General features: G+C 70.4%; 54 protein-coding genes (1 of these 54 running past the window's edge). 28 read left to right on the top strand and 26 right to left on the bottom strand.

The window, feature by feature from the left end; all coding sequences use genetic code 11:
• Positions 1-1037 carry the 3' portion of an NAD(P)-dependent malic enzyme gene (locus tag ISP_RS41150; protein ID WP_013229700.1) on the top strand. 145 nt of this gene lie to the left of the window's left edge, so 1037 of the gene's 1182 nt are visible here — the last part of the coding sequence; its start codon lies off the left edge, out of view; it ends in the stop codon at positions 1035-1037.
• A 52-nt stretch (positions 1038-1089) separates the two neighbouring features.
• Here the strand turns inward: ISP_RS41150 and ISP_RS41145 are convergent, their stop codons facing one another.
• A complete protein-coding gene (locus tag ISP_RS41145; RefSeq protein WP_013229699.1) occupies positions 1090-2496 on the bottom strand; it encodes a bis-aminopropyl spermidine synthase family protein in 1407 nt (468 codons plus the stop codon).
• 93 nt (positions 2497-2589) lie between these two features.
• Here ISP_RS41145 and ISP_RS41140 point away from each other — a divergent pair, with 93 nt between their 5' ends.
• The 4 genes from ISP_RS41140 (at position 2590) to ISP_RS41125 (ending at position 5958) form a co-directional block, all read left to right on the top strand.
• Positions 2590-3675: an ABC transporter ATP-binding protein gene (locus ISP_RS41140; protein WP_013229698.1), complete on the top strand. Its 1086-nt coding sequence runs from the start codon at positions 2590-2592 to the stop codon at positions 3673-3675.
• 74 nt (positions 3676-3749) lie between these two features.
• Positions 3750-4409, top strand: a complete 660-nt coding sequence (locus ISP_RS41135) for an ABC transporter permease (RefSeq protein WP_013229697.1) — start codon at positions 3750-3752, stop codon at positions 4407-4409.
• Positions 4406-5089 (top strand): ABC transporter permease, encoded by a 684-nt coding sequence (locus ISP_RS41130; protein ID WP_013229696.1) that lies wholly within the window; start codon positions 4406-4408, stop codon positions 5087-5089. Before ISP_RS41135 ends, ISP_RS41130 begins: the two co-directional genes overlap by 4 nt.
• Positions 5086-5958, top strand: coding sequence for an ABC transporter substrate-binding protein (locus tag ISP_RS41125; RefSeq protein WP_013229695.1), 873 nt, complete (start codon positions 5086-5088; stop codon positions 5956-5958). The genes ISP_RS41130 and ISP_RS41125 overlap by 4 nt, the downstream gene beginning before the upstream one ends.
• On the opposite strand, the gene ISP_RS41120 is transcribed toward ISP_RS41125, so the two are convergent.
• The 7 genes from ISP_RS41120 to ISP_RS41090 form a co-directional block, all read right to left on the bottom strand.
• The gene (locus tag ISP_RS41120) at positions 5955-6560 is read right to left on the bottom strand and encodes a LysE family translocator (protein ID WP_013229694.1); all 606 of its coding nucleotides are present in this window, start codon (positions 6558-6560) and stop codon (positions 5955-5957) included. The two genes, ISP_RS41125 and ISP_RS41120, sit on opposite strands and share 4 nt — an antisense overlap.
• Before the next feature lie 54 nt (positions 6561-6614).
• The gene (locus ISP_RS41115) at positions 6615-7595 is read right to left on the bottom strand and encodes an LLM class flavin-dependent oxidoreductase (RefSeq protein ID WP_013229693.1); all 981 of its coding nucleotides are present in this window, start codon (positions 7593-7595) and stop codon (positions 6615-6617) included.
• Positions 7596-7608: 13 nt separating this feature from the next.
• Positions 7609-8127, bottom strand: a complete 519-nt coding sequence (locus ISP_RS41110) for a GNAT family N-acetyltransferase (RefSeq protein WP_013229692.1) — start codon at positions 8125-8127, stop codon at positions 7609-7611.
• Positions 8128-8180: 53 nt separating this feature from the next.
• A complete protein-coding gene (locus ISP_RS41105) occupies positions 8181-9371 on the bottom strand; it encodes an MFS transporter (RefSeq protein ID WP_013229691.1) in 1191 nt (396 codons plus the stop codon).
• Between the two features lie 10 nt (positions 9372-9381).
• Positions 9382-10662, bottom strand: a complete 1281-nt coding sequence (locus tag ISP_RS41100) for a galactosyltransferase-related protein (RefSeq protein WP_013229690.1) — start codon at positions 10660-10662, stop codon at positions 9382-9384.
• A gap of 10 nt (positions 10663-10672) precedes the next feature.
• A complete protein-coding gene (locus ISP_RS41095; RefSeq protein ID WP_013229689.1) occupies positions 10673-12583 on the bottom strand; it encodes an alpha/beta fold hydrolase in 1911 nt (636 codons plus the stop codon).
• 259 nt (positions 12584-12842) lie between these two features.
• Complete coding sequence (locus ISP_RS41090; RefSeq protein ID WP_014467712.1) at positions 12843-16550, bottom strand: multifunctional oxoglutarate decarboxylase/oxoglutarate dehydrogenase thiamine pyrophosphate-binding subunit/dihydrolipoyllysine-residue succinyltransferase subunit; 3708 nt, start codon at positions 16548-16550, stop codon at positions 12843-12845.
• 258 nt (positions 16551-16808) lie between these two features.
• On the opposite strand from ISP_RS41090, the gene ISP_RS41085 reads away from it, so the two are divergent.
• Positions 16809-17018: a hypothetical protein gene (locus ISP_RS41085; protein ID WP_013229687.1), complete on the top strand. Its 210-nt coding sequence runs from the start codon at positions 16809-16811 to the stop codon at positions 17016-17018.
• A gap of 59 nt (positions 17019-17077) precedes the next feature.
• Here the strand turns inward: ISP_RS41085 and ISP_RS41080 are convergent, their stop codons facing one another.
• The 4 genes from ISP_RS41080 to ISP_RS41065 all read right to left on the bottom strand — a co-directional run bounded on the left by ISP_RS41080 (position 17078) and on the right by ISP_RS41065 (position 23386).
• Positions 17078-17557 carry a DUF4291 family protein gene (locus ISP_RS41080; RefSeq protein WP_013229686.1) on the bottom strand — a complete coding sequence of 160 codons (480 nt, stop codon included), beginning with the start codon at positions 17555-17557 and terminating at the stop codon, positions 17078-17080.
• A 50-nt stretch (positions 17558-17607) separates the two neighbouring features.
• Positions 17608-21354: an ABC transporter ATP-binding protein gene (locus ISP_RS41075; protein WP_013229685.1), complete on the bottom strand. Its 3747-nt coding sequence runs from the start codon at positions 21352-21354 to the stop codon at positions 17608-17610.
• A gap of 95 nt (positions 21355-21449) precedes the next feature.
• Positions 21450-22331: an ABC transporter permease subunit gene (locus ISP_RS41070; RefSeq protein ID WP_013229684.1), complete on the bottom strand. Its 882-nt coding sequence runs from the start codon at positions 22329-22331 to the stop codon at positions 21450-21452.
• Positions 22331-23386 (bottom strand): ABC transporter ATP-binding protein, encoded by a 1056-nt coding sequence (locus ISP_RS41065; protein ID WP_013229683.1) that lies wholly within the window; start codon positions 23384-23386, stop codon positions 22331-22333. The genes ISP_RS41070 and ISP_RS41065 overlap by 1 nt, the downstream gene beginning before the upstream one ends.
• A 523-nt stretch (positions 23387-23909) precedes the next feature.
• On the opposite strand from ISP_RS41065, the gene ISP_RS41060 reads away from it, so the two are divergent.
• From ISP_RS41060 to ISP_RS41045, 4 genes are read left to right on the top strand one after another with little or no spacing between them, the layout of a single operon-like run.
• Positions 23910-24587, top strand: coding sequence for a response regulator transcription factor (locus tag ISP_RS41060; protein ID WP_034283980.1), 678 nt, complete (start codon positions 23910-23912; stop codon positions 24585-24587).
• Positions 24580-25416 carry a HAMP domain-containing protein gene (locus ISP_RS41055; RefSeq protein WP_013229681.1) on the top strand — a complete coding sequence of 279 codons (837 nt, stop codon included), beginning with the start codon at positions 24580-24582 and terminating at the stop codon, positions 25414-25416. The genes ISP_RS41060 and ISP_RS41055 overlap by 8 nt, the downstream gene beginning before the upstream one ends.
• A complete protein-coding gene (locus ISP_RS41050; RefSeq protein WP_013229680.1) occupies positions 25416-25652 on the top strand; it encodes an ATP-binding protein in 237 nt (78 codons plus the stop codon). The genes ISP_RS41055 and ISP_RS41050 overlap by 1 nt, the downstream gene beginning before the upstream one ends.
• A 45-nt stretch (positions 25653-25697) precedes the next feature.
• Positions 25698-25961, top strand: a complete 264-nt coding sequence (locus ISP_RS41045) for a hypothetical protein (RefSeq protein ID WP_013229679.1) — start codon at positions 25698-25700, stop codon at positions 25959-25961.
• A 2-nt stretch (positions 25962-25963) separates the two neighbouring features.
• Here the strand turns inward: ISP_RS41045 and ald are convergent, their stop codons facing one another.
• Complete coding sequence (gene ald / locus ISP_RS41040; protein WP_013229678.1) at positions 25964-27079, bottom strand: alanine dehydrogenase; 1116 nt, start codon at positions 27077-27079, stop codon at positions 25964-25966.
• Between the two features lie 173 nt (positions 27080-27252).
• Here ald and ISP_RS41035 point away from each other — a divergent pair, with 173 nt between their 5' ends.
• The gene (locus ISP_RS41035; RefSeq protein ID WP_013229677.1) at positions 27253-28188 is read left to right on the top strand and encodes a zinc-binding dehydrogenase; all 936 of its coding nucleotides are present in this window, start codon (positions 27253-27255) and stop codon (positions 28186-28188) included.
• 454 nt (positions 28189-28642) lie between these two features.
• Here the strand turns inward: ISP_RS41035 and ISP_RS41030 are convergent, their stop codons facing one another.
• The gene (locus tag ISP_RS41030; protein WP_013229676.1) at positions 28643-29560 is read right to left on the bottom strand and encodes a zinc metalloprotease; all 918 of its coding nucleotides are present in this window, start codon (positions 29558-29560) and stop codon (positions 28643-28645) included.
• A gap of 164 nt (positions 29561-29724) precedes the next feature.
• Positions 29725-31281 (bottom strand): PucR family transcriptional regulator, encoded by a 1557-nt coding sequence (locus tag ISP_RS41025; RefSeq protein ID WP_013229675.1) that lies wholly within the window; start codon positions 31279-31281, stop codon positions 29725-29727.
• 50 nt (positions 31282-31331) lie between these two features.
• Here ISP_RS41025 and ISP_RS41020 point away from each other — a divergent pair, with 50 nt between their 5' ends.
• Entirely contained in the window at positions 31332-31952 is a 621-nt protein-coding gene (locus tag ISP_RS41020; RefSeq protein WP_013229674.1) for a class I SAM-dependent methyltransferase, read from the top strand.
• 371 nt (positions 31953-32323) lie between these two features.
• On the top strand, positions 32324-32725 hold the full coding sequence (locus tag ISP_RS41015; protein WP_230468590.1) for a hypothetical protein: 402 nt from the start codon (positions 32324-32326) through the stop codon (positions 32723-32725).
• Here the strand turns inward: ISP_RS41015 and ISP_RS41010 are convergent, their stop codons facing one another.
• Positions 32726-33220 (bottom strand): VOC family protein, encoded by a 495-nt coding sequence (locus ISP_RS41010; RefSeq protein ID WP_013229672.1) that lies wholly within the window; start codon positions 33218-33220, stop codon positions 32726-32728.
• Entirely contained in the window at positions 33217-33555 is a 339-nt protein-coding gene (locus ISP_RS41005) for a PadR family transcriptional regulator (protein WP_013229671.1), read from the bottom strand. Before ISP_RS41005 ends, ISP_RS41010 begins: the two co-directional genes overlap by 4 nt.
• A gap of 59 nt (positions 33556-33614) precedes the next feature.
• Here ISP_RS41005 and ISP_RS41000 point away from each other — a divergent pair, with 59 nt between their 5' ends.
• The gene (locus ISP_RS41000) at positions 33615-33998 is read left to right on the top strand and encodes a glyoxalase superfamily protein (RefSeq protein WP_013229670.1); all 384 of its coding nucleotides are present in this window, start codon (positions 33615-33617) and stop codon (positions 33996-33998) included.
• Here the strand turns inward: ISP_RS41000 and rdmE are convergent.
• Entirely contained in the window at positions 33995-35545 is a 1551-nt protein-coding gene (rdmE, locus tag ISP_RS40995) for an aklavinone 12-hydroxylase RdmE (protein WP_013229669.1), read from the bottom strand. The genes ISP_RS41000 and rdmE overlap by 4 nt on opposite strands.
• Positions 35546-35721: 176 nt before the next feature.
• Between rdmE and ISP_RS40990 the strand changes: the two genes are divergently transcribed.
• The 3 genes from ISP_RS40990 to ISP_RS40980 all read left to right on the top strand — a co-directional run bounded on the left by ISP_RS40990 (position 35722) and on the right by ISP_RS40980 (position 38829).
• Positions 35722-37026 carry a bifunctional o-acetylhomoserine/o-acetylserine sulfhydrylase gene (locus tag ISP_RS40990; RefSeq protein ID WP_013229668.1) on the top strand — a complete coding sequence of 435 codons (1305 nt, stop codon included), beginning with the start codon at positions 35722-35724 and terminating at the stop codon, positions 37024-37026.
• Positions 37023-38141 (top strand): homoserine O-acetyltransferase MetX, encoded by a 1119-nt coding sequence (gene metX / locus ISP_RS40985; protein WP_013229667.1) that lies wholly within the window; start codon positions 37023-37025, stop codon positions 38139-38141. Before ISP_RS40990 ends, metX begins: the two co-directional genes overlap by 4 nt.
• 76 nt (positions 38142-38217) lie before the next feature.
• Positions 38218-38829: a DUF2306 domain-containing protein gene (locus ISP_RS40980; protein ID WP_013229666.1), complete on the top strand. Its 612-nt coding sequence runs from the start codon at positions 38218-38220 to the stop codon at positions 38827-38829.
• A gap of 6 nt (positions 38830-38835) precedes the next feature.
• Here the strand turns inward: ISP_RS40980 and ISP_RS40975 are convergent, their stop codons facing one another.
• From ISP_RS40975 to ISP_RS40965, 3 genes are all read right to left on the bottom strand, one after another.
• Positions 38836-39342, bottom strand: coding sequence for a hypothetical protein (locus ISP_RS40975; RefSeq protein WP_013229665.1), 507 nt, complete (start codon positions 39340-39342; stop codon positions 38836-38838).
• A 49-nt stretch (positions 39343-39391) separates the two neighbouring features.
• Positions 39392-39979 carry an SACE_7040 family transcriptional regulator gene (locus ISP_RS40970; protein WP_034283977.1) on the bottom strand — a complete coding sequence of 196 codons (588 nt, stop codon included), beginning with the start codon at positions 39977-39979 and terminating at the stop codon, positions 39392-39394.
• A 69-nt stretch (positions 39980-40048) separates the two neighbouring features.
• Positions 40049-40516, bottom strand: coding sequence for a hypothetical protein (locus ISP_RS40965; RefSeq protein ID WP_013229663.1), 468 nt, complete (start codon positions 40514-40516; stop codon positions 40049-40051).
• A gap of 312 nt (positions 40517-40828) precedes the next feature.
• Here ISP_RS40965 and ISP_RS40960 point away from each other — a divergent pair, with 312 nt between their 5' ends.
• The 4 genes from ISP_RS40960 to ISP_RS40945 all read left to right on the top strand — a co-directional run bounded on the left by ISP_RS40960 (position 40829) and on the right by ISP_RS40945 (position 46481).
• Positions 40829-41599 (top strand): SGNH/GDSL hydrolase family protein, encoded by a 771-nt coding sequence (locus ISP_RS40960; protein ID WP_013229662.1) that lies wholly within the window; start codon positions 40829-40831, stop codon positions 41597-41599.
• A gap of 126 nt (positions 41600-41725) precedes the next feature.
• Positions 41726-43339: a carboxyl transferase domain-containing protein gene (locus tag ISP_RS40955; protein ID WP_013229661.1), complete on the top strand. Its 1614-nt coding sequence runs from the start codon at positions 41726-41728 to the stop codon at positions 43337-43339.
• A 5-nt stretch (positions 43340-43344) separates the two neighbouring features.
• Positions 43345-45330, top strand: a complete 1986-nt coding sequence (locus tag ISP_RS40950) for an acetyl-CoA carboxylase biotin carboxylase subunit (protein WP_013229660.1) — start codon at positions 43345-43347, stop codon at positions 45328-45330.
• Positions 45327-46481, top strand: a complete 1155-nt coding sequence (locus ISP_RS40945) for an acyl-CoA dehydrogenase family protein (protein ID WP_013229659.1) — start codon at positions 45327-45329, stop codon at positions 46479-46481. Before ISP_RS40950 ends, ISP_RS40945 begins: the two co-directional genes overlap by 4 nt.
• A gap of 43 nt (positions 46482-46524) precedes the next feature.
• Here the strand turns inward: ISP_RS40945 and ISP_RS40940 are convergent, their stop codons facing one another.
• The 3 genes from ISP_RS40940 to ISP_RS40930 are packed head-to-tail and all read right to left on the bottom strand — an operon-like array spanning position 46525 to position 48719.
• Positions 46525-47844 (bottom strand): hypothetical protein, encoded by a 1320-nt coding sequence (locus ISP_RS40940; RefSeq protein WP_013229658.1) that lies wholly within the window; start codon positions 47842-47844, stop codon positions 46525-46527.
• Positions 47841-48176 (bottom strand): hypothetical protein, encoded by a 336-nt coding sequence (locus tag ISP_RS40935; protein WP_013229657.1) that lies wholly within the window; start codon positions 48174-48176, stop codon positions 47841-47843. The genes ISP_RS40940 and ISP_RS40935 overlap by 4 nt, the downstream gene beginning before the upstream one ends.
• A gap of 15 nt (positions 48177-48191) precedes the next feature.
• Positions 48192-48719 (bottom strand): YbaB/EbfC family nucleoid-associated protein, encoded by a 528-nt coding sequence (locus tag ISP_RS40930; RefSeq protein ID WP_230468589.1) that lies wholly within the window; start codon positions 48717-48719, stop codon positions 48192-48194.
• A 144-nt stretch (positions 48720-48863) separates the two neighbouring features.
• Here ISP_RS40930 and map point away from each other — a divergent pair, with 144 nt between their 5' ends.
• The 6 genes from map to ISP_RS40900 all read left to right on the top strand — a co-directional run bounded on the left by map (position 48864) and on the right by ISP_RS40900 (position 54795).
• Positions 48864-49628: a type I methionyl aminopeptidase gene (map, locus tag ISP_RS40925; RefSeq protein WP_013229655.1), complete on the top strand. Its 765-nt coding sequence runs from the start codon at positions 48864-48866 to the stop codon at positions 49626-49628.
• A 9-nt stretch (positions 49629-49637) separates the two neighbouring features.
• Entirely contained in the window at positions 49638-50150 is a 513-nt protein-coding gene (locus ISP_RS40920) for a GNAT family N-acetyltransferase (protein ID WP_013229654.1), read from the top strand.
• Between the two features lie 59 nt (positions 50151-50209).
• A complete protein-coding gene (locus ISP_RS40915) occupies positions 50210-51055 on the top strand; it encodes an SDR family oxidoreductase (protein ID WP_013229653.1) in 846 nt (281 codons plus the stop codon).
• A gap of 109 nt (positions 51056-51164) precedes the next feature.
• On the top strand, positions 51165-52220 hold the full coding sequence (locus tag ISP_RS40910; protein WP_013229652.1) for an alpha/beta fold hydrolase: 1056 nt from the start codon (positions 51165-51167) through the stop codon (positions 52218-52220).
• Between the two features lie 705 nt (positions 52221-52925).
• The gene (locus ISP_RS40905; RefSeq protein WP_158314415.1) at positions 52926-54050 is read left to right on the top strand and encodes a DUF262 domain-containing protein; all 1125 of its coding nucleotides are present in this window, start codon (positions 52926-52928) and stop codon (positions 54048-54050) included.
• 1 nt (position 54051) lies between these two features.
• Positions 54052-54795, top strand: a complete 744-nt coding sequence (locus ISP_RS40900; protein ID WP_141748527.1) for an MAE_28990/MAE_18760 family HEPN-like nuclease — start codon at positions 54052-54054, stop codon at positions 54793-54795.
• A gap of 5 nt (positions 54796-54800) precedes the next feature.
• Here the strand turns inward: ISP_RS40900 and ISP_RS40895 are convergent, their stop codons facing one another.
• Together ISP_RS40895 and ISP_RS40890 are read right to left on the bottom strand one after the other, a co-directional pair.
• A complete protein-coding gene (locus ISP_RS40895) occupies positions 54801-55271 on the bottom strand; it encodes an NUDIX hydrolase (RefSeq protein WP_013229651.1) in 471 nt (156 codons plus the stop codon).
• A gap of 8 nt (positions 55272-55279) precedes the next feature.
• Positions 55280-56023, bottom strand: a complete 744-nt coding sequence (locus tag ISP_RS40890; protein WP_013229650.1) for a DUF5919 domain-containing protein — start codon at positions 56021-56023, stop codon at positions 55280-55282.
• A gap of 235 nt (positions 56024-56258) precedes the next feature.
• On the opposite strand from ISP_RS40890, the gene ISP_RS40885 reads away from it, so the two are divergent.
• Positions 56259-56486, top strand: a complete 228-nt coding sequence (locus ISP_RS40885; RefSeq protein ID WP_014467708.1) for a hypothetical protein — start codon at positions 56259-56261, stop codon at positions 56484-56486.
• Positions 56487-56668 lie beyond the last annotated feature (182 nt).

Raw genomic sequence — 56668 nt, 5'->3', positions numbered from 1 at the left:
AGGTGAGCCGCGCGATCGCCGAGGACGCCGCCAAGGCCAAGCGCTACACGTGGGCGGACCGGCTGGTCGTCGTGGTCAGCGACGGAACCGCGGTGCTCGGCCTCGGCGACATCGGCGCCAGCGCGTCGCTGCCGGTCATGGAGGGCAAGTCGGTGCTCTTCAAGACCTTCGGCGGGCTCGACTCGATCCCGCTGGTGCTGGACACGACCGACGTGGACGAGATCGTCGAGACGCTGGTGCGGCTGCGGCCGTCGTTCGGGGCCGTCAACCTGGAAGACGTCTCCGCGCCGCGGTGCTTCGAGCTGGAGGACAAGCTCAAGGAAGCGCTGGACTGCCCGGTCATGCACGACGACCAGCACGGCACGGCGATCGTGACGCTGGCCGCGCTGCGCGGCGCCAACCTGGTCCTCGACCGGGCGATCGCCGACCAGCGCGTGGTCGTCTCCGGCGCCGGCGCGGCGGGCGTGGCCTGCGCGAAGATCCTCCAGGAAGCCGGCATCGGCGACGTCACGGTGCTCGACTCCCGCGGCATCATCCACACCGGTCGCGATGGCTTGAACCCGGTCAAGGAGCGGCTGGCCGCGACGACGAACAAGGCGGGCCTGCGCGGCGGGCTGGCGGAGGCGCTGGAAGGCGCGGACGTGTTCCTCGGCCTGTCGGGCGCGACGATCGACGAGTCGCTGCTGGGCCGGATGGCGGGCGGCGGCATCGTGTTCGCACTGTCCAACCCGGACCCGGAGGTCCACCCGGACGCGGCCGCGCGGTACGCGTCGATCGTGGCCACCGGGCGAAGCGACTTCCCGAACCAGATCAACAACGTGCTGGCGTTCCCGGGCGTCTTCCGCGGTGCGCTGGATTCGGGTGCCCGGGCGATCACGGAGAACATGAAGCTGGCGGCCGCCGAGGCGATCGTGTCGGTGGCGATGGACGACCTGGGCCCGGACCGGATCGTCCCGAGCCCGCTCGACCCGCGCGTGGCCCCGGAGGTCGCGGCCGCGGTGGCGAAGGCGGCGGAAGCCGACGGCGTCACGGACTGATTTCCCCGCGAAGGCGGCACTTTTCCCCGGAAAGTGCCGCCTTCGCGCGCGTTCAGAGCAGTTCGGTCAGGCGGTGGCGGGGGACGTCGACCAGGCGCAGGTCCGTGAGGTCCGAGGGGACGTCAAGGGAGACGTTCGCCAGCCGGGCGTGGGCGCGGGTCAGGAGCTCGTCCTGGTGCTCCACCGCGTCCGCGACCACGACCGCGTGGCGGTTGTCCGGCGTGCTCCGCAGGTACCGCAGCGCGTATTTCCCCCGGACGAGTGAGGCGAGCGCCTCCTGGGCCGCCTGGTCCGCCAGGTCCGGGTGGGCGTTCGGCAGCAGCAACGCCAGCCGCCGGGCGTTCGTGCCCAGCAGCGTCCGCAGCAGCCACGGGCCCGGGTCGCCCGAGAGGTCCATCGCCACCGCGTCGCCCTCGGGGCCGGAGATCGACCAGTCCACCGGCCGCGACTCCAGCGAAAGCCCGCCCGAGACGGCGATTTCCTTCAGCTTCTCCAGCAGTGCCGGTTTCGTCCCGGCCGCCTCCACCGACTGCGGGCCGTGCGTGTAGATCGCCTTGCCGCTGCGCATCTTCTTGGCCTTCGCCGTCGGCTGGCAGACGTACAGGTCCGCCGCGCTGCCGATCGCCTGCGCCCCGAAGTAGCGGTTGAAGCCCGGCAGGATCGCTTCGAACGTCAGCCCGAGCGTCGCCAGCGAGCGCTGGACCTGCGCTCCCAGCGCCGGGTGGCGCGGGCTGTAGCCGTAGGCCAGCAGCAGCCGTCCCTCGCTCGGCTCACGCAGCGCCTGCACCGCGCGCGCCGCGAAGAGCCCCATGCCTTCGGGGGTGTACGGCGGATCGCTGAACACGAGGTCGAAGCCACTCGAGAGCGCGGGCGGCAGGCCGACGCGCAGGTCCGCGTGCACGGTCCGGATTTCGCGGCCACCGCGGTCGTCGAGGTAGGCGAGCACGCGTTCGTCGAGGTCGACGACGGTCAGCGACGCCGATGGGCAGACCGCCCGCACCGCCAGGGACGTCAGGTCGTGGTCGCCGAGGAACAGCAGGCGTGCCGAGGTGAGGTCGTACTGCGCGTCCAGCCAGAGCGCGCGGCGCAGCACGGTCTCCGGCGTGGCCTGCACGTGGTCGAGCGCGGCCAGCGGGGACGGCACCTCGGCCACCCACTCGGCGATCTTCGGGAGCAGTTCGTGCGCCGCGACGGCTTCGTCGAGCGGGTCGGCGTAGCGCGGCGCGCGGTACTGCAGGTACGACGCCGCGACGCCGGGGGCGATGCGCAGGCGGTCGCCGCTGCGATCCAGGTCGTCGCCGAGGGCCGCGAGGACGGCCTCCACGCTGCGCCGCGGCGCGGTGCTCAGCCGCACCAGTTCGCCGAGGTCGTGGTCACCGGTGCGCAGCAGGTCGAGGACGCGGTACAGCGGGCGGACGCCGACGCCGTGCGCGGCGAGGACGTCGTCGAGGGCCTTCACGGGCTCCGAGCCTAGCCAACCACCTGCCGGAACAGCGTGCCAACCACCGCCGACTCGGCTACGGTCGAACGGACCGGGACATGGGGAGTGGCAGTGACCATCGAATTCCGCGACGTGACCAAGCAGTATCCGGATGGGACGGTCGCCGTCGACAAGCTGAACCTGACGGTCGAAGACGGCACGATCACCGTGTTCGTCGGCCCGTCCGGCTGCGGCAAGACGACGTCGCTGCGGATGATCAACCGGATGGTGGAGCCGACCGCGGGCCAGGTGCTGCTGGACGGCAAGGACGTCGCCGAGGGCGACCCGGCGCTGCTGCGCCGCGGCATCGGCTACGTCATCCAGCACGCCGGTCTCTTTCCACATCGGACAGTGCTGGACAACATCGCCACCGTGCCCCTGCTTTCCGGCTGGGACAAGGCGAAAGCGCGCAAGCGGGCCGCCGAGCTGCTGGAGATCATCGGCCTGCCGGTCGAGCTCGGCAAGCGCTACCCGGCCCAGCTCTCGGGCGGTCAGCAGCAGCGCGTCGGCGTCGCCCGCGCGCTCGCCGCCGACTCGCCGGTGCTGCTGATGGATGAGCCGTTCTCCGCGGTCGACCCGATCGTGCGCGAGGACCTGCAGAACGAGCTGCTGCGGCTGCAGTCGCAGCTGGGCAAGACGATCGTGTTCGTCACGCACGACATCGACGAGGCCGTCCGGCTCGGCGACAAGGTGGCGGTGATGCGGGTCGGCGGCAAGCTCGCCCAGTACGGCACCCCGGCCGACGTCCTGCGGCACCCGGTGGACGACTTCGTCGCGTCGTTCGTCGGCCGGGATCGCGGCTACCGCGGGCTGTCGTTCCTCTCCGCCGACGGCGTCGAGGTCAAGGACCTGGAGCTGGTCGAAATCGGCTCCACCGTCGCCGCGAGCGACGGCTGGCGGCTGGCGGTCAACACCGAGAAGCAGCCCCGCGGCTGGCTGCCGCCGAACTCCACTGTGGACGGTCCGCTCACCGAGGACGGCCTCGTGGCCGGCGGTTCGCTGTGGGTGCGGGGGACGCCGATCCGCGGCGCGCTCGACGCGGCGCTGTCCTCGCCCGCGAGCCTCGGCGTGGTCGTGGACGAAGATCACCGGGTGCTCGGCGCCGTGGTCGCGCGGCAGGTGCTGGACGTCATCGAGGCGACGCCCCAGGCGTCATGAGCTGCTGTGCCTTCTGGGGTCGAACCCCAGACCCCAGCCAGGGGGCAAGCCCCCCTGGACCCCCCGAAACCTTCGTGGACGAGCTCGGGCGGTACCTGGGCAGCGCGAACAACCGCGGCCAGATCCTCGGCGACCTGGGCGACCACGTCTACCTGGCGCTGCTCCCGCTGGTCATCGGGATCGTCCTGGCGATCGCGGCGGGCTGGCTCGGCCACCGCTGGCGGCCCGCGCGGCAGGTGCTGATGGTGGTGGCGAACCTGCTCTACACGATCCCGTCGCTCGCGCTGTTCGTCGTCATCCCCGGCCTGATCGGGTCGAAGATCCTGGACAGCGTCAATGTCGTCGTCGCGCTGACGATCTACACCACGGCGCTGCTGGTCCGCCCGGTGCTCGACGCCCTCGACGCGGTGCCGGCGCCGGTGGTCGCCGCCGCGACCGCCGTCGGGTACAAGCCGGTGCGCCGCTTCTTCGCCGTCGAACTGCCGCTGTCCGTGCCGGTGCTGGCGGCCGGCGTGCGGGTCGCGTCGGTCAGCAACATCAGCCTGGTCAGCGTCGGCGCGCTGATCGGCACCGGCGGCCTCGGCGTGCTGTTCACCGACGGCTTCCAGCGCGAGTACTTCTCGCCGATCGTGGTCGGCATCGTGCTGACCCTGCTGCTCGCGCTGGTCGTCGACCTGGTGCTGGTGGGCTCGCGAAACCTGCTGACGCCGTGGACCCGGGTGGCGGCGCCGTGATCACCGATCTCTTCCGCTGGTTCGGCGACCCGGCCCACTGGTCCGGCCCCGACGGCATCCCGCAGCGGCTGCTGGAACACCTCGGCTACACCGCGTTGTCGCTGGTGATCGCGCTGGTCATCGCGGTGCCGCTGGGGCTGTTCGTCGGCCACACCGGCCGCGGCGGTGTCGCGCTGGTGAGCGCCGGCAACGCCATCCGCGCCCTGCCGACGCTGGGGCTCGTCACGTTCCTGTTCCTGCTCTTCACCGAGAGCGTCACCTCGACGATCATCGGGCTCGTCGTGCTGGCCGTGCCGCCGATCCTGGCCGGCACGTACGCCGGGCTGCAGGCGACCGACCACGGCGTGGTCGACGCCGCCGAGGGGGTCGGGATGACCGGCTGGCAGCGGCTGTGGCAGGTCGAGGTGCCGATCTCCCTGCCGCTGGTGCTCGGCGGCATCCGCAACGCCGTGCTCCAGCTCGTCGCGACCGCCGCGGTGGCCGCCTACGTCGGACTCGGTGGCCTGGGCCGGTTCCTGCTCGACGGACTGGCCATTTTGGACTATTCCGAGGTCATCGCGGGCGCGCTGCTGACGACGTTGCTGGCCATCGTCCTGGACCTGCTCTTCGCGCTGCTGAACCGGGCCCTGGTGCCCCGGGGCGTCCGGCTCGCGGCGGCTGTGAAGAAGGTGGCGGCGTGAAGCGGCTGGTCGGTTTGCTGGTCTTGGTGCTGGCGGCCGGCTGCGGCAACCCGCTGGCGGGCGGCGGCGAGGGCGGCGCGACCGGGGACATCATCATCGGGGCGTCCGACGTCGGGGAAAGCCTGCTGCTGGCCCAGATCTACGCAGGAGCGCTGCGGGGTGCAGGCGCCGAGAACGTCACCGTCCGGCCGCCGGTGGGCAGCCGCGAGGTCGTCGTCAAGGCGCTGCAGGACAAGTCGCTCTCGGTCGTGCCGGACTACAGCGGGAACCTGCTGCGGTACTTCGACAAGAACACCACGGCGACGACTTCGCAGGACGTCTACGCGCAGCTGCGGCAGAAGATCCCGCCCGGCTTCGAGGTGCTGGACCAGGCCCCGGCAGAGGACAAGGACCTGCTCGTCGTCGGCCCGCAGCTGGCGTCTTCCGGGGTGAAGACGTTCTCGGACCTCGGGCGGCGCTGCCGCGAGCTGGTGTTCGGCGGACCCGGCCAGTGGAGCAGCCGCTGGAAGGACAAGATCAAGTCGCTGTACGGCTGCGAGTTCAAGGAAATCCGCACGACGGACACGGGCGGCCCGGTGACGGTGGCGGCGCTGAAGTCCGGCGACGTGCAGGTGGCGGACCTGTTCAGCGCGTCGTCGACGATCGCGGCGAACGGGTTCGTGCCCCTGGTCGACGACAAGAACATGTTCCCGGCGCAGAACATCGTGCCGCTGGTGGCCCGCGGAACGTTGTCGCCGCGCGAGGTCTCGGCGCTGAACCGCGTGTCGGCGGCGTTGACGACCGAGCAGCTGACGCGGCTGAACGTCGAGTTCACCGAGGAGAAGCGCAATCCGCTGGACATCGCGGAGGACTTCCTCGCGCGGGCTTAGCGGTCGACGGCCAGCTTGACGCCGAGGCCGATGAAGATGCCGCCGGTGGCGACCTCGATGCGGCGCTGGTTCTTCTTCCGCCGGACCCACCCGCCGACGCGGCCGGCGAGGACGCCGACCGTGCCGTCGACGAGGAACTCGAACACGATCATGATCGCGCCGAGGACCGCGAACTGCAGCCAGACGTGGCCCTTCGCCGGGTCGATGAACTGCGGCAGGAAGGCGATGGTGAAGGTGACCATCTTCGGATTGAGCAGGTTGGTGAGCAGGCCGCTGAGGTAGGCGCGGTCGCTGTTCCGTTCGACGAGCGGCTTGCGGTTCCGGATGGCCTGGACGCCCAGGTAGACGAGGTAGCCTGCACCGGCCACCCGCACGACGGTGAAGGCGACGGGCACGGCGGCGAAGAGCGCGGCCAGCCCGGCCGCGGCGACGGCGACGTGGATGGCTTCGCTGGTGGCGACCCCGGCGGTGGCGAGCAGGCCGGCCTTCGGGCCGCCGCGCATGCCACAGCCGAGGATGAAGAGCATGTCCGGCCCCGGCGTGACCATCGCGATCGCGGTGGTCACGAGGAAGGCCAGGAGGAGGTGCTGGTCGACCGGCATGGCTCGATCGTGGCACGTCGGCTGCGGTGCGCGAACTCCTTTTCGCGCCTGATCTCAGCCGCGCACGGCCGCCGCCACCCGGGCCGCGTCCTCGATGCCCCGCTCCGGCGGCTCCTCCGGCAGCGGCAGCAGCACGACCGAGCCGCTGCCGGCCTCGTGCAGCGCGCGGACCGCCGCCGCACAGGTGTCCACGTCGCCGCAGACGGCCAGGCGATCGATCCACTCCGGACGCAAGCCCGCCGCCAGCTCGTCCACTGTGGACGTCGAGTCCATCAGGGCCAGCAGCTCCGCAGCGAACGGCAGGCCTTCCACCTGCACCCGCGCCCCCGGGGTGAGGGACTCCGCCACCGTCCGCCGCGCCCGCTCGCGGTCGCCCAGCGCCAGCCAGTTGTACGTCACCAGCGCGTGGTGCGGCGGTGCGCCTTCCGACGAACGTCCCGGTTCGATGCCCGCGAGCGCCGTCCGCACGTACTCCGGTGGGGCCGGCTCGGCCAGGATCGTCCCGTCGGCCGCCGCGCCCGCGACCGCCAGGGACTTCGGGCGGCGGACGCCTGCCACCAGCGGCGGCGGCGAGGACGGCGGGAAGACGAGCTCGACCTCGTCGAGGTGGACGTGCTTTCCGTCCATCGAGACGCGCTCGCCCGCCAGCAGGCGACGGACCGCCAGCAGCGTCTCCTCCAGCGCCGCCAGCGGGGACGCCGGATACGCCCCGATCTGCCGCATCCACGACGCGACGCCGTGGCCGAACCCGGCGATCAGCCGGTCCGGGTGCAGCTCGGCCAGCGCCGCGAGCTCCATCGCCGCGATCGCCGGGTTGCGCGCCACCGCCGGCAGGACGCCGATGCCCACCCTGATCGTCGACGTCACCGCGAGCGCCGTCGCGACCGTGGCGACGCCGGCCGCCCAGAAACAGTCCTCGACCAGCCAGAGCTCGTCGAGGCCCGCGTCTTCGGCTTGGCGCGCGAGGTCGCGCAGCTTGGCCGGCGGCTGCTCGCGGTTGATCCGCACCCCCACGGACGAGGTCGGTGTGTACACGCGCGGCTCCTGTTCAGATCCGGGAGAACGCGGGCGCGTACGCGAACGCCCCCGCCTGGACGGGCCGGTACGCGGTGAGCGTCCGCGCCTGGAAGTACCGGCCCCACTTCGGGTCCGGCGCGGTGATCGAGAGCGCCGACGCCGCGGCGAACCCGAACCGCGAGTAGTACGCCGGCTCGCCGAGCAGGACGACCAGGCCGTGGCCGAGCGCGTCCGCCGCGCCGAGCACCGCGTGCATCAGCGCCGAGCCGACGCCGTGGGCCTGGTGCGCGGGCAGCACGCCCAGCGGCCCGAGCCCGACGGCCGCTGCCGGGTCGTCGCCGAGGCGGGCGCGGCTGCAGCACACGTGCCCGGCGACCTCGCCGTCGCGCACGGCCACCAGCGAAAGGGCGCCGATCAGGTCGCCTTCCGCGCGCAGCTCGTCCACGAGCGGCGCCTCGACCGGGACCGCGCCCTCTTCGCGCCGGAACGCCGCGCTGTGGACCGCGTGGATCGCGGCCCGGTCGGCGGGCGTTTCCCGGCGGATCAACATGGCCACAGCATGCCGGGAAACCCGGGGGCGGCGAAATCGTTTTCCGCGGCGGCTCAGGCCGCGCGGCGCTCGGTGGCCGGGAGGTCGGGGCGCGCACGGGCGGTGGCCGTCGCGAACGCCGCGATCAGGCCCAGCGGGAGCACGAGCAGCGCCAGCGCCGTGCTGACCCCGAAGGTCTGCGCCAGCCTGCCGAACAGGGCGGGTCCGGCGAGCACCCCCGCCTGGTGCAGCGTGGAGTACCGGGCGATGGCGAGGCTCGTGTTGCCGCCGACGCCGTGGCCGACCGCGCCCGCGATGAGCGGGATCACCACCGCGAGCCCGCAGCCCTGCAGCGCGAACCCGGCCAGTCCCCACCACGGGTCCGGCGACAGCACCGCCACCAGCACCCCGGCCGCGGTGGCCGCCATGCTCCACCGCAGCAGCGCCACCGGTCCGAGCAGACGGTGCCCGCGGTCGCCGAACATCCGGGTACCGGTCTGCGCCAGGACGAACACGAAGTAGCCCAGCGAAGCGACGTCCGCGCTCGCGCCGCGTTGCTCACGCAGGAACACCCCGCACCAGCTCGACACCGCGCCCTCGCACAACGCGGCCGCCGCGCCGAGACCGCCGAGCACCACCACCGCGCGGGTCCACCCGGACAGCAGCCCGGTCCGCGCCCGCTTCCCCGGCTCGCGCCGCGCAGCGGCCTGCCGCTCGGGCAGCGCGTGCCGCCCGGCGACCAGCGCGAGCACGCACAGCACGGCGGCCACGGCGATGAAGTGCACGCCGAGCGGCACCCCGGCCCGGATCGCGGCGACCGCGCCGAGCGACCCGGTCAGCGCGCCGGCGCCCCACACCGCGTGCAGGCTGCTGAGGAACGGGCGTCGCCCGGCCCGTTCCAGCTCGACGCCCTGGGCGTTCATGGCCACGTCGAGCAGGCCGGCCACCAGGCCCCACACCAGCATCGCGGCCGCCGCGGCGACCGCGCCGGGGGAGATCGCGACGAGCGCCGGGAACCACGGCACGACCGCCGCGGTCAGCCGGATGACCGTCCGGCTGCTCAGGTACGCCGACAGGTGCCCGGCGACCTGCATCGCGACGATCACGCCGACGGTCTGGGCCAGCAGCACCGCGCCCAGCTCGGCGAAGTCGAGGTGCAGGGCGGTGCGCAGTTCCGGAACGCGCGCGAACCACGTTCCGAGCAGGACTCCGACGACGAAGAAGACACCCGCGACGGCCACCCGGTGGCGGCGCAGCCGGGGCATCGGCGTGACGCTACTCATCGGTACCGGTGACTCGCGCCGGGCGGTCGAGCCCGCCGTAGCCCTGCTCACCGGTCCACGTGCCGACCGGCACGTGGGCGTTGAACGGCTGCCCGTCCTCGCGCCGCATCGCCGGCCGCCGGTGCGCGAGGTGGACGAACACGTCGTCGAACTGCAGCACCGACCCGGCCGAGGCGACGCGGTAGAGCATGTCCTCGTCCTCGCCGCCCCAGCCGCGGTAGCGCTCGTCGAACCCGCCGACCCGCTCGTACAGCTCCGGCGTGATCCACAGGCAGGCGCCGGGCACGTCGCGCAGCAGCAGCCCACGGGCGCCGCCGAGCGGCACGTCGGCCGAGCCGCGGCCACAGCGTTCCTCGATCAGGTGATCGCTGGCCGGGGCGTCCAGCGACAGCATCTCGGTGTGCGGCAGGTGCGCGTCGTGGCCGTGCTCGGCGAACCGGGCGTGGTTGCGCGCCAGGAAGCCGCGGTCGACGAGGATGTCGGCGTCGAGCAGGCACAGCGTGCGGGCGGCGCCGAGGGTATGGCGGACCCCGGCGTTGAAGGTCCACGACTTGTTGAACAGGCCGTGGCCGGTGACGTGCACGTAGTGGTCCACGAGCGGTTCGATCCGGCCGCGCCAGCGCGGGCGGTCGTCGAACTCCACGACGGTCACCCGGTAGTGCGCCGACGGCATCGTCTGGTCGCGCAACGCCAGCAGGCAGGCCATCAGGTTGCGGATCCGGCCCGCGCCGTCGCGGTCGGAGATCGGGACGACCACGAGCACCTCGTCACCGCGGCCGTCCGGGCGCGTCGCCGCCCGGTCGGCGAGCCCGGTCAGCCGTTCGAGGTCGGCGTTGCGGGCGTCGGGGGCGTAGGCCGGGCCGCGGAAGTAGTTGATGTAGACGTTGTCGTCGGCGACGTCGGCCCGGCCGCCCAGTTCCTCGGCCAGCGCGGGGTCTTCGTCGAGGAGCACCCGCACCCGTGCCGCCAGTGCGCGTTCGGCGTCGGCGTCGGTGGGGTGCGCGGCCAGGCGCCGGTAGGCGAGGTCGCCGCCCAGCCGGTCGGCCACCGGGCCGGCGACCGCGCGGTAGAAGCGTTCGCTGTGCATCCAGTAGTCGGCGGCGACGTCGGGCACGGCCGGGTCGAGCGTCAGGACCACGTAACCGGTCACCCGCGTGGCGAGGTCCCCGGTGGCCGGGACGGCTCGCCGGTAGGCCGAGGCCGCCGCGAACGTCCCGCCGCCCGTCCGCGTCGGCCGGACGCGCATCGGGTTGGCCGCCCGCAGTGCGCACATCGGGCTGCAGTCACAGGGATGTGGTTGCACGGGAAATTCGCCCTTCGTCGTCCGAGGTGTGCCGGAGCAGCGCCGGAACCACGTCCGGCCAGTCCTGGCGGGCCAGCTCGTGCCCCGCGCCGTCGAGGATCCGCACCGCGGCCCCGGGAATCGCCGCCGCGAGCGCGTGGGCGTGGGCGACCGGGTGGATCGGGTCTTCGGCGCCGTGGATCACCAGCGTCGGCGCGGTGATCCGGCCGAGCAGCGGCCGCCACGGCGAGCCGTGGTCGAGGTAGGCGTGGTTGCCCGCGGATTCGAGCCGCCCGCCCGCGCGGTCGAACACCCGGCCCGCGACCCGCCGGCCGGTGTACTCGTCGATCTCCCTGGCCGGCCCGGCGAGCGGGCGCGCCGCGGCCACCAGGTGATCGACCACGGAATCGCGGTCGGTCCAGTCCGGCGGTTCGACGTCGGCCAGCTCGGTCAGCACCCGCAGGGCGGGCGGCGGCAGGTCGGGACCGGCCACGCCCTCGCCGGGGCTGGTGGCCACCAGCGTCAGCGAGGCGACGCGCGCCGGCTCGGCCAGGGCGGCGACCTGCGCGATCATGCCGCCCAGCGAGATCCCCACGACGTGGGCGCGGGCGACGCCGAGCGTGTCGAGCACGCCGAGTGCGTCGGCCGCCAGGTCCCGCAGGCCGTAGGGCGGCTCGCCCGGTGGCCAGCTCGTGGAGCGGCCGGTGTCGCGGTGGTCGTAGCGGATCACGTACCGGGAACCGCCGGCGAGCAGTTCGCAGAATTCGGCGTCCCACGCCAGCATCGACGCCGACGCGCCGGCCACCAGGAGGATCGCGGGATCGCTCGGGTCCCCGAAGGTCTGCACGCAGAGCTCGACACCGTTCGCCCGCACGATCCGGTCGCGGGACGGCACGTCGACGACCGGCGGCAGGTCGTCGACCAGGTCACGGAAGAGCGCGGCGTAGGCGGCCCGCTCCGCCTGCATGCTGTGCGTGCGCCGCACGAACGCCTGTCCCCGCCGCCACAGCCGCCGGGCGAACACCTCGTCGTCGAGCAGGCGCCGCACTTGCGCGCGCAGGCCGTCGGGGTCGGCGAACACCAGCCCGGTGACCTCGTCCTCGACCAGGCACGTGTTGCCGGGGATGTCCCGGACGACGACCGGGCAGCCGACGTCCATCGCCTCGAGCAGCGCGTTCGGGCTGCACTCCGACGTCGAGGTGTTGAGCACCGCGGTCGCCTCGCGCATGGCGGCGTGCAGGTCGTCGCGGGGCAGTGTGCCGACGTACCGCACCGCCGGGCTGGACCCGCACCGCCGCCGCACGATGGCCTCGAAGTCCTCGTCGTAGGAAACCCCGGCGATGACGAGCATCACGCGGTGGTCCTCGGCGTGCAGCCGCTTGACGCAGTCGATGGCGAACAGCGGGTCCTTGACCGGCCGCAGCCCCGAGGGCAGGAGCAGCAGCTTCGCGTCCTGGCCGACGCCGAGCGCGCGGCGCAGCGAGTAGGCCGACGGCGTGGTGCGCACGCCCTGCGGGATGACCCGCACCTTGTCCGCGACCTGCGGCCACAGCGTGCGGCAGCGCCCGGCGAAGTCGTCGTTGAACGCGACCAGCCCCGCGGCCCGCTCGACGGCCTTCGTCATCAGCGCGTGGAACACCGGCTCGAGGGTGTATTCGTTGAGGTCGGTGCCGCCCAGCGCGAGCACGTACGGCAGGCCCGTTTCGAGGAAGGTGCTGCCGCTGAGGAGGGCGTGCGTGCCGACCAGCGCGAGCACGCGGTGTTCTTCGGCGACCGCGGTCAGCTCGGCCGCGTCGGCGGGTGGCACGAGCAGAACGGAATAGCCGCTCGCGGACAAATGCGCGGCGATCCGCCGGGTCGTCGTGTCACCGCCGCTGGCCGTCGGGCTGTGGAGCAGGGCTAGCAGGTTCATTTCACCAACTTCGGCCGCCGGATTCCGATGCTCGGGAGAAAGCGCGTCGAGCCAAGGAAAATCTTCGCGGTACGGCGGGCCGCCGGACGTCTCCTGGATTGCCCGGGAATGGTGATCAGAACGGGATGATCATTTTTTGTGAACTTGCCGTGACAATTCCGGTGCCGCGGCCGCTGTACTGGCGAATCGGGCCCGGAAACCGGAAAGGCCACCTCGGCGCGGAGTCCGCGCGAGGTGGCCTTCCGGGACCGTCAGGCGATCAGTCGAACGCCTTCGCGATCAGCGCCTTCTGCTCGACCTCGTGCACCTTCGACGAGCCGGCCGACGGGGCCGCCATCGGGCGGCGCGACACGACCTGCAGGCCCGAGAGCACCTCCGGGAACTTCCGGGGCAGGTTCAGGCCGAAGAACGGCCACGCACCCTGGTTTTCCGGCTCCTCCTGGACCCACGCGACCTGCGTCGCGTTCGTGTAGCGCTCCAGCGCCGCCAGCAGCTTCTTCTTCGGCAGCGGGTAGTACTGCTCGATCCGCACGATCGCGACGTCGTCGGCCTCGCGCTTCGTCCGCTCCGCCACCAGCTCCCAGTACAGCTTCCCGGAGGTCAGCAGCACCTTGCGGATCTTCGCCGGGTCCGGGGTGACGTCGTCGATGACGGACATGAACCGGCTTTCGCCGGTGAAGTCCTCGGTCGGCGAGGTCGCGGCCTTGTTGCGCAGCATCGACTTCGGCGTGAAGACGACCAGCGGGCGCTGGATGCCGTCGAGGGCGTGGCGGCGCAGCAGGTGGAAGTAGTTCGCCGGGGTTGACGGGACCGCCACCGTCATCGAGCCCTCCGCGCACAGCGAGAGGAAGCGCTCGATGCGGCCGGACGTGTGGTCCGGGCCCTGGCCCTCGTGGCCGTGCGGCAGCAGCAGCACGACGTCCGAACGCTGGCCCCACTTGGCCTCGCCGGAGGAGATGTACTCGTCGATCACCGTCTGGGCGCCGTTGACGAAGTCGCCGAACTGCGCTTCCCACATGACCAGCGACTCGGGGTTGGCCACCGAGTAGCCGTACTCGAAGCCGACGGCCGCGTACTCCGACAGCGCCGAGTCGTAGATCATCACGCGGCCCTGGCCGTCGGCCAGGTTCTGCAGCGGCGAGTACTCCTGGCCGGTCTTGCGGTCGATGAACACCGAGTGCCGCTGGGTGAACGTGCCGCGGCGCGAGTCCTGGCCGGACAGCCGGACCAGCCGGCCTTCCATCGCCAGCGACCCGAACGCCAGCAGCTCGCCGAACGCCCAGTCGATGTCGCCCTCGCGGGACATCTTGTGGCGGCGCTCCATGACCGGCTTGACGCGCGGGTGCGGGGTGAAGCCGTCCGGCACGTTCACGAACGCGTCGCCGATGTGCTCCAGCGTCTTGCCGGTGATCGCCGTCGCCACCTTGGCCGGCACCTGCTGCTCCTCCTCGACGGAGGGGCTGGCCTTCGCCGGGTGCTTTTCCAGCTCACGCACCTCGTTGAAGACGTGCTCCAGCTGGCTCGAGAAGTCGCGCAACGCGGCCTCGGCCTCCTCGACGGAGATGTCGCCGCGGCCGATCAGCGACTCGGTGTAGGTCTTCCGCACCGAACGCTTGGTGTCGATGATGTCGTACATCGCCGGCTGCGTCATCGAGGGGTCGTCGCCCTCGTTGTGGCCGCGGCGGCGGTAGCAGATCAGGTCGATGACGACGTCCTTGTGGAACGCCTGGCGGTACTCGACGGCGAGCTTGGCCACCCAGTGCGCGGCTTCGGGGTCGTCGCCGTTCACGTGGAAGATCGGCGAGCCGATCATCTTCGCGACGTCGGTGGCGTACTGCGACGAGCGCGAGTGCTCCGGCGCGGTCGTGAAGCCGACCTGGTTGTTGACGATGACGTGCACGGTGCCGCCGGTGCGGTACCCGCGCAGCAGCGACAGGTTCAGCGTCTCGGCGACGACGCCCTGGCCCGCGAAGGCCGCGTCGCCGTGCATCAGGACCGGCAGCACGGTGTAGCCCTCGCCGCCCTTGTCCAGGATGTCCTGCTTGGCGCGGACGATGCCCTCGAGCACCGGGTCGACCGTCTCCAGGTGGGACGGGTTCGCCGTCAGCGACACCTTGGTCTCGCCGTCGCCGAACATCCGGAAGTACTTGCCCTCGGCGCCGAGGTGGTACTTCACGTCACCGGAGCCGTGCGCCTGGCCCGGGTCGAGGTTGCCCTCGAACTCCTGGAAGATCTGGCTGATCGGCTTGCCGACGATGTTCGCCAGCACGTTCAGCCGCCCGCGGTGCGGCATGCCGATGACGACCTCGTCGAGCTCGTGCTCGGCGGCCTTGTCGAGGATGGTATCGAGCAGCGGGATCGCCGTCTCGCCGCCCTCGAGCGAGAACCGCTTCTGGCCGACGTACTTGGTCTGCAGGAACGTCTCGAACGCCTCGGCGGCGTTCAGCTTCGAGAGCACGTACTTCTGGACCGCGGGGTCCGGCTTCTCGTGCGGGATCTCGACGCGCTCCTGGATCCAGCGGCGCTCCTCGGGGTCGAGGATGTGGGTGTACTCGATGCCGACCGTGCGGCAGTACGAGTTGCGCAGCACGCCGAGGATGTCGCGCAGCTTCATCCGCTCCTGGCCGGCGAAGCCGCCGACCGGGAACTCGCGGTCGAGGTCCCAGAGCGTGAGACCGTGGGACAGCACGTCCAGGTCCGCGTGGCTGCGCTGGCGGTAGTTCAGCGGGTCGGTGTCGGCCATCAGGTGGCCGCGCATCCGGAACGCGTCGATCAGCTCGATCACGCGGGCGGTCTTGTCGACCGGGCCGTCCGGGATGTCGGCGACCCAGCGGATCGGCTCGTACGGCAGGCGCAGGCTGGTGAAGACGTCGTCGTAGAAGCCGTCCTCGCCGAGCAGCAGCTGGTGGATGCGCTTGAGGAACTCGCCCGACTCCGCGCCCTGGATGATGCGGTGGTCGTAGGTCGAGGTCAGCGTCATGATCTTGCTGATGCCGAGGTCGACCAGCGTCTTCTCGCTGGTGCCCTCGAAGGCGGCCGGGTACTGCATGGCGCCGACGCCGATGATGGCGCCTTGGCCGGCCTGCAGGCGCGGCACCGAGTGGTTGGTGCCGATGCCGCCCGGGTTGGTCAGCGAGATCGTGGTGCCGGAGAAGTCGTCGGCGGTGAGCTTGTTGTTGCGGGCCTTCTTGACGATGTCCTCGTAGGCCTGCCAGAACTGCAGGAACGACATGTCCTCGCAGCCCTTGATCGAGGCCACGACGAGCGTGCGGGAGCCGTCCTTGCCCTTCATGTCGATCGCGAGCCCGAAGTTGACGTGCTCCGGCGTGATCGCGAACGGCTTCCCGTCGATCAGCTGGTAGTGCCGGTTCATGTTCGGGTACGCCTTCAGCGCCCGCACCATGGCGTAGCCGATGAGGTGCGTGAAGGAGATCTTGCCGCCGCGGGTGCGCTTGAGGTGGTTGTTGATGACGATGCGGTTGTCCGCCATCAGCTTCGCCGGGACCGCGCGCACGCTGGTCGCGGTGGGGACGCTCAGCGAGGCGTCCATGTTCTTGGCGATGGCCGCCGCGGCGCCGCGCAGCTGCTTCGACTCCGGCTCTTCCTTCTTCGCTTCGGCCTTGGGCTCGGCCTTCGCGGCCGGCTTCGGCGCCTGCTTCGGGGCCGCCTTCGCGGGGGCCGGCTTGGCGGCCGGCGCCGTCGACGACTGCTTGGCCGCCGACTCCGCGTTCTGCACGGCCTTGGCCGAGGGCTGCGCCGCCTGGCCGTTGGCCGCCGGCTTGGCTCCGGCCTGCTGCTGCCGGGCGGTGTCCGCCTTGGCCTGCGCGCTCTGCGTCGGCTTGAAGTCCGCGAAGAAGTCGTGCCAGGCGGCATCGACTGAAGAAGGGTCTGCGAGGAACTGGTCGTACATCTCTTCGACCAGCCACTCGTTGGGGCCGAACTGTGACGCAGGGCTGCTGCTGGACACGGCTGGGGCTCGCCTCTATCCGTCTCGATCTCGATCTTGAATCCGCTGATGCGCCTACCAGGCTAACCCCCTCGGTGACCGCGATGTGATGGAACCGGCCTGTGTGAGGCGAGGCGCACTAGGGTATCGGTCACTGACTCGATCAAGATGTGCTAAGGGAACCTTAAGCACTGGACCGGGTACAGGGTTCCCGGGCTCTTCCGCCCGGGTTCGCGCGGCGGCCCGTGGACGTTCACCGGCATGGGTTTACCTGGGCCGATGTGGCTGGTCGAATGTCCGTCGTTCTGGGACCAGGGCCTGGTGCGGCCGCTGGTGACGGAATCCGGCACGGTCGTGCTCCGGTGCGATTCGTGCTCGGCGGTGTGGCCGACACCGGCCGACCTGGACGAGATGGCGTGGGTCGAGCCCGACGAGCCGGACTGGCTGGTCGGGGCCGGGGTGCACGTCCGGCCGGGGACGATCCGGTGAGCGTCGCGGCCGGACGTCGAGGCGGCCGGGATGGGTTCGCTGAGCTGGCGGGAGCTGCCTTAGCCGAGCTCATAGGGCGGCTCGTGGGGGACGAGCTTGACGGCCAGGTGGAGCTGGTCGGTGGCCAGCAGCCCGGCGATGTCACGCACGACGGGTGTGACATCGGTGATGGCGGTGATCCACTCGTCGGCGGGTGCGCTGTCGAGGCCGATCCGGATCGCCTGGAAGTTCAGCGCGGTGTGGTCGAGATCTCGCTCCGCTTCCCACTCGACGTGCGAGTGGGTCAGCGCCTGCTCGAAGCCGTCACGGGTGAGGTCGATCGCGAGGATGCGCTCGTGGCCGGGCTTTCGCCCGTTCTCGCTGCCGTAGGCCGCGAGCCGGAACGACGGCGTGAGCTGCACCGTCCCGCCCCGCTCGAAGGTCTGTTCCTCGAGCGCGGCATCGGCGACAGCGGGCGAACAGGCCTGGTAGACCCGGACGGTCGTCTCGGTCTGCGCCGCCCGCACCTGCCGGTCGGGAACCCGCTGCTCTTCGAACATGCCCGCCATGTTCCCAGCGCCGGCCCCGCCCGGCCACGAACTTTCGGTGTTCAGCCGAGGGCCCAGAGGCGGGCGTAGGGGCCGTTGGCGGCCAGGAGCTCGTCGTGGGTTCCGGTTTCCACGATGCCGCCGTGGTCCAGGACCACGATGCGGTCGGCGCGGGCCGCCGTCGCCAGGCGGTGGGCGACCACGAACGTCGTGCGGCGGCGGGCCACCGTCTCCGTGGCCCGGAGGACCGCCGCCTCCGTCGAGGGGTCCAGGGCCGCCGTGGCCTCGTCGAGGAGGAGGACGTCCGGGTCCACCAGCTCCGCCCTCGCCAGGGCCACCAGCTGGCGCTGGCCCGCCGACAGCGAGCGGCCGCGCTCGCCCACCGGCTGCAGGAAGCCCGAGGGCAGGGCCGCGACGCCGTCCAGCGCGCCCACCGCGCGGACCGCCGCCTCGACCTCCGCGTCGGACGCGGCGGGGCGGCCGTAGCGGACGTTGTCGGCCACCGTGCCCGAGAACAGGTGCGCCTCCTGCGGCACCACGCCCATCCGGCGCCGCAGGCCGGCCAGGTCGTACTCGCGGACGTCCGTGCCGTCGATCCGGACCTCGCCGCCGGTGACGTCGTAGTAGCGCGCCACCAGCTTCACCGCCGTCGACTTCCCGGCGCCGGTCGCGCCGACGAGCGCGATCGTCTCGCCGGCCGCGACGTCCAGCGAGAACTCCGCCAGCGCCGGCGTCCCGGCGCCGGTGTAGGAGAACTCGACCTCCTTGAACGAGACTTCGCCGCGCAGCCGGGCCGGCACCTCGACCGCCTTCTCCGCCGCCGGCACCGACGTCGGCGTCCGCAGCAGGTCGCCGATGCGGTTCAGGCCGACGCTCGCCTGCTGGTAGCCGTCGAACACCGCCGACAGCTGCTGGATCGGGGAGAAGAACTGCTGCAGGTACAGCAGGAACGCGAGCAGCACGCCGGCCGACAGCGTGCCCGCCGAGACGCGGTTGGCCCCGGCCACCAGCACCGTCGTGGTCGCCAGGTCCGACATCAGCGCCACCAGCGGGAAGTACGTCGCCACGTACCGCTGGGCCCGCAGCCGCGAGCGCCGGTAGTCGTCGCTGCGCGAGGCGAACGCCTCCGCGGAACGGTCTTCACGCGTGTACGCCTGCGCGACCCGCAGCCCGCTGACGTTCTCCTGCATGTCCGCGTTCACGACGCTGACCCGCTCGCGGGCCTCGTTGTACGCCTTCGACGCCGAGCGCCGGAAGATCACCGTGGCCACCGCCAGCACCGGCACCATCGCCAGCGCGTACAGCGCCAGCCCGGCGTCGGTGACCAGCAGCGCGGCCGTGATCCCGGCCAGCGTCAGCGCGCTGACCACCGCGGTGGCGAGCCCGGTCTGCAGGAACGTCGAGAGCGCGTCGACGTCCGTCGTCATCCGGGTCATGATCTTCCCGGACAGCTCCCGCTCGTAGTAGTCGAGCCCGAGCCGCTGCAGGTGCGCGTAACTGCGGACGCGCAGCGCGTACAGCACCGTCTCGCCCACCCGCGACGTCAGCCGCGTCTGCGCGAAGACCACCAGCCAGTCGGCCGCGATCACCGCGGCGCCGATCCCGGCGGCCAGCCAGATCATCCACTCGACACCGGTCCGCACCCCGTGGTCGACGCCGAACTGGTACAGCCCGGGCAGCGCGATCGACGCCAGCGCGTCCGCCGCCACCAGCCCGATCACCAGGGCCAGCGGCCCGCGGACCGGCCGCAGCAGCCCGGCCAGCCGGAACTTCGGGTCGGGCGCGGTGACGTCCACACCGGGCAGCCGCGGCTCGTCGGTGGCGGCCGGGAGCTTGCGCACGCCCTCGATCAGCTCCGGTGTCGGCGGCACGTCGAGCCCGCCGCCCCCGCCGACGAACCCGCTGCTGTTCGGGTCGCCACTGCGCAGGCGCGCGGCTTCGGCCAGTGCGTCGACCTCGTCGCGGCTCTCGTCACGCGGCCACAGCGACGGCGTGACCCCGCCCGGACCGCGGTCCAGACCTTCGCAGCGGTGCTTCTCTTCGACGTCGTCGCCCGGGCCCGCCACGAGTTCGCGGAACAGCGGGCAGCGCGCCATCAGCTCGGCCTCGGTGCCGACGTCGACGACGCGGCCTTCGTCCAGTACCGCGATCCGGTCGGCCAGGGCGAGGGTGGAGCGCCGGTGGGCGATCAGCAGGGTGGTCCGGGCCGCGGTCACCGAGCGCAGGGTGTCGTAGATCGCCGCTTCGGTGACGGTGTCGATGGCCGAGGTCGCGTCGTCGAGCACCAGGATCCGCGGGTCGGTGATCAGGGCCCTGGCCAGCCCGAGCCGCTGCCGCTGGCCGCCCGAGAGGGTCAGCCCGCGCTCGCCGACCAGCGTGTCGTAGCCGTCCGGCAGCGCGCGGATGAAGCCGTCCGCCTCCGCGGCTTTGGCCGCCGCGACGATCTCCTCCTCGCTCGCGTCCGGGCGGCCGTAGGCGATGTTGTCCCGGATCGAGGAGGAGAACAGGAACGCCTCTTCGAACACCACGCCGATCGCCTGCCGCAGCTGCCGCAGCGGGATGTCCCGGACGTCGAGGCCGCCGACCCGCACCGCACCCTCGTGCACGTCGTAGAACCGGGGCAGCAGCAACGAAATCGTCGACTTGCCCGAGCCCGCCGTGCCGACCAGTGCGAGGGTTTCGCCCGGGTTCGCGGTGACCGAAAGACCGGCCAGCACCGGTTCGCTGCGGGTGTAGCCGAACCGGACGCCGTCGAGCTCCACGCCCAGCGGCCCTTCCGGCAGCGGGCGCGCGTCGGGGGAGTCGACGACCTCCGGCTGCGCGTCGATCAGCTCGTACACCCGCTCGGCGCCGGCGCGGGTCAGCTGCGCCTGCACGACCAGGCCGGACAGCATCCGGGCCGGGCCGATCAGCGTTGCGAGGTAGGTGGCGAAGGCCAGGAACGTGCCGAGGGTGATGGACCCGTTCAGCGCGAGGACGCCGCCGATGCCGAGCACGGCCACCTGGCCGGCGGCGGGCAGGGCGGCGGTGGTCGCCGTCGGGACCGCCGAGAGCTTCGCCGCGCGAAGCCGTTCGCCGAACAACTTGCGCGCGGTCGCTTCCAGCTTCGAAACTTCCCGCGTCTCCTGGCCGAAGCCCTTGACCACCCGGACGCCGGTGACGGTCTCTTCGACCTGCTGCGCGACATCCGCCGCGCGCTGCTGCGCCGACCACGTCGCCGGGAAGAGGCGCTTGCGGCTGCGCGCCACGATGATGCCGACCGCGGGCGTGACGACCAGCGCGATCAGCGTCAGCACCGGGGACAGCCACAGCATCGCGACGAACGACAGCAGCGCGAAGACCACCGAGCCGAAGGACAGCGGGACCTGCATCAGGATCCCGGTCACCAGCTGCAGGTCGGAAATCGCGCGCGAGGCGACCTGGCCGGTGCGCAGCGCGTCCTGCTTGCCGCCGTCCAGCCGCGAAACGGCGTTGAAGACGCGCTGGCGCAGATCGTGCTGCACGTCGAGGGCGAGCTTCCCGCCGAGGTAGCGGCGCGCGAACGCGGTGCCGAAGGCGATCAGCTGCAGCGCGACCAGGAAGACGGCGATCCCGGGCAGGCCACCGGTCTGCCCGGCGACCGCGTCGTCCACCGCCGTGCGCACCAGCAACGGGCTGGCGGCCTGCACGCCGACGCCGAACGCGGCGGCGAGCAGCGACAGCACGACGAGCACACGGTGCTCCCAGGCCGCGGCGGACAGCCGGCGGATCCAGCCGGCGGTCTCGGTGGGTGGGAGCTCTTGACGGGAGCGGGGCGGAGCGACGGTCACGTTGTGACAGTAAGCGCCACCACCGACAAAATATTTCCGCGAACACAAAGAAGGCCACCTCGAGTTGCTCGAGGTGGCCTTCTCGGACGCCGGGGCTAGGTGATGTCGCGCTTCTGGTTGCCCGCCCAGCCGAGGCCGAAGAAGAGCAACGTCCACGCGAAGAAGATCAGCGCCGAAGCCCACCACGAGATCACACCGGGCGCGCCCGCCGCGAGCTGCAGGCCGAGCGCCGACCAGTGGTCGACGCCGCCCGGCAGGTTGAGCGAGTTGATGCCGAACGCGTCCGCCGCGATCCCGCCCACGATCCCGTTGGCGGTGCCGTTCGGCAGCAGCCCGCCCAGGATGTCGGCCGGTCCCCAAAGCGCGATGACGAGCACGTTCTCGATGATCAGGAACCACACCAGGAACAGCACCACGGCCAGCGGCACGTTGCGCAGCACCGCGCCGAACCCGATGCCGAACAGCGTCACCAGCACCGAGGCCAGGATCGTCCCGCCGAGCGCGGCCAGCCACTGGCCGGCACTCGGCCACCGGCCGGCATCGACCGACGCCATCACCGCGATCGCCGAGACGCCGAAGCTCACCAGGCCGTAGATCGCGCCCCACGCCACGTACGTGATCATCTTCGCGGTCAGCGCCATGACCCGGTTCGGCGCCGTCAGGAACGTCGTCGTGATCGTCTTGCTGCGGTACTCGCCGGCCAGCGCGAAAACGCCGAACAGGCCGGGGATCAGCTGCGCGATGTTCACGCCGTGCGCGAAGGCCAGCAGCCCGACCGGCAGCTTGCTCGCGTCCAGGCCGACCGCGCCCGCGACCTCGCGGGCGTCGCTGGAGCCGATGAAGTCCGCGAAGTCGTTCGTGATCTTGCCCCACACGAACGTCAGCCAGAACGCCACCAGCGCCAGCGGGATCAGCAGCACCCACCACGTGTTCAGCGAGAGCGTCTTGCGGAACTCCGCCTTGATCAGGTTGCCCATCACTGCTGCGGTCCTCCCCAGTACTGCTGCTGTTGCTGCTGCGGGCCCGACGGCGGGCCTTGCGGGTAGTGCTGTTGCTGCGGCGGGTAGCCGGGCGGCGGACCCGGCTGGTACGGCGGCTGCGGCGGCGGGTAGCCCGGCGCACCGGCGTACTGACCCTGCGTCAGCTGGAAGAACATCCGCTCCAGATCGGCGTGCTCCTCCTGCATCCCGTACACCGCGATCCCGGCCTTCGCGGCCAGGTCGCCGATCTGCTGGACGCTCGACCCGGCGACCGCGACCCGGCCGTCCGGCGTCGGCGACACCTGCTGGATGCCGTTCTCCTGCAACGCCTTCACCAGCGCCGCCGGGTCCGCGGGCTGCACCAGCACCCGCGACTGCTGGCCCTTGCGCAGCTGCTCCAGCGGGCCGTAGTAGCGCGTGACGCCCTGGCTGATGATCACGACCTGGTCGATCAGCTGCTCGACCTCGTTGAGCAGGTGGCTCGAAACCAGCACCGTCCGCCGCTGCTCCCGCGCGTACGACCGCAGGAAGTTGCGCAGCCACAGGATGCCCTCGGGGTCGAGGCCGTTCGTCGGCTCGTCGAGCACCAGCACCTGCGGGTCGCCCAGCAGCGCCGTCGCCAGCGCCAGCCGCTGCCGCATGCCGAGCGAGAACCCGCCCGCCTTCCGGTCCGCGGCGCTGCCCAGGCCCACCAGGCCGAGCACCTCGTCCGCGCGCCGGTCCGGCACGCCGATGGCCGCCGCGTACACCCGGAGGTGGTTGCGGGCCGTCCGGCCCGGGTGGAAACCCTCGTTTTCCAAAACCGAGCCGACCACCCGCGCCGGGTTCCCCAGCTGCGAGTGCGGCCGCCCGTTGATCGTCGCCGTCCCCGATGTGGGTGTCACCAACCCGAGCAACATGCGCAACGTCGTCGTCTTGCCGGCCCCGTTCGGGCCGAGGAAACCCGTCACCGAACCCGGTTCGACCGTGAAGCTCAGGTTCTGCACGGCGTTCACTTCGCCGAACCGCTTGCTCAGGTTCTGCACCACAATCCGGCCACTGCCGTCGTGCATACCGTCCCCTAACGTTCCCCGCTGATGCGGCGTCATCCTGCCCTACCGGCGGTCCTCACGCGCACGGAATGCCCGAGAGCGACCTTCGTCACTTTCCGCTACTGGCGAGTAGGGGATCCGGTGTCGCTGACCAGAGGTTTCGTGATCTCCGGCCAGATCAACTTGGTAAAGAATTCGTGCGACTTGCCGACCCGGTGCAGCCAACTCCGCGGAACCCCTCTAAGCTAGGTATCGGCGGCCCGCTCCCAGTGACCCCCAGGCTGGTTGAGCGGGTCGCCCCTTCGTCTCTGCATCGCGGCTTCGCCGCTCATGTCGACTCCGTCGTTTCTCCCGGGGGGCCGAGCCCCCCGGACCCCCACGGTGCCTCGTGTGCGGCTTCCAGCGTGGTTTGGTAGCTCCGCGGCTGGCTTCCGGCGTGGTCTCCTCCGCTTCGCTTTCGGTGTTCCCGGCACGGTGCCTTGCGCTTGGCTTCTGGTGTGTTCCTTGGTGCCGCGTTTGTGCGGGGCTGTGGGATCGTTGCTTGGTGCGGATCTTGGTCGTTGAGGATGAACGGCGGCTGGCCGAGGCTCTGCGGGCCGGGCTTGGTGCTGAGGGTTATGCCGTTGATGTTGCCCACAACGGGCGAGATGCTCTGTGGTATGCCGGGGAACACCCCTATGCCGCCATCGTGCTGGACATCATGCTGCCCGGGCTGAATGGGTATCGGGTGTGCCGGCGGCTTCGGGACCAGGGGGACAGCACTCCCATCCTCATGCTCACCGCCAAGGACGGTGAGGATGACGAGATCGAGGCGCTCGATACCGGGGCCGATGACTTCCTGCCCAAGCCCTTCTCCTACGGCGTCCTCCTCTCCCGGCTGCGTGCCCTGATCCGCCGGGGTGGTGCCACCCGGCCGGGGGTCCTCAAATTGGGGGACCTCGAGCTCGATCAGGCCAGCCGGACCTGCCGGCGCGGTGGCGCCGACATCACCCTCACCGGTAAGGAATTCGCTCTTCTGGCTTACCTCATGCAGCGGCCCGGGCAGGTCGTCACCAAGGCCGAACTGCTCGACAACCTGTGGGACTTCGCGGCTTCCGCGACGGCCAACCTGGTGGAGGTGCACGTCAGCGCGCTGCGGCGCAAGATCGACGTCCCGTTCGGGGCCGAGACCATCCGGACGGTCCGCGGCGCCGGTTACCACGTGGTGACCGCGGGTGCCTAGCTTCTGGCGCGCCACCCGGTTCCGGGTCGCCGTGACCGCCTTCGCCGCGTCCGCCGTGGTGCTCGGGGCGGTGTCCGTGTGGTTCGTCCTCCAGGCGCGCGGCCGCCTCGAGACCGCCGCCGCCCAGCTGGCCGGCGCCCACGCCGACGCCATCGTCCAGCTGCTCAACACCGGCGCCCGGCCCGGCGACCTCCCCCTGCTCGTCCGCGACTCGATCTACGAGGTGAAGGACCAGCGGGGCGCGTCGCTCGCGTCGTGCCCGGTCCTGCGCGAAGCGACGCTGGCCGCCTACGACACCGATGTCACGCTGCGGCCGTACCAATACGACCGGTCCGCGTTGGCGTCCGTCGGCTGCGCACCCGAGCTGCGCGGGCTCGACGACGACCTCACCCTGCACGTCGTGCACGCCGACAGCGGGGACAGCAAGTACGAGGTGTTCGCGGGCGCGCAGCTCGATCCCGAGGGACAGGTCGCGGTCGATTCCGCCCGCACCGTGCTCGCGGCGGGTGTGCCCGCGGTCGCGCTGCTCATCGGCGTCATCGCGTGGCTCGCCGTGCGCCGGTCGCTGCGCCCGGTCGAGGCCATCCGCGGCGAGGTGGCCGAGATCGGCGCGCACGACCTCGGCCGCCGCGTTCCGGACCCGCGCACCGGCGACGAGATCGCGCGGCGGGCCGGGACGATGAACACGATGCTCGCCCGGCTCGACGAGGCCGTCACGCGGGCAGAGCCGGTTCACCTGGCTTCGCCCCGGGCCGGGGGCATCGCCACCCGGACCCCCGAAAAGCACAGCGGCACGCCGTCTCCCGCGTCGCCGTCACGGTGTCCGTAGTGGACGGACAGGCGGTGCCGACGGTCGACGACGACGGGCCGGGCATCCCGGAAGCGGATCGCGAGCGCGTCTTCGACCGGTTCGTCCGGCTGGACGACGCCCGCGATCGCGACGACGGCGGATCCGGGCTGGGCCTGGCGATCGTCGCCGACATCGCCCGCGCCCACGGCGGCACGGCGGCGGTCGAGGGCGGCAGCCGGTTCGTCGTCCGGCTGCCGGAGCTGAAGACGTCTTGAGCCCGCTTCAGGTCCCGTTCAGCGAGCAAGATCAACGCTGCGGGCATGCAGATCTCCTGGCGGCCGCTCGACCACGCCGAATACCGGGCCTCCTCGTGGTTCCCCGGCTTGACCGGCCTGCGCGCGCTTGCCGCGCTGGCCGTCGTGTTCTTCCACTACGGCGGCCCGGTTGCCGGCCCTCTGCAGGGCTGGATCGCCGTCCAGCTGCCGTCGATCGCTTTCGGACGGCGGCTGCCGGGCGGTGTTCGCCGGAAGAAAGGGGAGCGGGCTCCTGCCGGGATGCGGCAGGAACCCGCTCGGCGGAAATGAGGTCAGGCGAGGACGGTGTCCAGCGGCGTGTGCGGCAGGTCGTGGGCCACCGCGACCGGGCCGTTCGTCAGGGCGCCGTCGTGTGTGTTGAGGCCCTTCGCGAGGGCGGCGTCGGCCTGCAGCGCGGCCTTCCAGCCGTGCTCGGCCAGCTGGACCGCGTAGGGCAGGGTGACGTTCGTGAGGCCGTAGGTCGACGTCCGGGGCACCGCGCCCGGCATGTTCGCGACGCAGTAGAAGACGGACTCGTGCACGGTGTAGGTCGGGTCGTCGTGCGTGGTCGGGTGCGAGTCGGCGAAGCAGCCGCCCTGGTCGATCGCGATGTCGACGAGCACGCTGCCCGGCTTCATGCGGGCCACCAGGTCGTTCGAGACCAGCTTCGGCGCCTTCGCGCCGGGGACGAGCACCGCGCCGATGACCAGGTCGGCCTGCAGCACGGCCTCCTCGACCGAGAACCGGGTCGACGTCACCGTGCGGATGCGGCCGCCGAAGTCGTTGTCGATCTGGCGGAGGCGGTCGACGTTCGTGTCGAGGATCTCGACGTCCGAGCCGAGGCCGAGCGCGACCCGGGCGGCGTTGAGGCCCGCGACGCCGCCGCCGATGACGACGACGCGCGCCGGGTGCACGCCGGGGATGCCGCCGGGCAGCACACCGCGGCCGCCGCTGGGCTTCATCAGGGAGAACGCGCCGACCTGCGGGGCCAGCCGGCCCGCGACCTCGGACATCGGGGCGAGCAGCGGGAGCGCACCGTTGGCGGTCTGCACCGTCTCGTAGGCGATGGCGGTGGTGCCGGCCGCCAGCAGCGCGTCGGTCAGCGGCCGGTCGGCGGCGATGTGGAGGTAGGTGAACAGGACCTGGTCGCGCCGGAGCCGCCCGTACTCCTCGGCGACGGGTTCCTTGACCTTGAGGATGAGCTCGCCCTCGGCCCAGGTCTCGTCGGCGGTGGTGAGGATCTTCGCGCCGGCGGCGACGTACTCCTCGTCGGTGATGGACGAACCCACCCCGGCGCCGGTCTCGACGAAGACGTCGTGCCCCCGGCCGGCCAGCTCGTGCACCCCGGCCGGGGTCAGCGCGACCCGATATTCGTGCTTCTTGATCTCACGGGGAACGGCGATACGCACGGTCGGCCTCCTGGGTCGGTCTGCGTCCGGAATTCGGGGCGGTGTTACCACTCACGGTGAACCACCCGGACGGCGGTGTCATCGTGCTGCACGGACAGTTCTGAGCAGCTTTCGTAGTGCTGTCGAAACAAGTCGCTTGACTTCGACTTCACTTGAAGTTGCAGCGTTACGACATGCGTGCGGTGTGGTTGAGAGAGTTCGGCGGTCCGGAGGTCCTGGTCCCGGGGGAGGCGCCGGATCCGGTTCCCGGGCCGGGACAGGTGCTGGTCGAGGTGGTGTTCGCGAACACCACGTTCGTGGAGACGCAGTTCCGGGCGGGCGCTCCGGGGCCGTTCCGGGCCGGGCTGCCGGTGATCCCGGGCAACGGCGTCGGCGGCGTGATCAGCGGGGTCGGCGAGGGCGTGGACCCGGGGCTCGCGGGGCAGCGGGTGGTCACGTCGACCGGCGGCTCGGGCGGGTACGCCGAGCGCGTCGCGGTGGACGCGGCGGCGGTGTTCGAGGTACCGCCCGCGCTTTCGCTCGACGCGGCGGTGGCGCTGCTCGCGGACGGCCGGACGGCGACCGGCCTGGTGCATGCGACCAGGGTGCGCCCCGGCGATCGAGTACTGGTTGAGGCAGCGGCGGGCGGCGTCGGCGGCCTGCTGGTGCAGCTGGCGAAGGCGGCGGGAGCCACGGTGATCGGCGCCGCGGGCGGCCCGGCGAAGGTGGCGCACGTGCGCGGGGCCGATGCGGTGGCCGACTACCTGCGGCCGGACTGGACCGCCTCGGCCGGCCCGGTGGACGTCGTGTTCGACGGCGTGGGCGGCGAGATCGGCACGGCGGCGTTCGGGCTGCTGCGCCCGGGCGGCCGGATGGCGGTGTACGGGCTGGCGGGCGGTTCGTGGGCCGAAGTGTCCGAAGAGGACGCTGCCGCGCGCGGAGTCTCGCTGGTGCGGTCGATCGGGACGCCGGCGCAGCTGCGGGCGTTCACGGAGTCGGCGTTGGCCGCGGCGGCGACGGGGAGCCTGGTGCCGGTGATCGGGCAGCGGTTCCCGCTGGAGAAGGCGGCGGACGCCCACGCGGCGATCGAGTCACGCGCGACGGTGGGGAAGACGTTGCTGGTCGTATAGCGGCAATTTCGGCGGCGGGGCCCCTCTGGCGCGCCCCACCCATCCCTGGGGGACGAGCCCCGCTCAGTCTATCGGTCGGCGCCGACCGATCTGGCCGTTTCAGGGGCTTGGAGCCGGATTGATCCACAAGCGGCGAGGGGTGTGGACAGCTTGGAAGGCGGCCGAAGAGCGCGAGGTGGCGAGACGAAATCAACCGAGGGCTTGTGCTGGGGAAACCGGGCAGGAGCGGGGAAAATCGCCGCAGCGGGTGCATCGAGAGCACTGGGGCAGGAGAGCCGAGAAAGCGAGGCGGCGCGGCCGAACCAACCGAAGTCTGCCGAGCCGCTCCGGCGGACCAAGCCAGGACCAAGCCAGGACCAAGTCAGAACCAAGCCAGGACCAAGCCACCGGAAAGCCGTGAAGGCCACCTCGGTGAGAGATGGCCTTCACGGGTTCCGCCGCGGGAAACGGAGGCTCAGGCGCGGTACGCCGACCACGAGCTGTTCATCCGCGAGCTCTGGCCCGCGGTGAACTCGTACATGCAGCTGTCGTAGCTGTAGTCCATGAAGTTGTGGACCGGGTCCTTGCCCGTCGAGGTGCAGGTGTCCTTGTTCGCCGGGCAGCCCGACGTCGCCGTCGCCTCGGCCGGGGTGTCCGACACGTAGTCGCCCGAACCGGAGCAGCCGCCCTGGAACGTGTGGTACAGGCCCATCCAGTGGCCGACCTCGTGGGTGGCCGTGTCGCCCTCGTTGAAGTTCGTCGCCGAGCGGCCCGGGAGGGACTCGTCGAGGATGACGACGCCGTCCAGCTTCGGCTGGGAGCTGTAGTTCGACGGGAACGTCGCCCAGCCGAGCAGGTCGTCGCCGAGGTTGGCCGTGTAGATGTTCAGCGCGTTCTTGCCGCCCTTGCGCAGGGCGTTCTTCATGTTGCGCTCGGCCGACGTGCCGTCGGTGATGCCGTTGTACCAGGTGGAGTTGTTCGTGTAATCGGTGCTCACGAGCGAGAAGCTGAAGCCGCTCGACGCGTAAGCGCTGTTCAGGACCGAGATCTGCTTGCTGATCGTCGACGCGGGCAGGTTGCCGGTCGAACCGCTGGTGATCACGTGGAAGTACACCGGGATCGAGACCGCGGCCGCCTGGGCGGAGAACGCCGTGCGCTTGCCGGCGAGCTTGCTCTGCATGTCCGCTTCGATGCGGGCCGCCTCCGCCGGGGACACCGTGTCGGCGTGGCCGTCCTTGCTGCGGTCCGCGGCGTGCGTGGGGGTGAAGCAGTCGCCGCTCGGCGCCGCGACGGCGCTCCCGGCTCCTGCGGCCGGGACGACCAGGGCGATCAGGGAGAGCGCGGACACCGCACCCAGCTTGACGGCCTTACCGAACCGCTCCGAACTGCTCATGGAGGTACTCCTCTGGCAACGACCCGGCTACCCGGGGTGGTGAGGAGAAAATGCGCCACGCGATCTTCGGAATCCACCATCTTTCGGCTGGAAAAGACAATCCGAACGATCGGCGCGATCCATGCGGAGTAACGCATCGGCGAAACGTTGGGCCGAACGGCCCATCAGCTCCAGCGCAGGGCGACGAGCTGGGTCAGCAGGGCCAGCCGGACGTCGGGGTCGTCGAGGTCCAGCGGCACCAGCTCGAGGAGCTTCCGCATCCGGTACCGCAGGGTGTTCGGGTGGATCCGCAGTTCCTTCGCCGCCGCCCGCGGGTCGCCGGGGTGCCTCAGCCACTCGTAGAGCGTCTCGACGTACCCCGCCTTGCCCGATTCGTCGTGCGCGCGCAGGATGCCCAGCGGGCCGAGGTCGGCGACCCGCGCCGCCGAGGCCGCCGTCGCGCCGCGGTGCAGCGTCAGTGCCGTCCACGCCTCGTCGAAGGCGATCACGCGCTCGGCGAGGATTTCGGCGCGCAGCAGGCCGAGGGCTTCGTCGGCCTGGGCGCGCGACGCCGAGAGGTCGCCGATCCCGCCGGGGGAGCCCGCGGCCGCGCGGGAAGCTCCGCCGCGCCGGGACGCCGGTTGCGCGAGCAGGGCCTGCCGCAGCTCGGCCCAGCCGCCCGGCCCCGGCCGGTCCGGCACCACGGCGTAGAGCAGCCCGCCGAGCTCGGTCGCCACCGGGCGGCTGCCGATGCCCTGGGAGATCCGTTCGAGCAGGGCGAGCCGCAGGCCTTCGGCGTCGCGCCCGGCACCGCCGGTGACCTCGATGACGACCACGCGGTGCGGCTCGTCGGACAGGTCCAGCTCGGCCATCGCCTTGCGCGGGTTCGCCCGGCCTTCGAGCACCGCGCGCAGCAGCTCGGCCGACGCGCGGCGCTGCGCGTCGGTGTGCGCGCGCCGCCGCAGCAGGTGCAGCGCGACGACCGGGGCGGCGTCGGCGAACGCGGCCGCGCGCTCGTCGGACACCGGCCCGGCGACCACCGCCCACATCGACCCGAGCAGCTCGCCGCCCATCCGGATCGGCACGATCAGCCGCGGCAGCGTGCCGTCGCGCTGGGCCGGGACGAAGATCGTCTGCCGGCCGCGGGACAGCTCGCGGAACACCCCGCGCGACCGGAACCGCGCGAGGACGTCGTCGGGGATGCGCCGGCCCATGATCGTGGCGACCCGGGCGGAGTCGGTCAGGTCCTGGCGCGCGGAGTAGGCGAGCACGCGCGAGTTGGTGTCCTCGATGGTCACCGGCGCGTCGACGACGCTCGCGACGGCGTCGGCCAGCCGGAACAGGTCACCGGACCCGGGGTCGAGGTCCTCCGACTCGTCGGCGAGGGCGTCGAGGACGGTCCGCAGCAGCCAGACGAGCTGCGCCCACGACGTCGCGGCGTGCACCTGGATCAGCGCGATCCCGCTGGCCTTCGCGGCCCGCTTCACCGCCGGTTTCGCGGCCAGCGGCGGCTTGAGCAGCACCGCGGCGGCGCCCTGCCCGGCGCTCTGCTTCACCAGCTCGGCAGCGTCTTCGGGCCCGGTCGTGGCGACGCCGAGCACGAGGTCCCCGGCGGACAGGGTGAGGGCCCCGCCGGGTTCGGCGATGACGACGTCGGCGACCGCGGGCGAGTCGTCGGGCACCTGGAGCGCGTGGAGCAGCGTCGGCCCCACCCGGTCGACCACGCTGCGCACCGAAACCACAAGACCATTCTCGCCGAGAAACCGCTGGAAGGCTCGGTAGGGTCGGCGGGGTGAGCGAAGCCCGGCGGATCGTGGAAAGCGGTTACGACAGCGTGGCGGAGCGGTACCTCGAGTGGAGCGCGCGGATCGCCGACGACCCGCGGTCGCGGTTCCTGGGGGAGCTGACCGGCCGCCTCGACGACGGCGCCCGGGTCCTCGACCTCGGCTGCGGCGCCGGCGTGCCGAGCACCGCCGCGCTCGCCGGACGGCACGACGTCCTCGGCGTCGACCTCTCCGCGGCGCAGCTGGCACTGGCGCGGCGGAACGTCCCCGGCGCGCGGTTCGAGCGGGGCGACATGACCGCACTGTCCTTTCCGGACGGCAGCTTCGCCGCCGTGACGGCGTTCTACTCCGTGTTGCACGTGCCGCGGGAAGAACACGGCGGGCTCTTCGCCCGGATCGCCGCGTGGCTGCGTCCCGGCGGCTGGTTCCTGGCCGCGCTCGGGTGCAGCGAAGCGAACGGCGTCGAGGCCGGCTGGCTGGGCGCGCCGATGTTCTTCAGCAGCCACTCGCCCGCGGAAAACCGGCGGCTGCTCGAAGCGGCCGGGTTCACCCTCGAGGTGGACGAGATCGTGACGATGCGGGAGCCGGAGGGGCCGGCGACCTTCCACTGGGTGCTCGGCCGGCGCTGAGCCGGGGCCTGCCGGGGCGGTGGCGGGCGGACGCGCCGCCCCGGCAGGCGTTCAGGGGATATCGCTCACTGCGCTCCGGTGATTTCGGGAATGCCGGACCCGGCCGATCGTTCCTCGGGTCCGGAGAGGCGCCGACTCTATTTCATCCCGGCGATCCTTCCCAGCCGGTTCCCCCATTCATCGCAACGGTGGAAAACTCCTGCCGGAGACGCCGGGAGAGCGAAAAGAAACCGTCAGTGGCGTGGGAAGCCCTTGTGGTCAGCCAAACCCGCCCCGGTGCGCACGCGGATCGGGCGTATGGCATCCTCTCGCGATCGACCGGACGGTTTCGCCGGGGAAAGTGCGAGGTGGTCAGCTTGTACGGACGTGACGTGGCGGAATGGCAAAAGATGATCGACGCGGGCAAGGCGATTCTGATCGCGCGCGCGGTCGTCGACCGGACGACTTCCTTCGGTGAATTCGCCGCCGCGCTGACCCGGCGCACCGGGGTGGCCGGGTTCGACTTCACCACCGGCGACGGCCGCGCGAGCATGGCCCACCTGCTCGACCGCATCTCCGAAGCCGGGTTCGAGGAGGCGGGCGGGCGGCTGCTCGGCGCGCTCGTCCGGAACCTCGGTGCCGACGACGCCGGGCCCGGCTTCTACCGGCTCGCGAGCCGCAAGGGCCTGGCCGTGCCCCGCACCCGCGGCGGGCGCCAGCTGTTCTGGGCCCAGCACGTCCGCGAGCTGCACGAACACTTCGCCGGCGTCGGCAGGCGGCCCGCGGCGGGGTGATCAGTGTGGTCCGGGGCTCCGCCCCGAGCCGGGGGCTCCGCCACCCGGACCCCCGAAAGCCGCGTTGTGCGGCTTCCGCGCGTCGATGTCCTCCGGCGTGTACTGCTCGCGCTTGGTCGTCAACGCCCAGCGGTGCCCGTCCGGGTCGACGACCCGGCCGTAACGCTCGCCGAAGAACATCTCCGCGACGGGTGCTTCCACCGTCGCGCCCGCGAAGACCGCGCGGCGGGCGAGGTCGTCGGGATCGGCCGTTTCCAGCGTCAGCAGCATCGGGATGCCGCCGATCGTCGACGGCGCCAGCGCGTCGAGCGCGGCGATCTCCTGGCTGACCAGCAGCCGCGCGTCGCCGACGGCCAGCTCGACGAACAGCACCGTGCCATCCGGCAGGACCGTGCGGAAGAGCTCCACCGCGCCGAACGCCTTGGTGTAGAACGAAAGGGCCACGTCCACATCCCGCACGAACAGGTGCGGCACCAGGCCGAGCGGGCGGCTCACGCCGACTCCGGGCGCGCCGTCAGCCCCGCGGCCCCGGCCGCGGCGACCAGCCGGGCCAGCAGGGCGGCCTCCCGTTCGGCGGCCGCGCGGCCGGCCGGGGTGATCCGGTAGTAGCGGCGGCGCGAATCTTCGCCCGGGAGCTCCTCGGCCAGGCCGTCGGCGGCCAGCCGGGTCAGCGTCCGGTAGAGCGTTCCGGGCCCCAGCTGGACGGCGTCGCCGGTGACCTCGGCGACGAACCCCATGATCCCGTAGCCGTGCGCGCGCCCGCCCGGCCCGGCGGCCAGCGCCAGGAGCACCTGGAACGCCGCGGGGGTCAGCGGGTTGCCGTCGGCCATGGACCGAGCCTACACTCCGGTCTGGTTATATCCATGGTGGATATAGAGAGGCGGGAACCATGCCCATCCAGGGAGTCGGCAAGGTCGTGGTCGGGGTCGAGGACCAGGCGCGCGCCAAGGAGTTCTGGTCGGCGGTCGTCGGCTTCGCGGTGACGACGGACGTGCCCTACGACGACCAGGGCCGGCGTTGGGTCGAGGTGACCGCGCCGGACGGGACGATCCTCGTGCTCAGCGAGAACCCCGAGGACCGTCCCCGGAGCACCGGCGACCAGCTCCCGACGTCGAACTTCTTCCTATACGCCGACGACGTCGAGAAGACCTACGAGGAGCTGTCGGCGAAGGGGGTGGAGTTCCCCGCGAAGCCGGAGAAGCAGCCGTGGGGCTGGTGGTCGATGTTCACCGACTCCGAAGGGAACCGCTTCGCGCTGCAACAGCGCGGCTAGCGGGACAGGACCGCCGTCAGGACCCGCCACAGCTCGGCCGCCGGGTCCTCGGCCGGCTCCGGGGACCGCCACGCGACGATGCCGTCGGGCCGCACCAGCGAAGCGCCGCCCGTCGAAAGGCCGTAACGAGCGGCGAAGACGGCGTCGTCGAGCACGTGGCAGTCGAGGCGGACGCCCAGCTCCGCCGCGATGTCCGCCGCGGCCGGTTGCCACCGCGTGCCGTCGCCGGCGCACAGCAGCACCCACGAGCGGCCGATCAGGTCCACAGTGGACTCCAGGCCCGGCGCGCGGAAGCCGGGCCGCCCGGTGGGCGCGTGCACGTCCTCGACGCGTTCGCCGTCGTCCGGCTCCTCCGCGAGCACCGCGGTCGACCGGTAGCGGAACCCGAGGAGGATCGACAGCTGGTCCTCGGCCTTCGTCAGCCCGGAGACGTCGAGATCGGGGTGCATGCGCTGCTTCATGTTGTGCAGCGACGTGTCGATGACCATCCGCGCGATCGGCTTGCGCTCGGCCTCGTAGGTGTCGAGCAGCGCCGGACCCGCTTCGCCGCGCAGCACCGCGGCGAGCTTCCAGGCGAGGTCCGCGGCGTCGCCGACCGCCGTGTTGCCGCCCATCCCGCCGGTCGGCGGCGTCACCTTCGCCGCGTCGCCGATCAGGAAGACCCGCCCGGCGCGGAACCGGTCGGCGAGCCGCGCGGCGACCTCCCACGAGCCCGTCCAGACGATCTCCGGGTCCAGGTCCGGCAGGTCGGTGGCGGCGCGGATCATCGCGACGAGCCGGTCGTGGGTGAAGTCCGCCGGGCTTTCGCCGCGGTCCGGGAAGTAGTCCGGGGCGAAGACGTACCGGTTCGGCACATCGGTGGTGACGAACCCGGCGGTGAAGTCCGGGTGCTGCAGGTAGAACAGGTCGGACACGCCGGACTGGACGCGGTCGCCGAGGTCGGCGTCGAACACCACGCCGAGGCAGTGGCTCAGCGCGTCCAGCCCGGTGGTCCCGATGCCGAGCCGCTGCCGGATGCCGCTGCGCCCGCCGTCGGCGGCGACGACGTAGTCCGCGCGCACCACGGTTTCCTCGCCGGACTCCCGGTGGCGCAGCGTCGCGGTGACGCCGCCGTCGTCCGGCGTCAGGTCGGTCAGCTCGGTCCGGAACACCACCCGCGCGCCCGCCTTTTCCGCGTGCGCCAGCAGGATCGGCTCCACGACGTCCTGGCCGGCCATGCCGGCGGGCAGCGTCGTCGACGCCGAAACGTCGAACTCGCTGCCGTCCTGGACCAGCCGGTGCAGCACCCGGCCGGCCAGGCTGGTCGCGACCGTGACCCGCAGCCCCTGCGACGCCCGCGGGCTCGCCGCCAGCACTTCGCGGTCGATGCCCGCCCAGTGGAACAACTCCATCGTGCGCCAGCTCTGCCCGGCGGCCCGCGAGTGGATCGACGTCCCCGCGTGCCGCTCGACGGTCAGCACGTCCACTCCCGCCTGCGCCAGGAACAGCGACGCCGACAGCCCGCCCAGTCCCGCCCCGACGACCAGCACCTGAACCCGCTCGCTCATGACTACCTCCACGCCTGTGAATCTTCCCTGATGAATATCTTAGCGACAGAGAGATTCGATTGGCAAGGAAAGCTCCTCTCCCAGGAGGTGGGAAGGGTTGGGTGGGCCGTTCGGCGCAAGTAGCTTCATCCCGGCAGGCCCCTCCGAGAACCCCTTGAGCCGCAAGGAGAAAACCGATGGCCGAGACTTCGGCGTGGTCCTTCGAGACCAAGCAGATCCACGCGGGTGCCGCGCCGGACCCGGCCACCGGGGCACGGGCGACGCCGATCTACCAGACGACGTCGTACGTCTTCCGCGACAGCCAGCACGGCGCCGACCTGTTCAGCCTCGCCGAGCCCGGCAACATCTACACGCGGATCATGAACCCGACCCAGGACGTGCTGGAGCAGCGGCTCGCCGCGCTCGAAGGCGGGGTCGCGGCGCTGGCGTTCGCGTCGGGCTCGGCCGCGACCACGGCGGCGATCCTGAACCTCGCGGGGGCGGGCGACCACTTCGTCTCGAGCCCGTCGCTCTACGGCGGCACCTACAACCTCTTCCACTACACGCTGCCGAAGCTCGGGGTCGAGGTCACGTTCATCGACGACCAGGACGACCTGGAGCAGTGGCGCGCCGCGGTCCGGCCGAACACCAAGCTGTTCTTCGCCGAGACGCTGGCCAACCCGGGCAGCAACGTCCTCGACATCCGGGGCGTCGCCGGCGTCGCGCACGAGGCGGGCGTGCCGCTCGTCGTCGACAACACCGTGCCGACGCCGTACCTGCTGCGCCCGATCGAGCACGGCGCCGACGTCGTCGTGCACTCCGCGACGAAGTACCTCGGCGGTCACGGCACCACGGTGGCCGGCGTGCTGGTCGACGGCGGCACGTTCGACTTCGGCCAGGACCCGGCGAAGTTCCCGGGCTTCAACGAGCCCGACCCGAGCTACCACGGCCTCAAGTACTGGGAGGCGCTCGGCCCGGGCGCGTACGCGGCGAAGGCGCGCGTCCAGATCCTGCGCGACACCGGCGCGGCGATCGCGCCGTTGAACAGCTTCCTGATCCTGCAGGGCATCGAGACGCTGTCGCTGCGCCTCGAGCGGCACGTGGCGAACGCGCAGGCGCTGGCCGAGTGGCTGGAGCAGCGCGACGAGGTCGAGAAGGTCTACTACGCCGGTCTCCCGTCCAGCCCGCACTACGCCAACGCGCAGAAGTACCTCCCGCGCGGCGCGGGCGCGGTGCTGTCGTTCGACCTGCGCGGTGGCGTCGCGGCGGGCCGGAAGTTCGTCGACGGCACGGAGCTGCACAGCCAGCTGGTGAACATCGGTGACGTCCGCAGCCTGATCGTGCACCCGGCGTCGACCACGCACAGCCAGCTGAATCCCGAGGAGCAGCTCTCCAGCGGCGTCACGCCCGGGCTGGTCCGGCTCGCCGTCGGGCTGGAGGGCATCGAGGACCTCAAGGCCGACCTCGAGGCCGGATTCCGGGCGGCCAAGGCGGAACTGTGACGGCTGGGCCCGTCACCGGCGCCTGGCGGATCGGGGATCCGCCGGGCCGCCGCAAGTTCGTCACCGGCCCCGGCGCGCTCGCGCTGGAGGCCGGTGGCGTGCTGCCGTCGTTCTCGCTCGCGTACGAGACGTGGGGGACGCTGAACTCCGCTGCGTCCAACGCGATCCTCGTCGAGCACGCCCTGACCGGGGACAGTCACGCGGCCGGTCCCGCCGGGCCGGGCCACCCGAGCGCGGGCTGGTGGGACGGGCTCATCGGGCCGGGAAAGGCCGTCGACACCAACGAGTTCTTCGTCGTGGTCCCGAACGTGCTGGGCGGCTGCCAGGGTTCGACCGGGCCGTCGTCGCTTTCGTCCGACGGCCGCCCGTGGGGCAGCCGGTTCCCGGCGGTGACGGTTCGCGACCAGGTCGCGGCCGAGGCGGTGCTGGCGGACGCGCTGGGCATCGACCGCTGGGCGGCCGTCGTCGGCGGGTCGATGGGCGGGATGCGGGCGCTGGAGTGGGCGGTGTCGCTGCCGTCGCGGGTGGCTTCGGTGCTGGTGCTGGCGTCGACCGCGCGGGCGTCGGCCGAGCAGATCGCCTGGGCGTCCCCGCAGCTGCACGCGATCCGCGGCGACCCGTTCTTCCACGGCGGCGACTACTACTCGGCGCCGTCGGGGCCCGTCGCCGGACTCGGCGTCGCCCGGCGGATCGCGCACGTCACCTACCGCAGCGAACCCGAGCTGGCCCAGCGGTTCGGCCGGGTTCCGCAGGACGGCGAAGATCCCCTGCGCGGCGGCCGGTTCGCCGTCGAGTCCTATTTGGACCACCACGCGGCCAAGCTGGCCCGCCGGTTCGACGCGAACAGCTACCTGGTGCTGACCGAGTCGATGAACACCCACGACGTCGGCCGCGGCCGCGGCGGCGTGGCGGCGGCGCTGGGCCGGGTGACGGCGCGGGCGGTGATCGGCGGCGTCGACAGCGACCGGCTCTACCCGCTGTACCAGTCGGCGGAGATCGCCTCCGGGATCCCCGGGGCGCCGGAGCCGTCGATCGTGTCCTCGCCGTACGGGCACGATTCGTTCCTCATCGAAACCGGCCAGATCGCGGCTCTGGTGAAGCAGCTGCTCGGCTAGTACGTCCGCGGACGTACCGGTATGAGCCGCTCCGCGACGGACGACCGCGCCGCCCCGGCCGCGAAACCATCGCCGGATGCGGAAACCATGGTGGCTGCTCGTCGTCGCGCTCGGGTCCGGGCTGGTGCTCACGTACCCGTACCTGGGACTGGACCCCGGCAGCAGCCGCATCGAGGTGCGCGACAACCTGCGCTACGCGGTGCTGGTGGCGCACATCTTCCCGGCCGCGGTGGCGCTCGTGCTCGGCCCGCTGCAGTTCGTGCCCGCGGTGCGGGCGCGCCGGCGGCTGCACCGGACGCTCGGCCGGAGCTATCTCCTCGCCGGTGTCCTGCCGTCGGCGGTGGCCGGGATCCCGGTCGCGCTCTGGTCCGGCCGGCTCCTCACCCAGCTCGGCCTCACCACCGCGGCCGTCCTTTGGCTGGTCACCGGCGGCCTCGCGTACCGGGCGGCCCGGCGGCGTGACTTCGCCGCGCACCGGGCGTGGATGACGCGCAACTACGCGCTGACGTTCCTTGCCGTCACTTCGCGTGTCCTGGTGCCGGTGTTCCTGCTGGCCCAGGCCCCCTTCGGGGGCGTCGATGCGGCAAGTGCGCCCTCGCTGATTCCGCTGGGGCAGACACTGGGCTGGATCCTCGACCTGGTCGTGGCGGAAGTGCTCATCAGACGACGCCGGCGTTCCGTGGCTTAGTAGCCCTCAGTCCGAGACGGCCTCGGAGATCCAGGGCGCCACCGGCAGGTCGCGGTCCAGGCACTCCACCGACAGCCGGATGGTCCAGCGCAGCGCCTGCAGGACGAGGCTGTCGACCTCGTCCGGGGCCGCGTTGGCGAGCGCGATCTCGACCTGCTCCTGCGCGGCTTCGGTGTTGCCGTGCACCTCCGCGAGCAGCGTCCGGACCGCCGTCCGGACCGGCGGGTCGGCCTGGTCGATCGAGACCTCTTCGCCGTCCTCGTCGAAGACCTGGACCTTCACCGGGGCGCTGCCCCCGTCGCCGAGGGTGGAGACCATCGCGCTGCACTCGCCGAAGAGCAGCAGCATCAGCGCCTTCGTCTCGTCCGCGCGGGCCTGCGGCTCGGCGGCCGAGGGGGCGACCTCGCCCAGCGCTTCGGCGTCGTCGCCGAGGCTCAGCGCGGTCAACGCGCGCTGAGCCTTCTCGACGAGCCGGCGCTCCTGCTCGCTCCAATCCGGGTCCACGTGCCCCATCAAACACCACGAGGGCGCTCGGCGGGATACCTTGATCCGCCGAGGGCCGTCAGGCCGCGCGAAGGGCACCCAGCGCGAGCCGGCAGAGCAGTTCGGCGAGCTCGTCGTCACCGAGATGGCGGTTGTACGGGGTCGAGTTGATCAGTCCGAACACGGCGTGTGCCGCCGACCGCGCCTGCCGTTCTCCCAGGTCCGGCACGGCTTCGCGGATCACGCGCACCCACACCTCGACGTACTGGCGCTGGAGCGCGCGCACCTGCTTGCGGTCGGCGTCGGTGAGGTTGGCGAGGTTGCGCTCCTGAACGGTGATCAAGGCCGGGTGCGCGAGCGCGAAATCGACGTGGAACCGCACGAGGCCGGTCAGCGTGTCGTCGGGCTCACCCGGCCGGCTCGCCCGGGCCGTGCCGCCGTCGAGCAGGTAACGGCTGATCGAGTTCAGCATCTCGCCGAGGATCGCGTCCTTGCTGCGGAAGTGCCGGTAGAGCGCCGGGCCGGAGATGCCCACCGCGGCTCCGATGTCGTCGATCCCGACGCCGTGGAAGCCGTGGTGGGCGAACAGCTCGGCGGCCGCGGACAGGATCTGTTCGCGCCTGTTCGCCTTCTCGCCGTTCACGAGAGGGGTGGGGTTGGCCGGCATCCGGTCAGTTTAGAGCGGCAGGTTAGCGAGCGCTAACGTCCCGTCCGGGGCCGGTGCCGGCCGCGCCGGTCACACGTTCGGCGACACGCCCAGATTCACGCCCTTGGCGCTGCCCACCGAGTTCACCGGGCTGCTCTGGGCGAGGGTCCGCCCGAAGCACACCGACCACGAGTTGGCCGCCACCCCCGATGACGCGCAAGCCCAGTCGCCCAGGCGGGTGCCGGACGAGGTGTACAGGTCCATGGCCGCGTCCACGGAGTAGAGGGAGGCACGGTTGTTGCGCACGATCACCGCCCCCTGCACGGCACCGCCGCCTACCGACCTGATCGCGCAGACCTGCGCGACCACGCTGGAGGCGAGCGCCTTGGAGCCGGCGCAGTGCCAGGTGGCCGAGCTGGAGGTGATCGGGTTGGTGTTGCCGTACGCGTGCCACGAGCCGCTCTCCGCGGCGGAGGCGGGGATCGCGGCCGCCACCCCCAGCCCGAGACCGGCGGCGATGGTCAGCAACCCGGTGAGGGTCCTTCGCGCGAACGCCATGAGGTGTTCCCCTTTCGTCGAGCCCCCGGTCGTCTCCGGCGGCGTCAGGGCGTACTCGCGCCAACCCGGCCCGCGGTTCTGCCGGAAGCGGCCGATTCACTCGAATGGCTGCGGTTGGTCATTTCCCGTTGATCTTGTGCGGCTGACGAACCGCTGACGTTTCACACTTCCGGTGTGGGCCGAGTGGGTACCTGCCATGGGTGGGGGGTTCCTCGTGAGGCTTTCACCTGCTGTCCTATTTGGGTCGGCCCTGTCACAAAGGAGTGACCCATGGCTGTTCCAACCCGTAATTTCCGGCGATCCCTCTTACGGTTGAGTACGGCCCTGGGGGCCGTTGTCCTTGCCACCCTCGGCGTCACGGGCCTCGCCCATGCCGCCGGGACCGTCTACGCCGCGCTCGGCGACTCCTACTCCTCCGGGGTCGGGGCCGGCAGCTACGGCAGTTCCGGGAGCTGTTACCGCAGTTCCAAGGCCTATCCGCAGCTGTGGACCAACGCCCACAGCGGAACCTCGTTCACGTTCCTCGCCTGCTCGGGGGCGAAGACCGGGGACGTGATCAACCAGGCGAACTCGATCCCCTCGTCGGCCACGCTCGTCACGGTGACCGTCGGCGGGAACGACGCCGGGTTCAGCGACGTGATCACCACCTGCACCCTGGGCAGTGATTCCGACTGCGTGAACCGGGTCGAAACGGCCAAGGCGTACGTGAACAACACGCTGCCGGCGCTGCTGACCAACACCTACAACACGATCAAGGCCAAGGCGCCGGGCGCCCAGCTCGTCGTCCTGTCCTACCCGCGCTTCTACACCGTGCCCGGCTCCTGCTGGGTCGGGCTGAGCGACACCAAGCGCACGGCGATCAACTCGGGCGCCGACACGCTCGCGTCGGTGACCCAGTCGCGGGCCGCCTCGGCGGGCGCGACCTTCGTCGACGTCCGGCCGTCGTTCGCCGGGCACAACATCTGCTCGTCGGCCGACGATTACCTGCACAGCCTGACCTGGCCGGTGATCGAGTCCTACCACCCGACCGCGGCCGGGCAGTCGGGCGGCTACTACGCCCCGCTGCGGGCGGCGATCGGCTGATCCGCCCGGGACGGCCACCCCGGTCCGCCGGGGTGGCCGTTTCGCGCATCCCGGCGACTGGACACCCACGTTAGCGGTCGCTAACATCGAGACGGAGGTTAACGACCGCTAACTTCGAGGGAGCCCATGGACACGCCGGCACTGGGGACTACGGCTGCCCCGGACAGCGAGGCCTACGCCCGCAACGCCACCTCCCACGCGGAGCTGGTGGAAGACCTCCGCAAACGCTTGGCGAGCGCCCGGCTCGGCGGCCCGGAGAAGGCACGCACCCGGCACGTCGAGCGGGGCAAGCTGCTGCCGCGGGACCGCGTCGACACGCTGCTGGACCCGGGTTCGCCGTTCCTGGAGCTGTCCCCGCTGGCGGCGAACGGGCTGTATGACGACGAAGCGCCGTCGGCCGGCATCATCACCGGCGTCGGGCGGGTGTCGGGCCGGGAATGCGTGGTCGTCGCCAACGACGCCACCGTCAAGGGCGGCACGTACTACCCGATGACGGTGAAGAAGCACCTGCGCGCCCAAGAGGTCGCGCTGCACAACAACCTGCCGTGCGTCTACCTGGTGGACTCCGGCGGCGCGTTCCTGCCCAGGCAGGACGAGGTCTTCCCGGATCGTGAACACTTCGGCCGGATCTTCTACAACCAGGCGACGATGTCCGCCCGCGGCATCCCGCAGATCGCGGCCGTGCTCGGCTCCTGCACCGCCGGCGGCGCGTACGTCCCGGCGATGAGCGACGAAGCCGTGATCGTCCGGAACCAGGGCACGATCTTCCTCGGCGGGCCGCCGCTGGTGAAGGCGGCGACCGGCGAGGTCGTCACGGCGGAGGAGCTGGGCGGCGGTGACGTCCACGCCCGCCAGTCCGGCGTCACCGACCACCTGGCCGACGACGACGCGCACGCGCTGCGGATCGTCCGCTCGATCGTCTCGACGCTGGGCCCGCGCGCGCCGCGGCCTTGGGACGTGCTGCCGACCGAAGCCCCCGCCGTCGACCCGGCCGAGCTCTACGGGGTCGTTCCGACCGACCCGCGCACGCCCTACGACGTCCGCGAGGTCATCGCCCGGATCGTCGACGGCAGCCGGTTCGGCGAGTTCAAGAAGGAGTACGGCGCGACGCTGGTCACCGGCTTCGCCCGGATCCACGGCCACCCGGTCGGCATCATCGCGAACAACGGCGTGCTCTTCGCCGAGTCGGCGATGAAGGGCGCGCACTTCATCGAGCTGTGCGACAAGCGTTCGATCCCGCTGCTGTTCCTGCAGAACATCACCGGCTTCATGGTCGGGCGCGCGTACGAGGCGGGCGGCATCGCCAAGCACGGCGCGAAGATGGTGACGGCGGTGGCGTGCGCGCGGGTGCCGAAGCTGACCGTCGTGATCGGCGGCTCGTTCGGGGCCGGCAACTACTCGATGTGCGGCCGGGCGTACTCGCCGCGCTTCCTGTGGATGTGGCCGAACGCGCGGATCTCGGTGATGGGCGGCGAGCAGGCGGCGTCGGTGCTGTCGACGGTCCGCCGCGACTCGATCGAGGCGCGCGGCGGGGAATGGTCCACAGAGGACGAAGAGGCGTTCAAGGATCCGATCCGCGAGCAGTACGAGGCGCAGGGCAGCCCGTACTACTCGACGGCCCGGCTGTGGGACGACGGCGTCATCGACCCGGCGGACACCCGCACGGTGCTCGGCCTCGCCCTCTCGGCCGCGGCCAACGCGCCGCTGTCCGAGGTCAACTACGGCGTCTTCCGGATGTGAGGGGCATGTTCGACTCAGTTTTGGTCGCGAACCGGGGCGAGATCGCGGTCCGGGTGATCCGCACGCTGCGGGACCTCGGCATCCGTGCGGTCGCCGTGTACAGCGACGCGGACGCCGACGCGCGGCACGTCCGGGAGGCGCACACCGCCGTCCGGATCGGCCCGGCGGAGGCTTCTCGGAGTTATCTTTCGATTCCGGCCATTGTGGACGCTGCCGTGTCGTCGGGTGCGCAGGCCGTGCACCCGGGATACGGGTTCCTGGCGGAGAACGCCGAGTTCGCGCGGGCCTGCGAGGCCGCCGGTCTCGTGTTCATCGGTCCGCCGGTCGCGGCGATCGACGCCATGGGCGACAAGATCCGCGCCAAGGCGACGGTGTCGAAGGCCGGGGTCCCGGTCGTGCCCGGTGCGTCCGATGTGGACATCCCGGACGGTGACTTCGCCTCGGCGGCTTCGAAAGTCGGCTACCCGTTGCTGCTCAAGCCGTCCGCGGGCGGTGGCGGCAAGGGGATGCGGCTGGTGCACGCCCCCGAGGAGCTCGACGCGGCGATCGAATCCGCGCGGCGGGAGGCCAAGGGGTCGTTCGGCGACGACACGCTGCTGATGGAGCGGTTCGTCACGACACCGCGGCACATCGAGATCCAGGTCATGGCCGACACGCACGGCAACGTCATCCACCTCGGCGAGCGCGAGTGCAGCCTGCAGCGGCGGCACCAGAAGATCATCGAGGAAGCGCCGTCGGTGCTGCTGGACGACGTCACCCGCGAAAAGATGGGCTCGGCGGCGGTCGAGGCCGCGCGCTCGGTGGGGTACGTCGGCGCGGGGACCGTCGAGTTCATCATGTCGGCCCACGACCCGGACGAGTTCTTCTTCATGGAGATGAACACCCGGCTGCAGGTCGAGCACCCGGTCACCGAGCTGGTCACCGGCCTCGACCTCGTCGAGTGGCAGGTCCGGGTGGCGGCGGGGGAACACCTGGCCATCAGGCAGGAAGACGTCGTCCTCAAGGGACACGCCGTCGAAGCCCGGGTGTACGCCGAGGACCCGGCACGCGGCTTCATCCCGACCGGTGGGACGGTGCTGGCGGTGCACGAGCCGGCCGGCGACGGCGTCCGCGTCGACTCCTGGATGGCGCCCGGCGCGGTGGTCGGCTCGAACTACGACCCGATGCTGGCCAAGGTGATCGCCTGGGGCCCGGACCGCGCGGCGGCGCTGCACCGGCTCGACCTCGCACTGGCCGACACGGCGGTGCTGGGCATCGGTACGAACACGGCGTTCCTGCGGGGGCTGCTGGCCGACGACGACGTCCGCGCCGGCCGGCTGGACACCGAACTCGTCGACCGGCGGCTGTCCACTTTGGTCTCGACGGACGTGCCCGCGGAGTTCTTCGTCGCGGCCGCGGTGGACCGGTTCCTGGAGCTGCAGCCGTCCGGGCCCGTGGTGGACCCGTGGGACGTGCCGGACGGCTGGCGGATGGGCGGCTCCGGCGGGGTGACGTTCCGGCTGAAGTCCGGCGCCGCCCGCGCGGTGGTCCGGGTGCAGGGCACGCCCGCCGCTGCCACGGTGTTCGTCGACGACGCCGAGCCGGTCCAGGTCTCGGCCCGGCGCGACGGCGACGTGCTCGAGATCCGGCACGCGGGTGGCTTCCACCGCTACCGCCAGGCCTGCGGTCCGGATCGGACGGTCTGGCTGGCCCGCGACGGGCTCAGCTTCCCGTTCGGGGAGCAGGAGTTCGTGCTGGCCTCACGCGGCGAAGCCGCCGGCGCGGGCCCGGTCACCAGCCCGATGCCGGGCACGGTGCTGGTGGTGAAGGTGGCGGCCGGTGACGTCGTGAAGGCCGGGACGCCGCTGCTGGTCGTCGAAGCGATGAAGATGGAGCACACCGTCACCGCGCCGATCGACGGCGTGGTCAGCGAACTCCCCGTCCGGGCCGGCCAACAGGTCGCGCTCGACGAAACCCTTGCCGTAGTGGCGCCCCAAGAGGAGCAGCAGTGATCGACTTCCGCCTGGACGAGGAGTACGAGTCCCTCCGCAAAACCGTCGAGGACTTCGCGCACGCCGAGGTCGCGCCGGTGATCGGCGAGCTGTACGAGAAGGAAGAGTTCCCGTACGCCATCGTCGCGAAGATGGGCGAGATGGGCCTGTTCGGCCTCCCGTTCCCGGAGGAGTTCGGCGGCATGGGCGGCGACTACTTCGCGCTGTGCCTGGCGCTGGAGGAGCTGGCGCGGGTCGATTCGTCGGTCGCGATCACCCTGGAGGCCGGCGTTTCCCTCGGCGCGATGCCGATCTACCGCTTCGGGACGCAGGAGCAGAAGCAGGAGTGGCTCCCGTCGCTGTGCGAGGGCACTGCTTTGGGCGGCTTCGGCCTGACCGAACCGGGCGGCGGTTCGGACGCGGGGGCGACGCGCACGCGGGCCTCTTTGGACGGTGACGAGTGGGTCGTCAACGGCAGCAAGGCGTTCATCACGAACTCGGGCACCGACATCACCCGGTTCGTCACGGCCACCGCCGTCACCGACGTGATGGAGAACGGCCGCAAGGAGATCTCGGCGATCCTCATCCCGTCCGGCACGCCGGGCTTCGCGGTGGCCCCGAAGTACTCGAAGGTCGGCTGGAACTGCTCGGACACCCACGAGCTGTCCTTTTCGGACGTCCGGGTGCCGGTGGAGAACCTGATCGGCGTCCGGGGGCGCGGGTACGCCCAGTTTCTGTCCATTTTGGACGAGGGCCGGGTCGCAATCGCCGCGTTGTCGGTCGGTCTTGCGCAGGGCTGCGTGGACGAGTGCCTCAAGTACGTCAAGGACCGGGTGGCGTTCGGCAAGCGGATCGGCGAGTACCAGGCGATCCAGTTCAAGATCGCCGACATGGAGGTCCGCACGCACACCGCGCGCCTGGCGTACTACCAGGCGGCGTCGAAGATGCTGCGCGGCGAGCCGTTCAAGAAGGAGGCCTCGATCGCGAAGCTGGTGGCGTCCAACGCGGCGATGGACAACGCGCGGGACGCGACGCAGATCTTCGGCGGCTACGGGTTCATGAACGAGTTCCCGGTGAGCCGCTTCTACCGCGACGCGAAGATCCTCGAGATCGGCGAGGGGACGAGCGAGGTCCAGAAGATGCTGATCTCGCGGCACCTCGGCGTCGCCTGACCTGCGATGAGGGGCACCTCCGGCGGGAGGTGCCCCTCGTGAACTACTGCGGCTGCTGTTGCTGCTGCTGCTTCTTGTCCTCTTCGGCCCACGCTGCTTCCGCCTGCATCTGGATGTCGGTCAGGCCGCGGTCGACCTGCACGATGTCCTTGCCCGCCCAGCCGACGAAGTTCTTCGAGCTCTTGGCGTCGGAGAGGGCCTTCAGCATCGGGTAGTAGTCCGGGTGCTTGGCCTTCAGCCAGTCGTCGACGAACTTCATCTTCTTGTAGCTGTCCCCGAACTTGGTCTTCAGCCAGTCCTCGTGCTTCTTGATCATCGGGAAGTCGTGCTCGCTCAGGTGCGACGACGGGGACGGCGGCTTGGGCGCGGGCGGCGGGGGCGGCGGAGGCGGCGGGTCCGCCGGCTTCGGCAGCGGCCGGGAGAAGTTGGGCGTGGTGCCGTCACCCGGTGGCCGCGTGCTCGGCGTGGCGCCGCCGCCCCCGGGCCCGTCGTGGGTGACCGCGGTGCCCGGCGGCACCGGTTTCGGCGGCAGCGGCCGCGAGAAGTTCGGCACGGTGTTCCCGCCCGGGGGCAGGTTCGTCATCTCGTGGCCCGCGCCCGACGCGCCCGGCTTCGGCTTGACCAGCTTGGACAGCTTGGTGAGCCTGGCCAGCGTGCGCCCGGCGTAGGCGACGACCTTGGCGAGCTTGGCCGCCATCGCCGCCACCTGGATCGAGACCTGCACGACGATCTTGCTCACGCCGACCGCGATCGACGCGCCGAAGGTGAACGCGGCCATCGCCAGAGCGATCAGCATCGTGGAGATGATGTCGCCGAGGATCGTCGTGATGATGTCGCGCAGCAGCGCGCGGACCGCGGCGATCAGCGCCCCGGTGGTCTCGACCATGTAGCCGGCGACGTCGGACGCCTTCGCGTTGGCGTCGATCCAGCCCTTCCGGTCGTCGATCGACTTCTTGAAGCTGTCGTAACCCTTGCCCTGCCACTGGGTGATCGTCGACTTGAGCGTGTCGTCGAGCTGGGTGCCGGTGTTGCGCAGCGCCTCGCCGATCTTGTGCAGCTCGTTGGCGACCTTCGTGACTTCGGACGGGTTGCCCGCGACCTGGTCCAGCGGCCACTTCAGGAACGAGACGTGCTCGATCAGCCAGCCCAGGCCCGCGGCGATCAGCTTCGAGAGCGGGTCCATGACGAACGCGACGGTGTCGAGCGTGGCGCTGATCAGGTTGATGCCCAGTTCAACGCTCACGGCCGCGAGGTCGCCACCGTGTTCGGTCTGGACCTTGCCGATCGAGTCGCCGACCTGCTTCCAGCTGTCGAAGACGCCGGCCCCGGTCGTGGAGTTCGATGCCGTGATGGGAACGGTCACTTGCCCAGCTCCGTCTCGAAGGTGCTCAAACCCTGTGCCGTGTTCGAGTCGTGGGTCGCGTACGTGTCGGCGGCCTTCTTCACGTCGGCCGCGGACTTGCCGATGTCCCCGACGAGCTTGTTGATCTCACCGGTGATCACCGCCATCGTGACCCGTGAGGGCACCGCGAGCACCTGCGCGAGCAGGATGCCGAACGCGGCGTTGTCGAACCCGTTGGCGGCCTGCATCCGGTTCGCGGCGTCCTGCACCGCCGGTTGCGTGGTGCCCGACAGGAACTGGCTGAACTTCTGCAGCTCGGCCGGGTCGACCGAAAAACCTGCTCCGGAAACCACCGGTTCTCCTCCGTACTACCAGGGGTTGCTTTCGCCGTCGTCCTCTTCCGGCGTCTGCCGGGGACGGCGGCGCGGCTGACCACGCTGCGGTTGGGGCGGGCCCGGCGGCGGGGGCGCGGCCGGCCGGTCCTCGGCCTCCTGCTCCGGCATGAACACGTCACGCTTGTCCGGCTGCGTTCCCTCGTCCGGTTCGGGAGCGGGCAGGAACTCGTCCAGCAGCTCGCGGGCGGCCGAGTCCTCGCCCACCATGCCGCTGAAGGCCTCGGCGACCTCCGCCGACACCTTCTGCTGGGCCCGGCCGATCAGCTGCAGCACCAGGCCGGAAAGGGCTTGCGGGGGTCGTTCGTACGCGCGGGGGCCGAACCGGAGGTCCTGCAGGACGCCGCTGGGGCCGACGGTCACCGTGACCGCGCCGTCCGGCGACTGCACGGTGGCGACGGCCGTCCGGAGTTTCTCCTGCGCGGCCGCGGCTTTCGCCCGGATTTCCTCGAGCTCGACGGTGAAGGCGGCCAGCGGGTCGCCGGCGGGCACTGACTGGGTCAATTTGTCCTCGTCGCCAGAGAGGTTGTGAACGGAAGAAGTCAATCAGCGCTGCCTGAACTCCGGATGACGCGCGTCGAGCCACCGGCTGAACGAGATGGCCGCCCACCACTGGACACCAATATCTATACCGGTATAGTTATCGCCATGGTCGAGATCAAAACGGAGTCCGAGCTGGCGATGATGCGCGAAGCCGGGCGGGTGGTGGCGAACACCCTGCACGCGGTCAAGGAGGCCGCCGCGATCGGCGTCTCCCTGCGCGAGCTGGACGAAGTCGCCGCCCACGTCATCAGCGAGGCGGGCGCGAAGCCGTCGTTCCTGCACTACCAGCCGAGGTCGGCGCCGACGCCCTACCCGAACGTCCTCTGCGCCAGCGTCAACGACGTCGTCGTGCACGGCATCCCGACGGCGTACCGCATCCAGGACGGCGACCTCGTCAGCATCGACTGCGGTGCCATCCTCGACGGCTGGAACGGCGACGCGGCGATCAGCTTCGTCGTCGGCACCGCCGATCCCGCCGACCTCGCGCTCATCGAGGCCACCGAGCGGGCGCTGGCCGCCGGGATCGCCGCCGCCCAGCCGGGTGCGAAGCTCGGGGACATCTCGCACGCGATCGGTGCCGCCGGTCGCGCGTCGGGCCACGGGATGCTCGAAGACCACGGCGGCCACGGCATCGGCCGGGCGATGCACGAGGACCCGCACCTGCCGAACGAGGGCCGCGCCGGCCGCGGGATGCGGCTGAAGCCGGGTCTCGCGCTGGCGATCGAGCCGATGCTCACCCGGGGCGGCGACGCCTACCGCTACGCAGAGGACGGCTGGTCGCTCCTGACCGTCGACGGCAGCCGGGCCGCGCACGTCGAGCACACCATCGCCATCACCGAAGACGGCCCGCGCGTGCTCACCGTGCGGTAGACAAGGGGAATGGACAACACCGTCATCCGTTCGGGTGATTCCGGGGACACGGACACGCTGCTGCGCTTCTTCGACGAGGCCGTCGAATGGCTGGTCGCCCGCGGCAGTGCGAAGCAGTGGGGGACCGAGCCGTGGAGCCGGGTCCCGAAGCGCATCGAGCGGGTCAAGGGCATGGCGGCGGACCCGGGCCTGCGGATCGCGGTGGTCGACGGCGAGGCCGCCGGCGCGCTGATCGTCTCGGAGGAGCACGACCCGCACGTGCCCGCGGCCGACGAGCGCGAGCTGTACATCCGGCTGCTCATCACGTCGCGGCGGTTCACCGGGCGGCGCGTCGGCGGGCGCCTCGTCGAGTACGCGCTCGACGAGGCGCGGCGGCGCGGGATCGATCTCGTGCGCGTCGACTGCTGGGCCGGCGGCGACGGCGAACTGCAGCGGTACTACGAGGGCCACGGGTTCCGCCCGACGGTCCGGTTCGCCGTCGAGGAGTGGGTCGGGCAGGTGCTGGAGCAGCGCGTGGGGTAGCGCGGCGCGGCGGCACGGGCGACACTGTTGACGCGGTGCCAACAGACGGAGGAGTCGCCATGGAACTCGCGGGCAAGGTCGTCGTCATCACCGGCGGCGGGCAGGGGATCGGCGCGGCGACCGCGTCGGCGCTGTCCCGGCTGGGCGCGAAGGTGGTGATCGGCGACCTCGACCAGGTCCGGGCCGAGAAGACGGCCGGCGAGCTGGGCGCCGACGCGTTGCCGCTGGACGTCACCGACATCCGCGGGTTCACCGCGTTCCTCGACGAGGTCGAACGCCGGCACGGGCGGATCGACGTGCTGATCAACAACGCCGGCATCATGCCGCTCGGCGACCTCGACACCGAAAGCGACGCGACGACCCGGCGTCAGCTGGAGATCAACCTGCACGCCGTCATCCACGGGACGCGTGAGGCGGTGAAACGGATGCGGCCGCGGCGGTCCGGGCACATCGTCAACGTCGCTTCGTTCGCGGGCAAGGCCGGCTTCCCCGGCGCGGCGACCTACTGCGCGACCAAGCACGCCGTCGTCGGGCTGTCCGAGGCGGTGCACCTGGAATTGCACGGCAGCGGGGTGCACGTCTCGTGCGTGATGCCGGGCATCGTGCGGACGGAGCTCGCGAGCGGCCTCGGCGAGGCCAAGATGTTCAAGTCCGTGCGGCCGGAAGATGTGGCCGACGCCATCGTATCCGCACTGCGCAAGCCTCGTTTCGACGTTTTCGTGCCCCGCTCGCTGGGCATTATGGGCAAGCTCACCCGGCTGCTGCCGCGGCGGACGGGTGAAGCGCTCGCCCGGACGTTGAAAGCGGACCGGCTTTTGGCTTCAGCGGCCCATTCCCCGGCTCGAGCGGCGTACGAAGCACGGGCCGCGGAGAGCGGGCCGGGGGTAACTCGGACGGACCAGTGACTGTCCGAATTGGACGTGCTTGCCAGGTGCTTGCGGGTGTGGTGCGGTTGAGTCCGCCCGCCCGGCCCGGCAAGATTGCCTCCGGATCCGCTTTTGGGAGGCACGAGAAATGGTTTCACCACCCGCACGGCTGGCCGCCGCGGCGTCGAACGTGGTCGGCAAGGTGCTGCACGGCGGCGTCGCCGACCTGCGCCCGATGCCGCGGGTGCTGATCGACCAGGGCCCCAACCGCTCGCTGTACCGGATGACGCACCGCGGCGGGACGGTGTCCGGGCCGCCGATCCTGCTGGTGCCACCGCTGGCCGCACCGGCGATCTGCTTCGACCTGCGCCGCGGCTGCAGCCTCATCGAGCACCTCATCGAGGGCGGCCGCAACACCTACCTCGTCGACTACGGCACGGTGGCGTTCTCCGACCGGCGCCTGGGCATCGAGCACTGGATCGACGAGGTGCTGCCCCGCGCGATCCGGCGCGTGAGCGCGGACGCCGGCGGCCAGGACGTGCACCTGGTGTCGTGGTCGCTCGGCGGGATCTTCTCGCTGCTGGTGAACGCCGACCGGCCGGACCTGCCGATCGCGTCGATCACCGCGATCGGCTCGCCGGTGGACTTCACGGCCATCCCGATCGTGGCCCCGTTCCGCCCGCTGGTCGACCTCACGAACGGCCACCTGCTCACGCCGATCTATCGCGTGTTCGGCGGCGCACCGTCCTATTTGGTCAGCCGCGTGTTCCGCGCGACGGGCATCAGCAAGGAAATCACGAAACCCCTGGCGATCCTGTCCCACCTCGACGACCGGGATTATCTGGCCCAGATCGAGGCGGTCGACCACTTCATGAGCAACATGTACGCGTACCCGGGGCGCACGTTCGGCCAGCTGTACCACCGCCTGTTCCGCACGAACGACCTGGCGGAGGGCAAGGTGGACCTGAACGGCCGGATCATCTCGCTGTCCTCGGTCCGCGTGCCGACCCTGGTGGTGGCGGGCGAGAACGACACAATCGCGCCCCGGCCGTCGGTCGAGCGCGTGGTGGAGCTGCTGGACAAGGCCCCAGAGGTCCGCTTCAAGACAGCGCCGGGTGGGCACCTGGGCGTCTTGACGGGCCGGAAGGCGCGGGGCACGACGTGGCGGTACCTGGACCAGTTCCTGGACGATCAGATCTCTTGAACAGTGCGAAGGGCCGCCCCCGGTTGGAGGGCGGCCCTTCGGCTACTTGAGCTCAGCTGACGTCTTGCCGAGGATCCGCCTGGCGACGATCAGCTGCTGAATCTGCTGCGTGCCCTCGAAGATGTCCAGAATCTCTCAGCCGGTCTTCGCCGACCTTACGATCTTGGCCGTAAACGGCCTCTGAGCTGCGCTGATGCGTCTCGTTAGTTCTCGTCGTCTGTCGCTGCTCCTCGGCCTCTGACGGCCTGGGCACGGCCTGGCGCTCGGCCACACCTGTCCCTGCATCCCGATATGAAGCCAGTACGCGGCCGGTGGTGCCGGGTCAAGACACGCTTCATCGTCTTGACGCGGTGCTACCGGCCGTTGTCACGATCAGGCGTCGGGATGGAGGTCCCCCACGACGGTGCGTAACGGAGATCGAGTCACGAACGACCCGAATGGCACGAGCGCTCGTAGAGGAGGCCGACGTTGGCTCAGGGGACCGGTGTGCCGCCGCCGCGCGGCGCTGCGCCAGGTGACCCGGTGGCGGCCGGGCGGGCGGGCGGAGCGGCAGCCCGCCGTGTCGGAAGCGGAGGCGGCCGCCAAGGCGAGGGGCTACGTAGGGCGACAGGCGCGCCGCCGACGGCGGCGCGCCCTTGATCCCATAGAGCCAAGTTCGGCAATGATGTCGGTTACGAAACTCAGATTCAATGCAGAAGGATAGACGTGACAGATCAGCTACCTGATGTCGACGAGTTCGATTCTGAAGACGAACTTGACAGTGCTCGCGACCAAGCGGAACCGTTGGATCTGTCAACGGACGATCGAAAGCTAGTCACTCAGCCTTATGATCTTGGTGTCAAGGGTATTTCGGATGACATCGCAAGAGGTCGACTAAAGCTTGCGATTGAATACCAAAGGAAGTATGTCTGGGATCAATCTAAAGCCAGCCGTCTAATCGAGTCGTTGCTCTTGAATGTGCCGATTCCTGTCTGTTATTTTGCGGAGGATGAAGACGGCAGCTACGAGGTAATCGATGGTCTTCAGAGGCTGACAACCATCAGTCGATTTCTCAAAAACAAATTCTCCTTGAGTGGGATCTCGGTTTTGAAGGAACTGGAGGGTAAATTCTACGACGACCTCGCACCTCGTGATCAGCGTCGGCTAGAGAATCGAACTATACGCTGCATTGTCATTACCGAGGAAAGTCATCCGGACATCAAGTTTGATGTCTTCGAGCGATTGAACACCGGGGCTGCAAGCCTGACTGCTCAAGAGTTGAGGAACTGTATATATCGCGGGGAATTTAACGATTCGCTTAAGAGCATGGCTAAAAACCGATCACTCTTACGACTGCTTGGTTCTGATAGTAATAGTCGCATGGATCATGAAGAATTGGTCCTGCGCTTCCTTGCGCTCACTAGTGGTGTGGAGCTGTATAAGCCTCCGCTGCGACAGTTCTTGAACTCGCATATCAGAAAGAATCGCCATAGGGCGACCACGAGTCGTGAACTAAAGATGTTCGAATCGACATGTGATGCTGTATATGAAGCTCTTGGCGATGGGGCGTTTAGGGTTGTGGGGCGCGATGGGAAAGCTCATCGAAACGTCAATAAGGCGCTCTTCGACAGTATCATGATTCCCGCCGCTTTTGCAGACAAGAAAGCTCTTGTGCGAAAGTCTGCAAAAATCAGGGAGATCAGGGAGGAGCTACTTCGTGACGAAGATTTCCTGACGTCGATTGGTCGAGCAACTGCTGATAAGACTCGGATGCATTTGCGGGTAGGAAAATTTGCAGAAGCTCTGCGGTCAATTGGAATTGACGTTAACCTCCCGGACCTGAGCGGCTAGGATGGCTGCAATCGATAGTTTTAATGCTGGCATCGAGGAAGTTCGCGGCTTGTTGTCTATTGATGTCAGAGATCAGTCAGGTGTGGGCGATGGAGAACTTGGAGCGGAGAGTTCAACGAGCGCTGGCCTTATGGCTACTACGCGCCGTGCGGCAGTCGTCTTGCTTGTGAGTCATTTTGAGGGGTTCCTCAAGGAGCTTGTTGAGGAACTGGTCGACGATCTCGATAGCCAATCGCTCCCGGCAAAAGAAATACCCCGGGGGGTTCGGGAGCTTCATATATTGCCTAAGTTGTCGGAAGTTGTGAGCTGCGGTGATGTGAACCAACGGTTTTCTTTGATGTCCAAACTTGGGGCGGTGTCGAGTTTATGGAACGATAGCGCAAAGCCCCCTCGGGGGACTCTGCGAGCACAAATCGTCTCGCGTGAAGTTCATAACGCAGATAGCGAGTGTATTGATCGGATCTTCTTTACGCTTGGATCCGGAAACCCAGTCTGCGATGGCGAAATCGATGTTATTGATCAAGAGTCTGAACTGGAAGAATCTCACTCTATCAGAGTTCGACTTCGAGATATAGTGGAATGCAGAAACGACATCGCTCATGGCAACATGGATCGTAAGCCAACCGGTGAAGATGTTGCGAGATATGTCCTATTTTTGCTTCATTTTGCTAAGAGGCTTAACAGGAAAGCTGACGATTTGCGATCTCGCTGGTCGACGTCATCCGCAGCGAACAAGAAAGCTTAGTGATATCAGGAAAAATAGGCCTCTGGTGACTCGTTTAGCGCATGTTCAATCCGTAGTCTGATTGAGGGGTGAATGTTGAGTTCGGAGATCTGGTTGGGCTTGAACCAAGAGGCCTCCTTGCTCTCTTCGCTAGTCGCCAACGTCCCACCTGATTTCGATGCGCGGAAGCAGATGGAGAACTCCTGTCGGACCTCCCCATCGTCGTAGGCGACGATGTGGTGAGGATTGGAATATACGCCGATTACGCCGTCGATCTCGCACTCGATGCCGGTTTCCTCCCGGACCTCTCGGACTGCGGCCTGGGCTAGCGTCTCGCCGAGTTCCAGTTGGCCGCCAGGGATGGAGTACAGGTCGTTGTCCGTGCGCCTAATCATTAGGATCCGACCTTCGTCGTCCTGGATGAACGCGGACACCGCCACTGCGATGCTGTTCGCCTTGGGTGCGTTTGGGTCGTTGTAGTAGTCGACTCGGGTCATGCTGCCTCCTAGAAGGTGGCCGGCTTGGCGAGGTTCCAGACTGACTCGAAGCTCTCCGAGTACGTCTCGAAGAGGTCCCCTGCGGACAGTCTTCGCAGGTGGAGGGACGGGGCGTGGGCTCCCTGGAACCCGTACACGTGCGTGTTGATGATCATCTCGTCGTCGAACCTGAAGATCGAGTTGTAGAGCGTCGTGTTGTGGAACCGCATCTCCACTCCGTCGACGCCGACCAGCGGCCGGTAGGACGCCAGCGCGTTGCGGATTCGCGCCGCAAGCGTCCCGTCGCCGAGCTGCTCCTCTTCGCCGCGAAGGGCGACGCTGTCCCCCTCGGGGTCTCCGAACGCGAGCCGGATTCGAGCGCCGGCCGCTGCCTTGGCTGTGAGGTCCTTGATGAACCGCGGGCGTTCTACCAGGAACAGTGCGGCGTGTACCAGGATCTCGACGGTCTCCGCTGCTTCCTTGATCAGCCGGTCCCACAGCTCAACGGGCACGGCGTTGCGGTGCGGGAAGACTTGCACAAGCTCAGCGGCGGCCGTCTCGGCCTTGCGCTCCGGGGCCACCGAGTCCGGCCACAGGTAGGTCTCCGACTCGCGCGCCATGGCGGCGATCTTGTGCCGGTGCTTGGGGTAGGGCGTCCGGTTCTTGGTGATCCAGCGCTCGACCGTCTTCTGATCGACGCCAACCGCCTTGGCGACCTGCTCCAAGGTCAGGCCGTTGCGCAGTAGCGCGTCGCGCAGGCGTTCGTTCGGCATCGGCACCCCTTGGGACGTGTAGGGACGTCTTCGACGGTACCAGGGACGTCCCAAGATGTCCTGCCACGTGGTGATCACGTCCCGCGTTTTGGCGGAGATTGGTGTCAGGTTGCAGGGGCAGGCCCGGTGCCGGGACGCCGAGGAGGTAGGCGTGACCATTGAAACCGCCGTCAGGCCGGCTGGTTCGGACAAGCGGGCGGTATCTCGCCGACGTGCGGCGTAGGCGCGACGTGGCATGCGCGACACGGTTCAGATCCACGTCACGGCTGATCTGCCGATTCGTGTCCGGGCGCTGACGTACGCAAACCGCGCGGAAGTTCGGTTTGGCAAGGCGTTCCCGGTGGTCCTGCTCGTGGACTCGGACGCCATCGCCGTACTGCGGAGGGAACTGGACGAGGTGAGCGCGGTACTGGACGCCGCAGCGGCACGAGGCGGAGAGCCGCCGGAAGTTACCAACTATTAGACGACACAAAGGATTCGGCATGGCTATCGACAAGGTACACCGGTTCGGGATCGACTTCGACCACGCGTTTCCGCAGGGCTTGGTGATGGTGGGCGAGGTGTCGCCTGAGGTTCACCCCGGGTAGTGGACACCGAGTTAGCAGGACCAGGGGTTCTGCTGGAAGGATGTCCTCATGCCTCCTC

It is taken from the genome of Amycolatopsis mediterranei (genome assembly GCF_026017845.1).
GTDB classification, from domain to species: domain Bacteria; phylum Actinomycetota; class Actinomycetes; order Mycobacteriales; family Pseudonocardiaceae; genus Amycolatopsis; species Amycolatopsis mediterranei.
Note: the sequence above shows the minus strand (reverse complement) of the source record. Positions and strands in the feature narration are given on the sequence as shown.

Excerpts from the sequence above, each read along its gene's own strand:
- ISP_RS41120 (WP_013229694.1), bottom strand. The coding sequence starts at position 6,560 with ATGCCGGTCGACCAGCACCTCCTCCTGGCCTTCCTCGTGACCACCGCG.
- ISP_RS41110 (WP_013229692.1), bottom strand. The coding sequence starts at position 8,127 with ATGTTGATCCGCCGGGAAACGCCCGCCGACCGGGCCGCGATCCACGCG.
- ISP_RS41105 (WP_013229691.1), bottom strand. The coding sequence starts at position 9,371 with ATGCCCCGGCTGCGCCGCCACCGGGTGGCCGTCGCGGGTGTCTTCTTC.
- ISP_RS41100 (WP_013229690.1), bottom strand. The coding sequence starts at position 10,662 with ATGTGCGCACTGCGGGCGGCCAACCCGATGCGCGTCCGGCCGACGCGG.
- ISP_RS41095 (WP_013229689.1), bottom strand. The coding sequence starts at position 12,583 with ATGAACCTGCTAGCCCTGCTCCACAGCCCGACGGCCAGCGGCGGTGAC.
- ISP_RS41085 (WP_013229687.1), top strand. The coding sequence starts at position 16,809 with ATGTGGCTGGTCGAATGTCCGTCGTTCTGGGACCAGGGCCTGGTGCGG.
- ISP_RS41080 (WP_013229686.1), bottom strand. The coding sequence starts at position 17,557 with ATGTTCGAAGAGCAGCGGGTTCCCGACCGGCAGGTGCGGGCGGCGCAG.
- ISP_RS41070 (WP_013229684.1), bottom strand. The coding sequence starts at position 22,331 with ATGGGCAACCTGATCAAGGCGGAGTTCCGCAAGACGCTCTCGCTGAAC.
- ISP_RS41065 (WP_013229683.1), bottom strand. The coding sequence starts at position 23,386 with ATGCACGACGGCAGTGGCCGGATTGTGGTGCAGAACCTGAGCAAGCGG.
- ISP_RS41045 (WP_013229679.1), top strand. The coding sequence starts at position 25,698 with ATGCAGATCTCCTGGCGGCCGCTCGACCACGCCGAATACCGGGCCTCC.
- ISP_RS41035 (WP_013229677.1), top strand. The coding sequence starts at position 27,253 with ATGCGTGCGGTGTGGTTGAGAGAGTTCGGCGGTCCGGAGGTCCTGGTC.
- ISP_RS41030 (WP_013229676.1), bottom strand. The coding sequence starts at position 29,560 with ATGAGCAGTTCGGAGCGGTTCGGTAAGGCCGTCAAGCTGGGTGCGGTG.
- ISP_RS41005 (WP_013229671.1), bottom strand. The coding sequence starts at position 33,555 with ATGGCCGACGGCAACCCGCTGACCCCCGCGGCGTTCCAGGTGCTCCTG.
- ISP_RS41000 (WP_013229670.1), top strand. The coding sequence starts at position 33,615 with ATGCCCATCCAGGGAGTCGGCAAGGTCGTGGTCGGGGTCGAGGACCAG.
- rdmE (WP_013229669.1), bottom strand. The coding sequence starts at position 35,545 with ATGAGCGAGCGGGTTCAGGTGCTGGTCGTCGGGGCGGGACTGGGCGGG.
- ISP_RS40990 (WP_013229668.1), top strand. The coding sequence starts at position 35,722 with ATGGCCGAGACTTCGGCGTGGTCCTTCGAGACCAAGCAGATCCACGCG.
- ISP_RS40980 (WP_013229666.1), top strand. The coding sequence starts at position 38,218 with ATGCGGAAACCATGGTGGCTGCTCGTCGTCGCGCTCGGGTCCGGGCTG.
- ISP_RS40975 (WP_013229665.1), bottom strand. The coding sequence starts at position 39,342 with ATGGGGCACGTGGACCCGGATTGGAGCGAGCAGGAGCGCCGGCTCGTC.
- ISP_RS40970 (WP_034283977.1), bottom strand. The coding sequence starts at position 39,979 with ATGCCGGCCAACCCCACCCCTCTCGTGAACGGCGAGAAGGCGAACAGG.
- ISP_RS40965 (WP_013229663.1), bottom strand. The coding sequence starts at position 40,516 with ATGGCGTTCGCGCGAAGGACCCTCACCGGGTTGCTGACCATCGCCGCC.
- ISP_RS40955 (WP_013229661.1), top strand. The coding sequence starts at position 41,726 with ATGGACACGCCGGCACTGGGGACTACGGCTGCCCCGGACAGCGAGGCC.
- ISP_RS40950 (WP_013229660.1), top strand. The coding sequence starts at position 43,345 with ATGTTCGACTCAGTTTTGGTCGCGAACCGGGGCGAGATCGCGGTCCGG.
- map (WP_013229655.1), top strand. The coding sequence starts at position 48,864 with ATGGTCGAGATCAAAACGGAGTCCGAGCTGGCGATGATGCGCGAAGCC.
- ISP_RS40920 (WP_013229654.1), top strand. The coding sequence starts at position 49,638 with ATGGACAACACCGTCATCCGTTCGGGTGATTCCGGGGACACGGACACG.
- ISP_RS40915 (WP_013229653.1), top strand. The coding sequence starts at position 50,210 with ATGGAACTCGCGGGCAAGGTCGTCGTCATCACCGGCGGCGGGCAGGGG.
- ISP_RS40910 (WP_013229652.1), top strand. The coding sequence starts at position 51,165 with ATGGTTTCACCACCCGCACGGCTGGCCGCCGCGGCGTCGAACGTGGTC.
- ISP_RS40900 (WP_141748527.1), top strand. The coding sequence starts at position 54,052 with ATGGCTGCAATCGATAGTTTTAATGCTGGCATCGAGGAAGTTCGCGGC.
- ISP_RS40895 (WP_013229651.1), bottom strand. The coding sequence starts at position 55,271 with ATGACCCGAGTCGACTACTACAACGACCCAAACGCACCCAAGGCGAAC.
- ISP_RS40890 (WP_013229650.1), bottom strand. The coding sequence starts at position 56,023 with ATGCCGAACGAACGCCTGCGCGACGCGCTACTGCGCAACGGCCTGACC.
- ISP_RS40885 (WP_014467708.1), top strand. The coding sequence starts at position 56,259 with ATGCGCGACACGGTTCAGATCCACGTCACGGCTGATCTGCCGATTCGT.